54 protein-coding genes and 1 tRNA gene (2 of these 55 only partly in view) are annotated in these 57,671 nt (G+C 36.3%); 35 read left to right on the forward strand and 20 right to left on the reverse strand.

Annotated elements, in window-relative coordinates; genetic code table 11:
* From ACPF63_RS14680 to dnaG, 3 genes are all read right to left on the reverse strand, one after another.
* Positions 1–352 carry the start of an esterase-like activity of phytase family protein gene (locus tag ACPF63_RS14680; RefSeq protein ID WP_426480420.1) on the reverse strand. The gene continues 917 nt to the left of window position 1, outside the view, so only the first 352 of its 1,269 coding nucleotides appear in the window; it begins with the start codon at positions 350–352; its stop codon lies beyond the left edge, outside the window.
* A 466-nt stretch (positions 353–818) separates the two neighbouring features.
* Entirely contained in the window at positions 819–1,505 is a 687-nt protein-coding gene (gene clpP / locus ACPF63_RS14685) for an ATP-dependent Clp endopeptidase proteolytic subunit ClpP (protein ID WP_034726592.1), read from the reverse strand.
* Positions 1,506–1,617: 112 nt separating this feature from the next.
* Complete coding sequence (gene dnaG / locus ACPF63_RS14690) at positions 1,618–3,603, reverse strand: DNA primase (RefSeq protein ID WP_426480421.1); 1,986 nt, start codon at positions 3,601–3,603, stop codon at positions 1,618–1,620.
* A gap of 99 nt (positions 3,604–3,702) precedes the next feature.
* Between dnaG and tsaE the strand changes: the two genes are divergently transcribed.
* The 8 genes from tsaE to ACPF63_RS14730 all read left to right on the forward strand — a co-directional run bounded on the left by tsaE (position 3,703) and on the right by ACPF63_RS14730 (position 10,979).
* On the forward strand, positions 3,703–4,110 hold the full coding sequence (gene tsaE / locus ACPF63_RS14695) for a tRNA (adenosine(37)-N6)-threonylcarbamoyltransferase complex ATPase subunit type 1 TsaE (protein ID WP_047377073.1): 408 nt from the start codon (positions 3,703–3,705) through the stop codon (positions 4,108–4,110).
* A 67-nt stretch (positions 4,111–4,177) separates the two neighbouring features.
* Entirely contained in the window at positions 4,178–5,368 is a 1,191-nt protein-coding gene (locus ACPF63_RS14700; RefSeq protein ID WP_077415434.1) for an alanine dehydrogenase, read from the forward strand.
* Positions 5,368–5,739: a hypothetical protein gene (locus tag ACPF63_RS14705; RefSeq protein WP_426480422.1), complete on the forward strand. Its 372-nt coding sequence runs from the start codon at positions 5,368–5,370 to the stop codon at positions 5,737–5,739. The genes ACPF63_RS14700 and ACPF63_RS14705 overlap by 1 nt, the downstream gene beginning before the upstream one ends.
* A gap of 15 nt (positions 5,740–5,754) precedes the next feature.
* On the forward strand, positions 5,755–6,528 hold the full coding sequence (locus ACPF63_RS14710) for a histidine kinase (protein WP_426480423.1): 774 nt from the start codon (positions 5,755–5,757) through the stop codon (positions 6,526–6,528).
* Positions 6,503–7,213 carry a LytR/AlgR family response regulator transcription factor gene (locus tag ACPF63_RS14715; protein ID WP_426480424.1) on the forward strand — a complete coding sequence of 237 codons (711 nt, stop codon included), beginning with the start codon at positions 6,503–6,505 and terminating at the stop codon, positions 7,211–7,213. Before ACPF63_RS14710 ends, ACPF63_RS14715 begins: the two co-directional genes overlap by 26 nt.
* A 314-nt stretch (positions 7,214–7,527) precedes the next feature.
* Entirely contained in the window at positions 7,528–9,816 is a 2,289-nt protein-coding gene (locus ACPF63_RS14720; RefSeq protein ID WP_426480425.1) for a cation:proton antiporter, read from the forward strand.
* A gap of 104 nt (positions 9,817–9,920) precedes the next feature.
* Positions 9,921–10,412 carry a hypothetical protein gene (locus tag ACPF63_RS14725; protein ID WP_426480426.1) on the forward strand — a complete coding sequence of 164 codons (492 nt, stop codon included), beginning with the start codon at positions 9,921–9,923 and terminating at the stop codon, positions 10,410–10,412.
* Positions 10,413–10,454: 42 nt separating this feature from the next.
* On the forward strand, positions 10,455–10,979 hold the full coding sequence (locus ACPF63_RS14730) for a hypothetical protein (RefSeq protein WP_317043601.1): 525 nt from the start codon (positions 10,455–10,457) through the stop codon (positions 10,977–10,979).
* Positions 10,980–10,986: 7 nt separating this feature from the next.
* Here ACPF63_RS14730 and ACPF63_RS14735 read toward each other — a convergent pair whose 3' ends face one another.
* Positions 10,987–11,616, reverse strand: coding sequence for a hypothetical protein (locus ACPF63_RS14735; protein ID WP_426480427.1), 630 nt, complete (start codon positions 11,614–11,616; stop codon positions 10,987–10,989).
* Positions 11,617–12,073: 457 nt separating this feature from the next.
* Between ACPF63_RS14735 and ACPF63_RS14740 the strand changes: the two genes are divergently transcribed.
* From ACPF63_RS14740 to ACPF63_RS14775, 8 genes are all read left to right on the forward strand, one after another.
* Positions 12,074–13,096, forward strand: a complete 1,023-nt coding sequence (locus ACPF63_RS14740; protein ID WP_426480428.1) for a LysM peptidoglycan-binding domain-containing protein — start codon at positions 12,074–12,076, stop codon at positions 13,094–13,096.
* A gap of 1 nt (position 13,097) precedes the next feature.
* The gene (locus ACPF63_RS14745) at positions 13,098–13,949 is read left to right on the forward strand and encodes a DUF4280 domain-containing protein (RefSeq protein WP_426480429.1); all 852 of its coding nucleotides are present in this window, start codon (positions 13,098–13,100) and stop codon (positions 13,947–13,949) included.
* A 3-nt stretch (positions 13,950–13,952) separates the two neighbouring features.
* Positions 13,953–16,700, forward strand: a complete 2,748-nt coding sequence (locus tag ACPF63_RS14750; protein ID WP_426480430.1) for a hypothetical protein — start codon at positions 13,953–13,955, stop codon at positions 16,698–16,700.
* A gap of 11 nt (positions 16,701–16,711) precedes the next feature.
* Positions 16,712–17,452, forward strand: a complete 741-nt coding sequence (locus ACPF63_RS14755) for a hypothetical protein (protein ID WP_426480431.1) — start codon at positions 16,712–16,714, stop codon at positions 17,450–17,452.
* A 2-nt stretch (positions 17,453–17,454) separates the two neighbouring features.
* Positions 17,455–18,048 carry a hypothetical protein gene (locus tag ACPF63_RS14760; RefSeq protein WP_426480432.1) on the forward strand — a complete coding sequence of 198 codons (594 nt, stop codon included), beginning with the start codon at positions 17,455–17,457 and terminating at the stop codon, positions 18,046–18,048.
* A gap of 95 nt (positions 18,049–18,143) precedes the next feature.
* Positions 18,144–18,614 (forward strand): hypothetical protein, encoded by a 471-nt coding sequence (locus tag ACPF63_RS14765; protein ID WP_426480433.1) that lies wholly within the window; start codon positions 18,144–18,146, stop codon positions 18,612–18,614.
* A 10-nt stretch (positions 18,615–18,624) separates the two neighbouring features.
* The gene (locus tag ACPF63_RS14770; RefSeq protein WP_180565431.1) at positions 18,625–19,095 is read left to right on the forward strand and encodes a hypothetical protein; all 471 of its coding nucleotides are present in this window, start codon (positions 18,625–18,627) and stop codon (positions 19,093–19,095) included.
* Between the two features lie 194 nt (positions 19,096–19,289).
* Complete coding sequence (locus ACPF63_RS14775) at positions 19,290–20,132, forward strand: prephenate dehydrogenase (RefSeq protein WP_426480434.1); 843 nt, start codon at positions 19,290–19,292, stop codon at positions 20,130–20,132.
* Positions 20,133–20,242: 110 nt separating this feature from the next.
* Here ACPF63_RS14775 and ACPF63_RS14780 read toward each other — a convergent pair whose 3' ends face one another.
* A complete protein-coding gene (locus ACPF63_RS14780) occupies positions 20,243–21,661 on the reverse strand; it encodes an L-serine ammonia-lyase (RefSeq protein ID WP_426480435.1) in 1,419 nt (472 codons plus the stop codon).
* A 176-nt stretch (positions 21,662–21,837) separates the two neighbouring features.
* Between ACPF63_RS14780 and ACPF63_RS14785 the strand changes: the two genes are divergently transcribed.
* Both ACPF63_RS14785 and ACPF63_RS14790 read left to right on the forward strand, forming a co-directional pair.
* Positions 21,838–22,416, forward strand: a complete 579-nt coding sequence (locus ACPF63_RS14785) for a Crp/Fnr family transcriptional regulator (RefSeq protein ID WP_426480436.1) — start codon at positions 21,838–21,840, stop codon at positions 22,414–22,416.
* 59 nt (positions 22,417–22,475) lie between these two features.
* Positions 22,476–23,099, forward strand: coding sequence for an FMN-dependent NADH-azoreductase (locus ACPF63_RS14790; RefSeq protein ID WP_426480437.1), 624 nt, complete (start codon positions 22,476–22,478; stop codon positions 23,097–23,099).
* Between the two features lie 69 nt (positions 23,100–23,168).
* Here ACPF63_RS14790 and ACPF63_RS14795 read toward each other — a convergent pair whose 3' ends face one another.
* From ACPF63_RS14795 to ACPF63_RS14820, 6 genes are all read right to left on the reverse strand, one after another.
* Complete coding sequence (locus ACPF63_RS14795; RefSeq protein WP_426480438.1) at positions 23,169–24,512, reverse strand: ammonium transporter; 1,344 nt, start codon at positions 24,510–24,512, stop codon at positions 23,169–23,171.
* Positions 24,513–24,613: 101 nt separating this feature from the next.
* Positions 24,614–25,261 carry an alpha/beta hydrolase gene (locus ACPF63_RS14800; RefSeq protein WP_180565428.1) on the reverse strand — a complete coding sequence of 216 codons (648 nt, stop codon included), beginning with the start codon at positions 25,259–25,261 and terminating at the stop codon, positions 24,614–24,616.
* Positions 25,262–25,386: 125 nt separating this feature from the next.
* Positions 25,387–26,013, reverse strand: a complete 627-nt coding sequence (locus ACPF63_RS14805; RefSeq protein WP_047377095.1) for a YceI family protein — start codon at positions 26,011–26,013, stop codon at positions 25,387–25,389.
* 78 nt (positions 26,014–26,091) lie between these two features.
* Entirely contained in the window at positions 26,092–26,658 is a 567-nt protein-coding gene (locus ACPF63_RS14810; protein ID WP_426480439.1) for a YceI family protein, read from the reverse strand.
* A gap of 143 nt (positions 26,659–26,801) precedes the next feature.
* Positions 26,802–27,851, reverse strand: coding sequence for a glucokinase (locus ACPF63_RS14815; protein ID WP_077415471.1), 1,050 nt, complete (start codon positions 27,849–27,851; stop codon positions 26,802–26,804).
* A gap of 116 nt (positions 27,852–27,967) precedes the next feature.
* A complete protein-coding gene (locus tag ACPF63_RS14820; protein ID WP_426480440.1) occupies positions 27,968–28,531 on the reverse strand; it encodes a hypothetical protein in 564 nt (187 codons plus the stop codon).
* 331 nt (positions 28,532–28,862) lie between these two features.
* On the opposite strand from ACPF63_RS14820, the gene ACPF63_RS14825 reads away from it, so the two are divergent.
* Positions 28,863–30,245, forward strand: coding sequence for a DUF1800 domain-containing protein (locus ACPF63_RS14825; protein ID WP_426480441.1), 1,383 nt, complete (start codon positions 28,863–28,865; stop codon positions 30,243–30,245).
* 195 nt (positions 30,246–30,440) lie between these two features.
* Positions 30,441–31,625: a DUF1501 domain-containing protein gene (locus tag ACPF63_RS14830; RefSeq protein WP_426480442.1), complete on the forward strand. Its 1,185-nt coding sequence runs from the start codon at positions 30,441–30,443 to the stop codon at positions 31,623–31,625.
* Positions 31,626–31,931: 306 nt separating this feature from the next.
* Here the strand turns inward: ACPF63_RS14830 and ACPF63_RS14835 are convergent, their stop codons facing one another.
* The 3 genes from ACPF63_RS14835 to ACPF63_RS14845 all read right to left on the reverse strand — a co-directional run bounded on the left by ACPF63_RS14835 (position 31,932) and on the right by ACPF63_RS14845 (position 33,558).
* Complete coding sequence (locus tag ACPF63_RS14835) at positions 31,932–32,069, reverse strand: hypothetical protein (protein WP_164723343.1); 138 nt, start codon at positions 32,067–32,069, stop codon at positions 31,932–31,934.
* Positions 32,070–32,132: 63 nt separating this feature from the next.
* Entirely contained in the window at positions 32,133–33,152 is a 1,020-nt protein-coding gene (locus ACPF63_RS14840) for a helix-turn-helix transcriptional regulator (RefSeq protein WP_426480443.1), read from the reverse strand.
* Positions 33,153–33,222: 70 nt separating this feature from the next.
* On the reverse strand, positions 33,223–33,558 hold the full coding sequence (locus ACPF63_RS14845) for a HopJ type III effector protein (RefSeq protein ID WP_077415481.1): 336 nt from the start codon (positions 33,556–33,558) through the stop codon (positions 33,223–33,225).
* A gap of 752 nt (positions 33,559–34,310) precedes the next feature.
* On the opposite strand from ACPF63_RS14845, the gene ACPF63_RS14850 reads away from it, so the two are divergent.
* The 3 genes from ACPF63_RS14850 (at position 34,311) to ACPF63_RS14860 (ending at position 37,326) form a co-directional block, all read left to right on the forward strand.
* Complete coding sequence (locus ACPF63_RS14850) at positions 34,311–35,111, forward strand: RtcB family protein (protein WP_426483225.1); 801 nt, start codon at positions 34,311–34,313, stop codon at positions 35,109–35,111.
* Between the two features lie 104 nt (positions 35,112–35,215).
* Positions 35,216–35,328: transfer RNA gene (locus ACPF63_RS14855), tRNA-OTHER, on the forward strand.
* A gap of 243 nt (positions 35,329–35,571) precedes the next feature.
* Positions 35,572–37,326, forward strand: a complete 1,755-nt coding sequence (locus tag ACPF63_RS14860; RefSeq protein ID WP_426480444.1) for a hypothetical protein — start codon at positions 35,572–35,574, stop codon at positions 37,324–37,326.
* A 163-nt stretch (positions 37,327–37,489) separates the two neighbouring features.
* On the opposite strand, the gene ACPF63_RS14865 is transcribed toward ACPF63_RS14860, so the two are convergent.
* Positions 37,490–38,044, reverse strand: a complete 555-nt coding sequence (locus ACPF63_RS14865) for a histidine phosphatase family protein (RefSeq protein ID WP_426480445.1) — start codon at positions 38,042–38,044, stop codon at positions 37,490–37,492.
* Positions 38,029–38,811 (reverse strand): adenosylcobinamide-GDP ribazoletransferase, encoded by a 783-nt coding sequence (locus ACPF63_RS14870; protein ID WP_426480446.1) that lies wholly within the window; start codon positions 38,809–38,811, stop codon positions 38,029–38,031. Before ACPF63_RS14870 ends, ACPF63_RS14865 begins: the two co-directional genes overlap by 16 nt.
* A gap of 178 nt (positions 38,812–38,989) precedes the next feature.
* Between ACPF63_RS14870 and ACPF63_RS14875 the strand changes: the two genes are divergently transcribed.
* Entirely contained in the window at positions 38,990–40,006 is a 1,017-nt protein-coding gene (locus tag ACPF63_RS14875) for a hypothetical protein (protein ID WP_219072361.1), read from the forward strand.
* A 57-nt stretch (positions 40,007–40,063) separates the two neighbouring features.
* Here ACPF63_RS14875 and cobT read toward each other — a convergent pair whose 3' ends face one another.
* Positions 40,064–41,071: a nicotinate-nucleotide--dimethylbenzimidazole phosphoribosyltransferase gene (cobT, locus tag ACPF63_RS14880; RefSeq protein WP_426480447.1), complete on the reverse strand. Its 1,008-nt coding sequence runs from the start codon at positions 41,069–41,071 to the stop codon at positions 40,064–40,066.
* A gap of 250 nt (positions 41,072–41,321) precedes the next feature.
* Between cobT and ACPF63_RS14885 the strand changes: the two genes are divergently transcribed.
* The 3 genes from ACPF63_RS14885 (at position 41,322) to ACPF63_RS14895 (ending at position 43,773) form a co-directional block, all read left to right on the forward strand.
* Positions 41,322–42,071: a nucleotidyltransferase domain-containing protein gene (locus ACPF63_RS14885; protein ID WP_426480448.1), complete on the forward strand. Its 750-nt coding sequence runs from the start codon at positions 41,322–41,324 to the stop codon at positions 42,069–42,071.
* Positions 42,072–42,132: 61 nt separating this feature from the next.
* Positions 42,133–42,657, forward strand: coding sequence for a hypothetical protein (locus ACPF63_RS14890; protein WP_426480449.1), 525 nt, complete (start codon positions 42,133–42,135; stop codon positions 42,655–42,657).
* Between the two features lie 9 nt (positions 42,658–42,666).
* The gene (locus tag ACPF63_RS14895; RefSeq protein WP_426480450.1) at positions 42,667–43,773 is read left to right on the forward strand and encodes a nucleotidyltransferase domain-containing protein; all 1,107 of its coding nucleotides are present in this window, start codon (positions 42,667–42,669) and stop codon (positions 43,771–43,773) included.
* Between the two features lie 76 nt (positions 43,774–43,849).
* Here ACPF63_RS14895 and ACPF63_RS14900 read toward each other — a convergent pair whose 3' ends face one another.
* Positions 43,850–44,191 carry a TfoX/Sxy family protein gene (locus tag ACPF63_RS14900; protein ID WP_426480451.1) on the reverse strand — a complete coding sequence of 114 codons (342 nt, stop codon included), beginning with the start codon at positions 44,189–44,191 and terminating at the stop codon, positions 43,850–43,852.
* A gap of 167 nt (positions 44,192–44,358) precedes the next feature.
* Here ACPF63_RS14900 and ACPF63_RS14905 point away from each other — a divergent pair, with 167 nt between their 5' ends.
* From ACPF63_RS14905 to ACPF63_RS14930, 6 genes are all read left to right on the forward strand, one after another.
* Positions 44,359–44,874: a DUF2975 domain-containing protein gene (locus ACPF63_RS14905; protein ID WP_219072356.1), complete on the forward strand. Its 516-nt coding sequence runs from the start codon at positions 44,359–44,361 to the stop codon at positions 44,872–44,874.
* Position 44,875: 1 nt separating this feature from the next.
* Positions 44,876–45,079, forward strand: a complete 204-nt coding sequence (locus ACPF63_RS14910; RefSeq protein WP_002980904.1) for a helix-turn-helix domain-containing protein — start codon at positions 44,876–44,878, stop codon at positions 45,077–45,079.
* Between the two features lie 198 nt (positions 45,080–45,277).
* On the forward strand, positions 45,278–46,150 hold the full coding sequence (locus tag ACPF63_RS14915) for an ABC transporter ATP-binding protein (protein WP_426480452.1): 873 nt from the start codon (positions 45,278–45,280) through the stop codon (positions 46,148–46,150).
* A 2-nt stretch (positions 46,151–46,152) separates the two neighbouring features.
* On the forward strand, positions 46,153–49,377 hold the full coding sequence (locus ACPF63_RS14920) for a M1 family aminopeptidase (RefSeq protein ID WP_426480453.1): 3,225 nt from the start codon (positions 46,153–46,155) through the stop codon (positions 49,375–49,377).
* A gap of 119 nt (positions 49,378–49,496) precedes the next feature.
* Positions 49,497–49,937 (forward strand): MarR family winged helix-turn-helix transcriptional regulator, encoded by a 441-nt coding sequence (locus ACPF63_RS14925; protein ID WP_426480454.1) that lies wholly within the window; start codon positions 49,497–49,499, stop codon positions 49,935–49,937.
* 6 nt (positions 49,938–49,943) lie between these two features.
* Positions 49,944–52,361, forward strand: a complete 2,418-nt coding sequence (locus tag ACPF63_RS14930) for a TonB-dependent receptor domain-containing protein (RefSeq protein WP_426480455.1) — start codon at positions 49,944–49,946, stop codon at positions 52,359–52,361.
* A gap of 138 nt (positions 52,362–52,499) precedes the next feature.
* Here the strand turns inward: ACPF63_RS14930 and ACPF63_RS14935 are convergent, their stop codons facing one another.
* The gene (locus ACPF63_RS14935; RefSeq protein WP_077415511.1) at positions 52,500–54,758 is read right to left on the reverse strand and encodes a polyribonucleotide nucleotidyltransferase; all 2,259 of its coding nucleotides are present in this window, start codon (positions 54,756–54,758) and stop codon (positions 52,500–52,502) included.
* Positions 54,759–55,188: 430 nt separating this feature from the next.
* Here ACPF63_RS14935 and ACPF63_RS14940 point away from each other — a divergent pair, with 430 nt between their 5' ends.
* Together ACPF63_RS14940 and ACPF63_RS14945 are read left to right on the forward strand one after the other, a co-directional pair.
* Entirely contained in the window at positions 55,189–56,610 is a 1,422-nt protein-coding gene (locus ACPF63_RS14940) for a sugar MFS transporter (protein WP_426480456.1), read from the forward strand.
* A gap of 121 nt (positions 56,611–56,731) precedes the next feature.
* Complete coding sequence (locus ACPF63_RS14945) at positions 56,732–57,091, forward strand: DUF4260 domain-containing protein (RefSeq protein WP_426480457.1); 360 nt, start codon at positions 56,732–56,734, stop codon at positions 57,089–57,091.
* A 358-nt stretch (positions 57,092–57,449) separates the two neighbouring features.
* On the opposite strand, the gene rpsO is transcribed toward ACPF63_RS14945, so the two are convergent.
* A protein-coding gene (gene rpsO, locus ACPF63_RS14950) for a 30S ribosomal protein S15 (RefSeq protein WP_034692246.1) crosses the window boundary here: on the reverse strand, positions 57,450–57,671 show its 3' portion. The gene runs 48 nt beyond the window's last position; only the last 222 of its 270 coding nucleotides appear in the window; the start codon falls outside the window, past its right edge; the stop codon is at positions 57,450–57,452.

Here is a 57,671-nt window from a genome sequence, read left to right on the forward strand (position 1 = left end):
TAAGTTTAATATATTTGATTACCTCTACATTTCCGTCAGCATTGATTTTAAAATGCATAATTGTTGGAGTAAAGTTAGGAGCTAGAAACTTTTTACCATTCTGAAAGTCAGTATTTGGTCCTCTGTCTGTAATGACATAGAATTCGCCTTTTCTTGTAGGATGAGCTGCTGCTCCGGAACCAAATCCGCCATTAATGACATCTACTCCGTTTATCGCAGCCAGTTTTGTAAACGGAAATTCCTGAGGGAGTTTGGAATAATTAATATCCTGATTAATCATTTTGGTATCATCATCACTTTTACATGAAGTCAATACTGCCAGCACTACAACAGACAATAGCAATTTTTTCATATTCACTCTTATAGCTGCGAAAATAGAGATTGATTATAAACTGATCTTGAATATAATGATAATTGTATTTTAACAATAGAACCAAAGTGAAGCACAGCTAACTTTAGGCGTTTTCCGTTGCGAAGAAAAAATCCAGTATTTATCCTAAGGTTGTTAAGAAATAGTTAAAGTGGACATGCAAAACCACCCCGTCAAAAATTCTTTGAATTTTCGCCACCCCTCCAAAGGATGGCAATTTTTACGTCTTCAATTGGAATTTGGTCTGGATTGAGATTCCGTCTGAAGTATTTCTTCTTGAATGATTGCGGCTGGATTCCTACGGAATGACAAACTGTATGTATAAACCATCATTTCAATTGCGTCATTCCGCAGGAATCTAAACAGTCAATACAGTTTAAAATTCATAATTAATCCAACAAAAAAAACCGCACCAAATCGGTGCGGTTTCTTATGATTTTACAATCAATTATTTTTTCTCTGTAGATCTTTGAAGAACCTCATCTACCATTCCGTAGCCTTTAGCTTCCTCAGAAGTCATCCAGTAATCTCTGTCAGAAGATTTTTCTACCCACTCGTAAGTTTGTCCTGAATGGTGACCGATAATTTCATAAAGTTCCTGCTTCAATTTCAGCATCTCTCTCAAGTTGATCTCCATATCAGAAGCCACTCCCTGAGCACCTCCTGAAGGCTGGTGAATCATTACTCTTGAGTGCTTAAGCGCAGAACGTTTTCCTTTTTCTCCGGCAACCAATAATACAGCTCCCATTGAAGCAGCCATCCCGGTACAGATAGTAGCTACATCTGGTTTAATGATCTGCATCGTGTCATAAATACCTAAACCTGCATAAACACTTCCGCCGGGAGAGTTGATATAGATCTGAATATCTTTTGATGGGTCAGCACTTTCTAAGAATAAAAGCTGTGCCGTAACGATGTTTGCCACCTGATCATCAATACCTGTTCCCAGGAAGATAATTCTGTCCATCATCAAACGGGAGAAAACGTCCATCTGAGCAACGTTTAATCTTCTTTCTTCCATGATGTACGGAGTAAGATTCGTTGGGCCATACATTCCCATATACTGATCGGTAACCAAACCGTTGTTTCCTAAATGTTTTACAGAGAAGTCTCTGAAATCCTTTTTAATGTCCATATTTCTATTATGTATTATTTTTATATTATTCTCGATGTTTAAATTACAATATTTATTCCTAAAATTTTATAGGACTTTTTGTCATAGAATATAAAAAAAACTGACTTAAAAACTATCTTTTTCGATCTCCATAGATTCCTTTGATAGGCGAATATTCGATGATATTGCTCAATCGCATCGAAGCCTGTTTCAATAAGGTAATTTTCTTGATAAGCTCATAATATTTCCCCTCATCTGTAGTACTGTACTGATCAAGTTCTTTAGCCGTTTCCGTGATTAAATAATCAATATATCTGTATTTATGCAATAAAACATCTCCCCGGATCTGATCTGCCACTTTATCTCCATAATTGGGAGGATAAATATTTCTGGAAGCCCAGTTTTCAAGATCATCCAGCGGAATCAAAGCATCCACAACCTTTGTGGTAATCTCTTCATCCATAAAAGATACAAAAAAGTTTCCACTTCTAAGTTCATCTTTCTGAATTCCCTCTCTTACCTGGTTGATAATAATCTCATTTTCTTTGACTAAAAATATATACTGTTCTTCTTCAAAATGATGGAGAATTTCTTCAATAACCGTAATCTGATATTCTTCATTCTGCTCATTTTTCCTTTTCAAAATAATATCTCCAAACATCAGCATGTGATCTACCAGCTTATTCTCCATAAACAGTACATCAAACAGGAAAGGATCTTCTTTTTCCTTTTCCAGAGGAACAATCTCCATCTTTGGAGCTGCCTTTTCCTTTTGTTGCTGCTGAACATGATGGGTCTGATTCTGTGTGATCTGCTTCTGAACATCAAGCTCATTGAAAAGACTCTGCTCAGAAAGTCCGAATTTATTGGAAACCTCTTTAAGGTAAACTTCCCTTTTCAATGCATTCTGTACAAAAGAAACAGATTTCACGATATCCCTTATCGCTTCTGCTTTTTTAATAGGGTCATTACCAACATCCCTCAACAGAATTTCCGCTTTGAAGTCGATGAAATCCATCGCTTCGTTTTCAATATACTTTTCTACGTATTCCTGCGGATGTTTTCTGGCAAATGAATCCGGGTCATCTCCATCAGGGAAAAGCAAGACACGGATGTTCATTCCTTCTGTCAACAGCATATCGATACTTCGGAAACTGGCTTTGATACCGGCATTATCACCGTCAAAAAGAATCGTTACGTTTTCTGTAAGCCTTTTGATCAGTTTGATCTGCTCCGTTGTCAAAGACGTTCCGGAACTGGCCACTACATTTTCAATTCCGGACATATGAAGTGAAATCACATCCATATATCCTTCCACCAAAAGACAACCGTTCTTTCTTGAAATCGCCTGTTTACTTTGGTTTAATCCGTAAAGAACATTGGATTTATGATAAATCTCTGTTTCCGGCGAATTGAGATACTTTGCCGTTTTAACGTTATTCTTAAGAATCCTTGCTCCAAAACCCAGAACCCTTCCTGAAAAACTGTGAATAGGGAAAATCACACGTTCCCTGAAACGGTCCACTCCTGCAGGAGTATTTTCCGGGAAAATAGAAAGTCCGGATCTTTCAAGAATTTCCTTGGTATATCCTTTTTCCAGCGCATAAGCAGTAAAGGCATTCTTCTTCTCAGGAGAATACCCCAGCTGAAATTTTCTGATAATATCGTCCTTTAGCTCTCTTTCTTTAAAATAAGCCAATCCGATACTTCTTCCCTCTTCTCCATCCCAAAGAATTTCCTGGAAATATGTATTGGCAACTTCATGAATTTTATATAAAAGATCTTTTTCAGTCTGTGCATGTTTTGCTTCTTCGGAAATTTCACGCAGATCTTCTTCAATTTCAATTCCGTACTTTTTTGCCGCATGGCGAAGGGCTTCAGGATAGGTAAAATTCTCAATTTCCATAAGGAAAGAGATGGCGGTTCCTCCTTTTCCGGTTGAGAAATCTTTCCAGATCTGTTTGCTTGGTGAAACAACAAAACTCGGAGATTTTTCTTCATGAAAAGGACTGAGCCCTTTAAAGTTAGACCCTGCTCTTTTCAACTGCACATACTCGCCCACAATCTCTTCAACCCGGATTGTGGAGAATATCTTATCAATGGTCTGTTTGGAAATCATAGTACAAAAATACACATAAAAAAAAACCTTACAATTATATAATACATGTGCATTATATTTAGTAGGTTTTATCATTATTTTTGCAAAATAAATTAGCATATGCAATTCACTATACATACAATCGAAGACTGGCAGGAAGTTGTTGACAGCATCATTCCGGAATTAAAGCATAATATTCTTTTATTAAAGGGAAATCTGGGAGCAGGAAAAACCACTTTCACTCAATTCCTGCTTAAAAATATGGGCAGCAAGGATGAGGTAAACTCTCCTACCTACTCTATTGTCAATGAATACAATACGGAAAAAGGAAAAGTATATCATTTTGATCTTTACCGTTTAAAAAACATTGAAGAAGTCTATGATATCGGAATTGAAGAATATCTGGACAACTCTTTTTTATGCATTATCGAGTGGCCGGAAGTGTATGAAGAGGAGCTTTACGGTCTCAACTATCACACAATGAGTATTGTGAACACGGGTGAAAACAGAGAAGTTTCATTCGATTAAATATTATGTATCTTTGCTCATAAATTGAGTGTAAATAACAATCTGTAAGACATAATTTAATTTAAGGATGAGTACAAATATTTTTACTCCTTTCACAGAAGAAGAATTGATGCCGAAAGAGGAAAAATTGGAGGTTATTAAAAAGGGAAAACAGTTCAGTATTGGAATTCCTAAAGAGACCTGTCTCAACGAGAGGAGAACCTGCATTACTCCTGATGCCGTACAGGTGTTGGTAGAGCATGGCCATGAGATTATTATAGAATCCGGGTCTGGGGAAGGTTCGTTTTTTACAGATTTACAATATTCCGAATCAGGAGCAAAGATCACGAATGATCCTAAAGAAGCTTTCGGGCAGGATCTTATTCTGAAGGTAAACCCTCCTACCGAAGACGAAATTGAGTACATGAAACCTAATACTTATCTGGTTTCGGCACTTCAGATCAATCTCAGAGACAAGGAATATTTCTTAAAGCTTGCAGAGAAAAAAATAAACGCCATTGCCTTTGAATTCATTGTTGATGAATACAAGCAGCTGTCACTGGTAAGATTAATCGGGGAAATTGCAGGAACTGTTTCCATTTTATATGCTTCAGAATTATTAGCTTTATCCAACGGCTTAATGTTGGGAGGCATTACTGGAGTAAGACCTGCAGAAGTAGTGATTCTTGGAGCCGGAATTGTAGGTGAATTTGCTACAAAAGCAGCAATAGGTTTAGGAGCCAGCGTAAAGGTTTTCGACAACTCTTTATCCAAGCTGAGAAGACTTCATACCATTGTTGACAGCCGTGTGCCAACTTCCATTATTGATCCTAAAGAACTCAGCAAAAGTTTAAGACGTGCTGATGTAGTGATAGGAGCACTGCCAAGATTGAATATGACTCCTATCGTCACTGAAGATATGGTAATGAAAATGAAAAAAGGAAGTGTCATTATTGATATCACTATAGACAACGGTAAAGTTATTGAAACCTCAGAACTAACTAACATGGAAGATCCTTATGTCATAAAACACGGTGTTATCCACTGCGGACTTCCGAACCTTACCTCAAGAATGCCGAGAACTACCACTAAGGCTATCTCGAATTTCTTCCTTTCCTATATTTTAAATTATGACGAAGAGGGCGGCTTTGAAAACATGCTGATCCGCAAAAACGAAATGAAGCAGAGCTTATATATGTACAAAGGAAGACATACCAAGAAGATCATCTGCGACCGTTTCGGACTTACGTACCACGATATCAATCTTTTAATTTTCTAATGAAAAAACTGAAATTTTATGCAATAGGCTTCATTCCGGGGCTTTTACTCGTATTTTTTATTTTAAACAAAAAAGGGGCAAGCTGCAGTGGCTATTTACCGAACAGCCGTGTTATTGCTGAAAGTCTTTCTAAAGAATTCAAATATTCTGACGAGGCCAAAAGTGCAATGGCAGCCTACAAGATTGATGAAAAATTTATAAAAGACAGTATCATTACCAAAGGAAAAGTAGATTTTGACCGCAGTCATGCACAAAAGAAACCTTGTCCGAGCTATCTTTTAACCTATCCTGAAAACAATCCGTCTTACGAAATCACGTATGAAAAATGTGAAGAAACAGTGATGGTAAACGGTCTTAAAAAACTTAAATAGTTTTAATACCACAGTATGGACGGCAATTACTACATGATTCATGATTATCTGATATTCATCGGAGTTTTTGCCATTTTCCTGTTTCTTACGACCAGTATTTACCTTTTCAGCCAGAATCAGAAACTGAAGCAGAGAAATACTAAATTATCGGAAACCAACAAACTTATTGAACAGCGCCTGAATGAGGTTTGTCTGGAACATATCGGTACAAAGCTGAATCCGCATTTGTTTAAAAATATTCTTAATTCAGTTCAGTCTCATGCTTATCAGACGTATATGTCACTGGATAAACTGGCCAATGTACTGGATTATATTTTATATGAAAGCAATAATAAGTATGTAAGCCCGAAAGAAGAGCTCAATTTTGCTTTAAGCCTTATTGAAATTAATAAGATCAAGATTAACCCACTTTTTGACTTCAGGATCAAATCAAGGATTAATAAATCTGATTCTTTGTATGAAGAAAAGGTATTTGCTCCGCTGATTTCTGTGGATCTTATTGAAAATGCCTTTAAACATACGGATTTCCTGGCTCAGGATTCTTTTATTTCCATTTATATGGAGCTTGAAAATGGTATTTTCACAATGAAAGTAAGCAATAAAGCTTCGTTAAAGAATATTCTGGAAAAGGAAAAAAGCGGTTTCGGAAGTCAGTCTTTTGATCAAAGGCTTAAAATGATCTACAGCACGTACTACCACCTGGAAAGAAGTTCAAAAAATGGAGTCTTTACTGCAGAATTAAAAATCAATTTAGGAGAATTCTATGATAAAATGCGTTATTCTGGATGATGAGTTATTGGCCATCAGCTATTTAAAACTTCTATGTGAACAGATCGACAATGTAGAAGTGGTAAAAGCATTCAATGATCCTAAAGTTTTTCTGAATGAAATAGATAACATCGACTGTAATCTGTGTATTCTGGATATTGAAATGCCCGGAATGACCGGACTTCAGGTGGCTGAAATTATTTCAGGGTCAAAAAAAATCATCTTTACAACCGCTTATAAAGAATATGCAGCCGAAGCTTTCGACCTGAATGTGGTAGATTACGTAAGAAAACCTATCAAAAAAGAAAGACTGATCCAGGCCTTTGAAAAAGCTAAAGAACTGGTGGAAAATCCTCCTAAAAAAGACTTTATAGAATGGAATACCAATATCGGCAAAACCGTCATATTCACAGAACAGATCTCGTATATTAAAACCTCTGAAATTGACAGCAGGGATAAAGATATCATCCTCAGCGACGGAACAACGATCGTATTAAAAAACCTGAATTTCAAAAATCTTCTGGAAATGCTTCCTGCCAAAGATTTTGCCCAGGTCAACAAAAAAGAGATCATTGCTCTTTCTTCTATTAAGGTATTTTCAACGAACGAAATTATCACGACTATTCCTACGGAAGACCACACCTTTCTGAAACTTCAGATCGGCGATGCTTACAAAAATTCCCTGATGGAGCTATTCGGGAAATAAGCCCTTTTTCAAATCTTTAGGGTTTCGTTACAGAATTACAGCTCTTTATTACAACTCCCCTTTTTCAACATACAATCCATTTATTTTTGCATAGAATGAATTGATTTTATAATGAAATCTGTTTCTATGCTGCAGAACTTCTCATATCCGGTTTATGTTTTTCTCAGGAAATACCTTCAAAAATGAAGGTATCATTGAATAGGGATTGATTCAAACAGATTTTATTACATTTTTTAGAACATTCATTACATTTAAAAAAAAAGAATATTTAATATAACTATATTCTTATCAAATTTGCATAAAATATTGGAATCATGAATTTGGGGAAATACAAAAATATTATCTTTTACATCAGTACCATTGCTTTCTTTTCTTGCATTATGTACTGGTTTTTTATTCAGGGTAAAACACTGGAAATAGGAGAAAATATCACTCCGGGAAAAGCTACAGGAGCTACGATGTGGGAAAATTTCGCAGATTCTTTTCTGACAAATCTTCATCATCCTTTAGCACTTCTTCTTATCCAGATCGTGACCATTATTCTGGTAGCCAAACTTTTCGGATGGATCTGTATAAAGCTGAAACAGCCTTCCGTAATTGGTGAGATGATTGCAGGTATTGTTTTAGGGCCGTCACTTTTCGGATTGTATTTCCCGGAACTTTCTGCCTTTATCTTTCCGAAAGAATCGCTTCCCAATCTGCAGTTTTTAAGCCAGATCGGCTTGATTCTCTTCATGTATATTGTGGGAATGGAACTTGATCTGAGCGTTCTTAGAAAAAAGGCCCACGATGCGGTCGTGATAAGCCATGCAAGTATTATTTTCCCTTTTGCATTAGGAGTTGGACTTTCTTATTTTATTTATAAAGAATTTGCACCGGAAGGTATTCAGTTCAGCTCATTTGCCTTGTTTATAGCTATTGCGATGAGTATCACAGCGTTTCCGGTTTTGGCAAGAATCGTTCAGGAACGAAACCTTCACAAAACAAAAATAGGAACCGTAGTAATCACCTGTGCGGCAGCTGACGATATTACAGCATGGTGTATTTTAGCAGCGGTAATTGCTGTGGTAAAAGCTGGATCTTTCTCAGGATCAGTATTTGTTATCTTAATGGCTATTCTGTATGTATTCATTATGATAAAAGCAGTAAGACCATTCCTGAACAGAATTGCTGAATCACAAAAAGGAAAAGGGTTCATCAGCAAATCACTGGTTGCTGTATTTTTCCTGATCCTGATTATCTCTTCTTATGCCACTGAAGTGATCGGTATTCACGCTCTTTTCGGAGCATTTATGGCGGGAGCAATCATGCCGGAAAACGTAAAATTCAGGAATCTTTTCATAGAAAAAATAGAAGATGTTGCCCTGGTTTTATTATTACCTCTGTTCTTCGTTTTTACAGGCTTAAGAACTCAGATCGGCTTATTGAATGATCCTCACCTTTGGAAAATCGGCGGATTGATTATTTTAACAGCTGTTACCGGGAAATTCGTAGGAAGCGCCCTTACCGCAAGGTTTTTAAGAATAAGCTGGAAAGACAGTCTCACCATAGGTGCCTTGATGAACACCAGAGGGCTTACAGAACTTATCGTTCTTAATATCGGTTATGATTTAGGAGTGCTGGGACCTGAGCTTTTCGCGATGCTTGTTATCATGGCGTTATTTACAACGTTTATGACAGGGCCATGCCTGGATTTTATCAATTACCTTTTCAAAGGAAAAAAATCAATGATTGAAGAAGATGAACAAGAGGATAATGATACAAAATACAGAGTTCTCCTCTCTTTTGAGACGGCAAAAGCAGGAAGCAAACTGTTGAAACTGGCAGATAACTTTACTCATAAAATGAACGGGAACAAAAGCGTAACTGCGATGAATATTGCTCCTGTAGATGAACTTCACGCCTTCGACATTGAAAATTTTGAAAAAGAACAGTTTAAAAATGTCATTGAAACCTCTCATGAGCTTCAGCTTGAAGTAACTACTCTTTTCAAAGCTTCTACAGATGTTGAAAGTGACCTGACGAATATTACCAATAAAGGAAACTATGATCTTCTTTTGATCATGCTTGGAAAATCCATGTATGAGGGAAGTTTACTGGGTAGATTATTAGGATTTACCACCAAAATCATTAATCCTGAAAAATTATTGAACACTGTAAAAGGAAAAGGAAATATTTTCAACACTTCTCCTTTCGATGATCTGACGCTTCAGGTTTTGGATAAATCGACTATTCCTGTAGGAATCCTTGTTGATAAAGAATTTAAAACAGCGGACAAGATCTTTGTTCCGATCTTTAACCTGAGTGATTTTTACCTTCTTGAATATGCGAAAAGGCTTATCAATAACAACAATTCACAGGTTATCATTCTTGATGCAGCAGGACAGATCCGAAATAATATTGAGGTGAAAGAGCTTATCCGAAGTATTGAACAGGTAGCTCCTAATCATATTACGCTGTATAATGAGAAAAAGATTGAGAAAGAATTTCTGAACTCTCAGGATCTGATGCTGATCAGCAGTAAAAGCTGGAAAAATCTCATTGATACAAAAAGTCTTTGGCTTTCTGATATCCCGTCTACATTAATAATCTCAAACCCATAACCCAAATAACACACCGATATTTCTATTTCTACCAGAAGCTGTAAATATTATTCGTTGACTGTAAAGAAAAAACGGGTATATTTATAGCTTCAATTTTTTGGGACATGCTGATTAACAGTGAAAATGGAGTTATAGAGCTTGAAACCTTCAATATACAGCTTTATCGGGGAATGAGTCTTGAGCAGCTGAAACAGACTGATTTTTATAAAGAACAATATCATAATATGTGGGATGTAAAAACCGGGTATTTTTGGTATTATTTTCAACCTATAGAAATAAAAGGGTATCAGGTATCTTTCAGTCTGTGCTTTTTCGGAAATCAGCTGGACATTATCCATATGAACACATGGGAAAATGGTGATGCCAAAGACTGGAACGAATGGACAGAGGAAAAAGAAATGAAAGTTTTTCACAGAAACAACACCTTTCTCACCAAGATCCTGGAAATCCCTCCAACCCAAAAAAAGAAAAACCCTTACCCAAGCTGTACCTTCAAATTTCCCTGGGGAGATGTATGGTCGGTCTACGATCCGAGAAGTGCCAGCAGCCTGATGGGAATCAATTGTAATGAAGAGGAAAAAACAAATAAAAAATAACTTATAACCAAAGAATAAGACTTTAATATGTGCCGATACTCCATGATGGTTTACAAAGGACATTATGCCTGTTTCAACTGCCAGAAAACTTTCAAACGCCGTCATTTAAAAGATGTGGACCGGGATGCTCAGACTTCAGTGGAAGCCAAATGCCCCGAATGTGGAAATCTGATGGCCAATATGGGACTTGATTTTAAATCCCCTCCAAAAAATGACGACAAACAATGGGCTCATATCCGCGATTTGTATACGGTAGGAATCACTTTTCATTCATGTGGATGCTCTGGTCCCGGATATATTCCTCAGGACCGAAAGGCTATTATTGCCTATCTGGAAAAAATCCGCTCAGAATATATGCATTCTCTGGTATTCTGGAGATACCGGATAGAACCTGAGAATAAAAAGGAACGCGAACTGGATTATCAAAAAAACAGCTCACACCTATGGGCTGTGAACCGGAATGCTTTTAAAGAAACAGTAACCAATCAGGAAGGAATCAACTATTGGCTCAAGAGAATCAATGAAGTTGAAGAAAGACTGAATATCATCAAAGCAGATCACCAATAACAACCACTTAATCAGCTAATTTCAGAAGCCTTTTAAAATCCTCTGTTATGCTCTTCTCCTGTTCAGCCGGATAATCCGCACTGATGTTAGATTCGCGTCCTGTAGTAGTATTGATTAAAATAATATTTCCTTTTTCAAAATAATTACGGGTCATTGTAATTTTTGATTTTTTCAAATCAAATGCTTCCGTATCATTATTTTCTTTCATTGCTTTAGCATCATAGAAAAGCGGACGGTTATATCTGTATTCTTTCTCGAAAACAAAAGACAATTGTCCGTTCAGCAGATAATATTCTATCAAGACCTGCCCCATTTCTCCATAATGCCTGGCGATGACTTTTTCCAGACGTTTATCCGTATAATAAAATGTTGCTTCTCCACCTTCTGCCGATTCTCCTTCAATATTTTTCTTTTGGACAGAAGTCCAATTTGTCATTGAATTAATCCTTTTAAAATTAGCCTGAATAGGTTTCAGCCGGGTTTGTAAGTTCTTACTGTCTGTAGGATCTGTTTCGTTGAATGTTTCGTTGATCCTTACAGTATCCTTTGCTTTGGTGGTAAAAAAAACAGATGACTGAGCATATGAATCCATACTGATCAATGCAATGAAAACTCCGTATAAAAATCTATTCTTCATGGCTGTTGTTTATAGCTTTAAAAGTAATCATAACTTTTGGTTGTGTATATAATGAAACCACAAAAGTCACAAAAGTTTCTTATCTGCTTATTGTAAGTTACAACGAACTGTTTTAAAAGTACATAAGTTTTAAAATATAGCAGCTTAGATTCCTACGGAATGACATAATTGGAATGATAGTCTTACCCATACAGTTTGTCATTCCGCAGGAATCCAACCATATTAAAACAATAAGAAAAGCCTCAACAAAAACTCCAATCCTGACTGGCATCACAACTGAAGACGCAACATTCCCCTCCTCCGGAGGGGTGGCAAAAATTCAAAGAATTTTTGACGGGGTGGTTTTCTGTACAACATCAATCTCGTGTCGTAATTCTACTACAATTTTTGAAATTTAACCCTAAAAATTAATTTCAAATAGAGTTTTTTAATAGCTTTATCCTATAATTCACATTGGATGGAAATTGATTTCTTACAATATCAGGTACGAAACGGAGATACGTTGAGCTCTATTGCTTCCCGGCTGGGTATGACCGGCGAGGAGCTAAAGCTGTTTCACAATTCCCATTGCCAAAGAATGGATAAAGTTTGGTTTGAAAATCTTAATGACATCAAAAATATCTTTGTTCCTACCAATTTTAAAACGGAGACGCAAAAAGAACAGGAAAGAAAAAACAGTTTTCCTTCAAAATTTTCCGATGCTTTTCTTGCTAAATCCTATTCCGTGAATGAAACCTTTGAAAGTCCGTTTGAACCTGCGGTTACTATTGATTACATCATTGAGCTCGATCTTCACAAAGACAGAAGTACAGACCAACATATTCTCAGCTATAGTCAAAAAGATTTTAAATCTAATGGAGTTGCGCCTGATGATAAGGTAAGCAGTTTATCTATTACCTGTATGAAAAGTATTATGCCTCTTGAATTTATCATGAATGACAAGGGCCAAATTACAGGCTTTGCAGACCACAAAAAAATCACAGACACTTTTACCCGTCAGCGCAAAGAACTTGAAGAGTTTTATGTAGGTGAAGTTGCTCAAAATTACATGGATACGTTTGAAAAAGGTATTCAGGATGAATTATTTTTATCGCAGCAATTTAAGAGCACGCTTCTGTTTCAGACATTGTTTCCCAAAATTGATTGGTTCCAAAGGAAAACAAAATGGGCAGAATCTTTTTATCTTTTACAAAATTCATTTCCTGTACAATGTGAAATCAATATTGAACAGGAAAATAAAGATGACCACTCTGTTTTAACCATTTTAAAGGGTAAAATCACCGAATTATGTACCTCACAGGAAATCATGCGTGGCATTAAACTTCAGGAACCTGCTTCTGAACCTGCACAAGGAAATATTATATTAGAATACACCACCCACACAAAAAATAAGAATCTTCTTCAGGCTAAAGCTTCGGTTTTACTCAGCCATGAAGAGGTATTGATACATCAACATCACATTAATATAACACAAGGATAATATGAAAAATTATGTCACACAAAAAGGCGATACATTCAGTTCGCTGACCCGGCAGTTTAAGCTGAAAAATGAGGGCATTTTAAAAACCTATCATAATCTCCACTGCCCGCCGGAAGATGTTATGCAGGAACCTGTTCCCGGAAAAACGATTTATATTCCGGAAGATCCACAGCTTATGACAAACGAAACTCAGAATCAGGATATTTCAGACTCTTCACAGGAAGAAACTACAGATGAGATGAGCTCCGGCGAAGAAAATCCTTCAGAACAGCAAACAAAAAACGAAGAGCCATCATCTGAAAAAACGGATCAGCAATCCGATAAAAAGAAAAAGAAAGATACAAAAGAAGACAGCGGTTCCAGTCCTCATGAAGGAAAATATTTCATTGTGCAGAAAGGAACAGTACAGTGTAATCAGGGGTTTAAATTTCCAAAATTTAAAGTAACCAGCCACCAGAAACATTACTGGAATGATGAAGAAGGAAATGCCGATTATCTGGCAGTAACAGAAGATGATCTTCAGCTTGATCCGGCGGCACAGCCCTTTGGGCAATGTAAGCTTAAGCCAAGTTCAGGAGGATATCTTCCCTGCGCTTATGCTCCCGCAGGAAAATGGCAGAAAACTTATGAGAAAGTAAAAGTCATGGGAAAGAGCTGCCTTACAGAAATCTCAGAACTGATGTGCAGCACAGGAGGGAAAATAACCATTCTCAAACATGGCCAGCAAAGTGAGACCAGCAAAAGCCAGGTTGGAAAAGCCAATACGCAGGAACAGCAGGTCTATAACCCTGTTGTAGATTTTGATGAATTCAAGGAAGATACAAAAGGTACAGACGAACTTTATTACAGCTAAGCCATGACAGGAAATATTATTGGGAATCAGAATCCTATGGTAGGAAAAACCTACACCTACGAAATAAAACCTTCGGGACTGTCATTCGGGCTGAAGGGCGAGTATGAATGGTATCTATACAAGAAACAGAAAAACGGAATCTGGAAAGACATTACCTCCCAACCTAAAAAAGGTGAAAAGGTAACATACAGATTTGGAGAAATAGGCCTGGGAATAGAATTTCAAATGAAAGTCTACGAAACTAAAAAAGGTATTTTCCCGGGACTTCCTGATACCAAAGAATTGGCTGGCACTTTCATACTGATTCCTACCAGTGATAAGGTTTCAAAAATAGATAAAGTAATCCTTTTCAACAGAGGAGGAAAAGATGTTAATAAAGCCAGCTATCGTGATACTCTTATTGCCCAGGCTCACTGCATTGCAATGTTCAATAAGGAAATAGAATTTCACCTTTGGGAAGATGATGCTCCGGGCAAAGGCCATGATGCTAATATCAATAAAAATAACCGTCATACAAGAAGTTACAAGGCTCGGGTCAATGAAAAAGGGATTGCAGAAGTACCAATTCCTCTGATGTCTGATGAAAAAATTCTTCGTCAGGTAGCCAATCAGTTTATGATGAAAGGTGACAAGAATGAAGGAGCTAATCATGAGTATTATGTTACAGCCACTTATTCAGGAAAAATCCAGGGAGCCAGTCAGGTGAATGTAGATGTAGCCAATCCTGATTATAAAGGACAACCCCAAAACCAGCCCAAACCTAAGCCTCAACCCGGTACACAAACCCAAAAATTTCCTCCACAACAAGGAGGTGGTCCCAAACAACCTGCTCCTAAGGGAAATATTATAGAAGCTGTTTTCATTGATGACACAGGAAAAGAGCTTTCCAAAGTAGCTGTAGGAGATAAAGTGAGGATAAGAATTCACTCCAAAAATATGGTGGAAAAACATATCCAGTATGTAGTTTGGGAATATGACACCGCTTCCAATGATGAAGTGTTTAGGAGTGGAAATATTAAAATTACAGCTGACATCCATGACACCTCCGGATTCATCATTACAAAAGCTATTTTTGAAAAAGGAATAGACTCCCCTATCGGCGATCCGGACTCCGATAAACAAAACTATTTTATAGAAATTATCTCTAAAGAACTATCCGCAGAATCTCAGAAATTTGGGGTAAATTCGGAGGGCTTGATGGAAGTGGAGAAGATGAAGAGTGCGGCGGGGGTACAGAAGCAGCCGAAAAATAAAACAACAGGAGAATGTTTCTGTAATAGAGATTTTGAAGAAAAAGATGTGAAACAACTTGTTAAGTTATTAAAAGGAACTGAAACAATTTGGGAAGGACAAGCATTAAAAGGAGGTAAAAGAGCTCCTTGTAATATCAGTGACAAATCTTTTGCTACGCTTACAAAAGCATTAAACTCAGCATTTAAAAAATATAATATTAATACGTGTATTCAAAAAATACATTTCCTTGCTCAAGCTTGTGAAGAAACGGGTACCTTCGCTCTGTCAGAAGAAACCAAAAGTGATTTCTTATCAAGTCAAAGTATTTATAAAGGTCGCGGATTATTGCAGCTAACCGGTATCAGAACTGATGAGAAAGATTTAACAACTTTATTTAATAAGCCAGGACCTTATAAAGATTATGCTGATTATAAAAATGATCAAAATATTGTAAAAAATCCTAGCATTGTTGCCAACAATGTAGATTATTGTATTGATAGTGGAGCTTGGATTTGGAGTATTAATAAAAGAATGACTTCAGATCCTGATTCGGCAGCAATCACAAAATGGGGGAAAGAAACATTAGGTAAATCACTTAATGAATTAGCTATATTTGGTGATAAGTATTTAGAATTGATATCGGTTTTGTTGAATGGTAGAAATACAAAAACTAAAATGCCAAATGGCTGGGGAACCCGGCAAAGCAATTATAAATTATTAAAAACAGGGTTTTTCATGTATGATAGATTTCATGAAAAAAGTAATGCCCCTGTAAATGCTAAAGATATAGTTACTTTTTATATCTATGCAAATGGAAGTATCGAGAAGCATATTCCTAAAAACATTAAGGAAGGATATGAAGAAAAATATAAATATATTTATTGTGACAAAAATAATAAAAATCATGAAATATGTACCGTTAAAGTAGTAATGGCTCAAAAATGGGTTGTAGGTTCTAAAGTAAACGGCGGAAAAGGCTGGGAAAAAAGGACAGTAGGCAAAAAAACGAGATATTATCAGAAAGACAATGGACAGGTTGAACTGATTAAGGTACCTCTACCTATTAATTATAATAAAAGTGGTATTCTGATTAAGATTGGTGATAATACTGACCGAGAATATATTAACCCAAAAGCATTTGCCTCTATGCTGGGTGCTGTAGCGGAATGTGGTTATACTGACTTCATGTTCAATGGATCTACATCTGTTGATGGAACTGGGGCTCCTAGTGTAACTCATGTCAACGGAGTATCATTCGACTTCAGATATTTAAGGAAAGATAAAACAAGCAACAATATTCATATAGATACAGAATCTGAGGCTTTTGATATTGCGAGGGAAGAAAAATTTATTGATGCTCTTGTTAATTTTGGCTATTCAAAATTTTACAGCTATAATATTGTAGTTAATAAAAAGAAATTTATATTAAAAAACTCAACCCATCTAGCGGATCATAATCACCATCTTCATATCCGCAGGGAAGGATATAACCCAAAATATAAAGAAATAAAAGAATAAATATAAAATCAATGAAAATATTTTATACTGCATTAATATATTCTATGGTGCTTGTATCTTGCAAAAAGCAAAATAAAGATACAGTTGCACCCACTTTGGCTAACCATTCAAAAGACTCTACAACAATTATAAAAAAAGAGTTGCTTAATAAGAATAATGAATGTACAATTGATTCTTTGGCAATGCAAACTACAGAATATAATGGAACTACATTTTATACTGAAAATAATCTGAGGGGAAGCGGAGTCATAAATTTATCAATCAATAAAAATACAGAAATCTTCAATATGGATAAAACTCCTTATGGTAAAATACTTGTTAATAATGATGATGAAAACGTATATGACGTTAAGCTTCCTAAAGTTGTAATTGCCCGGGAAATAATTCCTGATAGTGAACATAGAATATTTAGTTTCGATGCTGAAGAACCAGGATCAGATAAGGATTTTCTCATCATTTACATCAATAAACAAAAAAAGTTGATTGAAAAGAAAAACAATGATTATGCTTTTAATTCATGGGAAAATTATATTAAAACAGCTTTTATACAATTAACTCCGGAGATTTCAAACACATCAAAAGAAGAACAATTATACTGGTATAAATCACTAAAAATAAAAGGTGATTCAATGCAAATAAAATCAATCCCCAAAGCTGATTGTGATTATATAGAAGAATATAAGAATGTCACAAAATGGATCCAATGGAAGAAAGGTTCATGTAAATTAATCAAATTTAATTTCTGTTATTAACCATGAGTAAGACTATTTATACTTTCTCGTTTCTTCTAATTTTTATAACTCTTAGTATTTGTTGTAAGGATAATAAAACTTACATAAGAGAAAAAAATATAGATTTTTTTTTAGGAGATAAAAAAATTTCAGAAAAGAAATATTTTGAATTGTTAACTAGTTCTAAAGGATATTCTATTTTAAAAAACCAAAACTCTCTATATGAAAAAAATTATTCGAATATTCATAATACAGAAGTATCAAAAGAAGAATCGCTATCAATAATACTAAATAAAAGTATTTCTAATGAAAAGAATTATAAATTAGTATTATACACTTTAAGAAATAAAAAAAAAATAGACTCTATTCAATTTTATAGAAAAGTTAATGATGTAAGATATAAATCTGATCGCTATACTTGCCTATCATATTTAGACTTAAAAAATAAAAAAATATGGCAAGTTTCATATTTTTCTTCTCCCAATCAATCTCTTGATATAATATCTTATTCAACGAGTAAAATTAATCAAGACGGTACAATAACCAAATTTGACTCTATTACTTATTTAGATGAGTCATTAGAAACAGAATTAAGTAACAATAAAGTCTATTATTAGCAATAATAAATTTTCAGTCTCTATATTATCTCTTTAAAATTTATAACTATGCAGAAAGCATAGTTCTTTTTAAACAATTATATAAACACGCATTGATGAAATCCTTTTTAATTCTATTATCATTTGTATTCTTTTCATGTTCAGGTAAGCAGGAAGAGAAAATAGCAGAAAAAGAAACTGAAATAAGAAATATTGATAGCAATATAGATGACAATCAAAGAATTAAAAATACAGAAGTTACAATCAACAATAACGATTGGATAGGTTCTTATAAAATTTCAACAAAAGCCATTAGTCAATTTGACAATAATGAAACAAATATATTTTATTCAATAACAGTAGAATCAAACCAGAAAGCAATTTTAAGTATTAGTGCAGAAAATGTGGAAGATTATTGGTGTGAAGGAGAATATCGTTTAATTAAGGAGGATAATATTTTACATGCAAAAGGAAAATGTGATCAAGATGATATCGATGATTTTTACTTAAAAAATGAGAATAAAAAATATTTTATAAAAAGTAAGAGATTTATAAACAAAGATTGGCAGGAATTAGAAAAACAATAACTAAAACCAAATGATGAAAAACTTTTTAATCCCTTTAATATTATCCTTCGTCTTTTGGAGTTGTAAAGAAAGGAACAAAAAGGAATGGGAAAATGTTAAAAAAGAACAAAACTCAACTTTGATTGAAGAGCAATTTCAACCCGCAATGACAACAAATGTAAATTTGAATAAAAACTTAATTGATTTCAAAGGCTTTTATAACATTTGCACAGCAAATGAGAGAAAGGATTCTATTAAATCTGAAACATGTTACGAAATAACAATTAAATCAGATTTAGCTTTTATTGATGCTAATACGTCATTGTGTAAAGGAAATTATAAAATTGAGCAGATTCAAAATAATGAAATCAATTTGATAAATGAAAATCATGATAACTGCAATTTTAAAATTAAAAAAGAAAAAAACACTTATTTTATTCAGGGAGTTGGAGGTGAGGCAACATTCAATGAATGGATACAATTAAAAAAGACCACCAATTAATATAATCTATATATAATTTAGAAAAGAAATTTCGCTTCATTTGAAAAATATTTTTACCTTTGCCTTGTGAATTTTAACAACGGAACATATTATTATAGAATTTTTACCTCAGCTCTGGGATAGGGATTCTTATGAATATAATTTAAAACCTCGTCCTAGGGACGAGGTTTTTTTATTTTAAAAAATGTAAAAAGATGAAAATAAGTATTATTGGAGTAGGATTGATTGGAGGTTCAATGGCTTTGAAATTAAGAGAGAAAAACATCGCCAGCTTCATCTACGGAATCGATAACAATACACAGCATATCAGTGACGCATTAGATCTGAAAATAATTGATGCCGGTGTAGATCTGGAGCATGGGATTAAAAATTCGGATCTGATTATTCTTGCCATTCCTGTAGATGCTGCCAGAAAACTGTTGCCTTCTGTTCTTGACCTTGTGTCTGATCAGCAGACGGTAATGGATGCAGGCTCTACCAAAGCAGGAATCGTAAATGCTGTAAAAGACCATCCGAAACGTTCAAGATTTGTAGCATTTCACCCGATGTGGGGAACAGAAAACAATGGTCCGAAATCTGCTATTGCAGAAAGTTTCTCCGGGAAAGCAGGCGTAATATGCAACAAAGAAGAATCTGCAGATGATGCATTGAGTACCGTTGAAAAGGTGGTCAATGCCCTTGACATGCACATGATTTACATGGATGCAAAAGATCACGATGTTCACACCGCTTACATCTCTCATATCTCCCATATTACTTCTTATGCCCTTGCCAATACTGTACTGGAAAAAGAACGTGAGGAGGAAACTATTTTTCAGCTTGCCAGTTCCGGTTTCTCAAGTACGGTACGTCTTGCCAAGTCGCATCCTGAAATGTGGGTTCCCATCTTTAAACAAAACAAAGAAAATGTGCTGGATGTACTGAACGAACATATTTCCCAGCTTAGAAAATTCAAATCTGCCCTTGAAAAAGAGAACTATGAATACCTTGAAGAACTGATTACCAATGCCAACAGGATTAGAGGAATTTTAAGATAAAATCTCTTTATACGATACTAAAAGCCCAATGGTTTTTACTTTTATTTTATTAAGAAACCCTTAGTCAGTAATGTCTAAGGGTTTTATATTTTAAAACAGTGTTATTTTTATTAACATTCCGGAACGTTCACCGCAATGGCTAATCCACCTTCCGAAGTTTCTTTAAAACGGTCACTCATGGACTGAGCGGTTTCCCACATCGTCTGGATCACCTCATCCAATGTTACTTTGGCTTTGGTAGGATCACTTTCCAATGCGATATTCGCTGCTGTAATCGCTTTCATCGCTCCCATTGTATTTCTTTCAATACACGGAATCTGTACCAGTCCTTTGATTGGGTCACAGGTTAATCCAAGGTGATGTTCCATTGCAATTTCTGCTGCCATCAATACCTGTCCGACACTTCCACCCAGAATTTCTGTAAGCCCGGCTGCTGCCATTGCGGAAGAAACCCCAATTTCGGCCTGACATCCTCCCATCGCTGCAGAAATGGTTGCGTTTTTCTTGAATAACGTCCCTATTTCTCCTGCCACGAGCAGGAATCTTACAATATCATCTTCACTGGTAAATGGCGTAAATGCCTGAGCATACATCAATACTGCCGGAATTACTCCACTTGCGCCATTAGTAGGTGCAGTGATAATTCTTCCGAAACTTGCATTCTCTTCATTCACAGCCAGTGCAAAACAGGCGATCCATTTGTTGATATTCGTAAAGTTTTCTTCAGCATCTACAACCTGCTGGAACCATTCATCCTTATTTTTATAAATTTTGTCTCCTAACAGTTTTCTGTTGATTCCAGCAGCTCTTCTGGAAACATTCAGTCCGCCAGGAAGAATTCCTTCTTTATTTACGCCTTTATAAATACATTCTTTAATCTGCTGCCAGATGTAAAGCGCCTCCTGTCTCGTTTCTTCCTGAGTTCTCCAGCTTTCTTCATTCATGAAAATTAAATCTGAAATCTTATTAAGCCCAAGTTTCTCGCAATATTTTGCAATATCAGAAGCTTTATGACAAGGATATAATGTACGTACGCATTGTTTCTGAATAGAGTTTTTTTCCTGGCTGGCAATAAAACCTCCTCCTACAGAATAAAAATCCTGTACAAGCTCGGATCCATCTTCAAAAACAGCTCTGAAGATCATTCCATTCGGGTGAAAATCAAGGCTTTTTTTCATATTTAAAATCAAATGATGTCCATAAACAAATGGAATCACCTTCTCCCCTCCCAGATGAATGGTTTGAGTACTTTTGATGTACTCTATTTTCTCATCAATTTTTGAAGTATTGATCGTCTTAAAATCTTCCCCATTCAAACCAAGCATTCCTGCAATATCAGTTCCGTGCCCAATCCCCGTTTTTGCGAGCGAGCCAAAAAATTCAAGAAAAACCTCTTTAACTTCTTCGATTGATCTTTCTCTTTTAATAATCCTGATAAATGCAGCAGCTGCATTCCAAGGTCCCATCGTATGCGAACTGGACGGGCCTATTCCTACTTTAATAATCTCAAAAACCGATATTGATTCCATAAATGATTCGTCATTTTCCTCAAAAACAAAGATACATGATAAATCCTAATATATGCATAGCAAAATCCCAGATTTATTCGGTTTTCATAAGCCATGAAATGAATTTATGACAAGTATTTTTGTACATTAGCCTATACTGTTGAATCTATTATTTAAGTGTCTTTTAATCATTTTGAATGGAAACATTAATTAAAAATATTTCACAACACATCAAATTAAGCCCGGAAGAAATTTCTATTTTTAAAAGTTTCTGGACGGAAAAAACATTGGAAAAAGGAGAATTCCTTTTAAGAAACGGGGAAATATGCCGCCATGACAGCTATATTATTTCGGGCGTATTGAAAGCTTTCTGCATCAATGCTGACAATGGAAATGAAGAAATCCTTTTTTTAGCGATTGACCATTGGTGGGCAACAGATATTGCCAGTTTTTCAAAACAAAAAGCATCCATCTATAATATACAGGCTGTTGAAAAAACCCGCCTTTTACAGATCAGCCATCCGTCTTTTCAAAAAATGCTGGAAGAAATTCCCTCTTTAGAAAAATACTTCAGGATTATTTTAGAAGGTTATCTTGGAACACTCGAAAAAAGAGTGGTATTTAATCATATGCACAAAGCTGAACAAAAGTATTATGATTTTCTGGAAACTTATCCCAGTATTGCATCCAGAGTTCCTCAATATCTCATTGCTTCTTACCTGGGAGTATCTGCTGAATTTATAAGCAGAATTCGGAAAAAAAATAAATCCTCTTGAACTAGATCAATTTCTTTGGCATAAATAATCAGGAATTTTGCTGTTATAAATTATAGCAAATGAAAATATTGATTATCAATGCAAGTGTACGAAACGAAAGATCTTACAGCAGAAAACTCACCCAGTTATTTGTTGAAAACTGGAAGACCAAATATCCTCAGGATACATTTACCTGGCGGGAAGCCGGAATTGACACTATTCCCAATATTGATGAATCCTGGATTGCAGGGGCATTCAAAAAACCGGCAGACAAAACTGAAGAAAACCAAAAACCTTTGCTGCTCAGCAATGAACTAGTAAAAGAACTCAAAGAACATGATATCTATGTTATCGGAACCCCAATGTACAACTGGTCTATTCCAAGCGGATTGAAAGCTTATATTGACCAGGTAATGCGGATTAATAAAACCTGGAAATTCAAATCCGGAGTGCCGGATGGTGATTACGTGGGGCTTCTTGAAAACAAAAAGCTCTTTATTCTCTCAACCCGTGGTGATACCGGATATGGAGAAAATGAAAAGAACGGACACATCAATTTTCAAACGACCTATCTGAAACATATTTTTGGAATCATGGGTGTAAACGATGTCACCATTCATTCCTTAGATAATGAGGAATTTGGAGGTGAAGTCTTTGAAAATTCTAAAAATAAAATCTTCGAAACTATTCATTCTATTCATTAAGATGATGAAAGATCTTTAAACTTTTACAGGTTTTCAGGGCATTAGGTTATCAATATGCCCTGTTTTTTATCAACTGAAACTTTCCTCATGCTGAGACAGATCAAGCCCTTTGTTTTCAGACTCTTCGGAAACTCTTAAGGTGATCATTGAGTCTGTAAGTTTATATAAAATGAATGAACCCAAAAATGTAAAAACAGAAACCAAAACCAAAGCGGCCATATGATGAAAAAAAACATCAATTCCTCCATGAAGCAGGCTCGCTTTTTCACCATGTGCAAAAATGGCGGTAAGAATCATTCCCATAATTCCCCCTACTCCATGACAGGCAAAAACATCCAGCGTATCATCTATTTTCTTTAACCCTTTCCAGTTGACCATTATATTTGAAACTATAGCTGTAATAAATCCTATAAAAAGACTTTCCTGAATACTCACAAAACCACATCCGGGAGTAATGGCCACCAGCCCTACTACAGCACCTATGCACGCACCCAAAGCAGAAACACTTCTCCCATTGATTCTATCGAAAAAGATCCAGGTCATCATCGCGGAAGCGGAGGCTATTGTAGTTGTTCCAAAAGCAGTAGCTGCAGAAGCAGAAGCACTCAACGCAGATCCTGCATTAAATCCGAACCATCCAAACCACAACATTCCTGTCCCTAGAAGTACATAGGGAATATTGGAAGGCTCATGATGGGGATTTTTTCTGTTTCCTACTACCAAAGCTCCGGCAAGTGCTGCAAAACCGGCACTCATGTGTACAACGGTTCCGCCTGCAAAGTCTTTCACTCCAAAATATTTGTTTAAAAGACCGTCAGGATGCCATACCATATGACAAAGTGGTGTATAAATAAAAATACTGAAAAGGACAATGAATAATAAATAAGAAATAAAACGAACCCTTTCGGCAAATGATCCGGTAATAATTGCAGGGGTAATAACTGCAAATTTCATTTGAAATAAAGCAAAAAGAATAAAAGGTATCGTAGGAGCCATCATTTTATGAGGAAGATTTCCAACTCCGCTAAAAAATGGATAACTGAGCGGATTTCCAATGATCCCGTAATGTTCTCCGGCAATGGTAATCCCTAAAGATTCACCGAAAGACAAAGAAAAACCTACTACTACCCAGACGATAGAGATTACGCCTAAGGCAATAAAACTCTGTAACATGGTAGAAATCACGTTTTTTCTGCCAACCATTCCTCCGTAAAAGAAAGACAGTCCGGGTGTCATCAACAGAACAAGCCCAGCGGCAGCCAGAATCCAGGCAACATCTGCGCCTACAATTTTATCTTCACTTAAAAATTCTCCGGTATCAGGAATATCGGTATCCGGACTCCAGAATAAACCACCAATGGCAACAAGTGTAATCACTGAGAATGAAACGATCCATTTTAATCCTATTTTCATAAAATTTATATTTAACCCTATCAAATTTAAATATAAATTCTATAAAAAATACATTTTTAAAACAAATACCCCTTAAAAAAAATATTCAAGCAATAACATTTCTATTTTTCACAAAATACTTCATTCAATATTTTTGAAACTTCCTTGGATTTCGTAGCAGGAAAAAGATGGGTCCCTCCTTTTATTATATAATCCGGATTGGAATAACGGATTGGAAAAACAATGTCTTTATCCCCTAAGATCTGAATCACATTTGGATTTTCTTTAAACTTCCACTCGGAAACTTTTTCTACAGACCATTTCAGATAATAAGGGTCTCTTACTTTAAAATATTGCAGAAGTTTAGGATTTTTAGGATCAAAAAGCTTTCGGATAACAGCATATACATTGGCAGCTTTATCGTTGAACAAACCTACCGGTAATATCCTGGGGATTTTGGTCATCTCACCTGTCCTGATGAATTTTGATTTTTCTTTATCAGATTTTATGCTTCCCAGGATCACAACTTTCTCCGCAGGCTTCAATTGGTTAATCTCCTGCACAATAATTCCTCCAAAAGAATATCCCAACAGGCAGAACGGCTCAGAATCATCTACTTTATCTGCCATTCTCTTAACATAGGCATCAAAAGGTTCATTTTTTTCAGGGATAAGCCAATCTATAAAAATCAATTCATAGTGTTTGGGAAACTCTATTCTCTCAAGGACTTTAAAGTCTGCTCCCAGACCACTGACGATATAAATTTTCATACTACGAATTTATAAAAAATACAGGGAAAACAGTGAATGATTAGGTCAATCTTTGATGTAACAAGGGCATAAAAAATGAGCAGCTCTGATGAACTGCTCATTTTTATATTGATTGTATATTAATCTTATTTTTTCTTCTTTGGAACTCTATTCTCGTTATCCAGCATTTCTGTAGTAACTTTGAATTGGATATCCATTTCGTTCTTAATGAAATAATCTTTCAGTGAAGACTGATAGAATACTTTAAAGTCTCTTCTGTTCAGAGAGAACTTCGCAGATTCAATAGAGGTTGTAAACTGAGTAACATATACATTCGCAGGGAAAGAAATTGTTTTTCTTACTCCTTTAAGGGTAAGGTCTCCGTATACTGTAGAATTGTATTCACTGTTTGCTAAAGGAATAATTTTAGTCAAATGGAATTTTGCAATAGGGAATTTTTTTACTTCAAAGAAATTTGTGCTTTTCAGATCATTGGTAAGTTTGATTTGATCTTCATCAGAAACATCTCCCGCCATCATACTTCTCATATCTATTACAAATTCTCCATCTACCAGAACCGTGTGGTCAAAGTTGAATTTTCCGCTCTTTAGCTTTACTGTTCCTGAGTGGGAAGATGCTTCGGTTTTCACCACTTTATACCCCCACCATCTGATCTCTGATGAAGTCACTTTTGCAACCTTATCAAATTTCTTTTGGGCAGAAACAAATGATATACTTGCGCACACCATAGCAAACAATAGTAATCTTTTCATTCTTTTTTATTTACAATTCAACAAAAATAAAAAAAAGTGTAGAACTTCTACACTTTTAATAATCTTTTTTTGATTAATTTATTGAGCAGTTACTTTTACAAGCATTTCAATATCATCTTTCACAAAAACATCCTGCATTGTAGACTTATAAGCTACATCAAATTTCTGTCTGTCGAAAGAGAATTTGTTTGATACTAAACTTACTACTCCTTTGCTGTAAGAAATCTTAGCAGGGAAAGTAATTGGGTTTGTTTTTCCTTTTACAGTAAGGTTTCCTGTTACAAGAGAACTGTAGATTTTATCGCTGTTTTTCTTGATTCCAGTGATTTTAAAGCTTGCAGTAGGGAATTTTTCAACTTCAAAGAAATCACCATTCTTAAGGTGTCCGTTTAATTTTTGCTGATATTCTCCTGTAAGGTCAGTTGAGCTGATAGAAGTCATATCCAATACGAAGCTTCCACCTACCAATTGGTTTCCTTTCATGATCATATCTCCAGACTTTACTTTCACTGTACCGTCGTGAGAACTTGCTTCAGATTTTGCTACTTTATATCCCCACCAGTGTACATCAGACGCTACTACTTTTTTTGACTGTCCGAAAGCTAAACCACCAGCTAAAACTGCTAATAAAAATATTTTTTTCATTGAATAGAGTTATTTACTTATTTAATGACACAAAGGTAGGTATCTTATTCAATAGATTTCATTGATGTACATCAATAAAAATTATTATTTTCATGAATAATATCATCTCATAAAAAAACTCCGAATTTCTTCGGAGCTCTGTTTTATACCTGATAGTAAGCTGTATAAAGTGCTATACCATTTAATGCTGTATGATTTTGCTTGACCAGATAGATCGGAATATTTTTAAGCATTCCTTCCATTTTATCACTGATCTTGAATTTTTCATAGAATTTTGCCTTATCTATATATTCTCTGACCATCTGAGGAATATCTCCCGAAATCAGTAATCCTCCGGTAGCTTTTACTTTTAATGTCAGGTTATTTGCTTCTCTTGCCAGAAACTCAAGGAAAGTGTCTAAAGCGATTTTGCAGATCAATACATTCTCCTCGATTGCCGCTTTATAAAGTTCTTCCACAAAATTCCCTTGTGCAAGGCGCTCTCCCAACCATTCCGGTTCAGGATGCCTTTTTACATCCCTTAAAAATCTATAGATATTGAATAACCCTGACTTTGAAAGTACATTTTCCCAGCTTACAATACCATAGATATTGTTTAGGAACTGGTAAAATTCAACCTCTACATTGGTTCTTGGTGAAAATTCTGAATGTCCTCCTTCTGTAGCGAAAGGTCTCAGGTATTTTCCGTCAAAGAAATATCCAGCTTCACCCAATCCGTTTCCGGGAGCAAGAACCGCTACATTTCCTTTTTCAAGATGTCCGCTTGTATAAATAGCTTCAAGGTCGTTATCTTCAAGAAGAGCCATTCCGTAGGCAGAAGCCTCAAGGTCATTCAGCATGTCTACTTTTTCGAACCCGAAATCACGGGCATATTCTTCAACATCTAAATTCCAGCCCAATCTTGCAGGACTGCTTTTTCCGTCAAGTACAGGACCTGGCACTGCCATTCCCAGACGTTTTACATTTTGCAACTGGTTATCCTGAATAAACTTCTTTAAAATATCTGAAAAAGAAGTGTATTCTTTGGTTGCATATTTATTTTGTACTTTTATCTCAAGACCTCCGTTCCCGGAAACAAAATAGCCTAAGATCGTTATATCTTCACGGAGACTTGCCCCAATGATAGAAACATTATCATTATTACTGTTCTCTACTCCTGGTAAATAAAGTGGAAATTTTGGATTCAGAATCATAACCTCAAATTTTACCAAATATAATAATTGTTTTTGTAAATCCTGCACAGAACAAAAAAACCTTTCCACTTTCGTGAAAAGGTTTTGGTTAATAATTGTTTATATATTAAATCTAACTACTTTCCTAATGGAATATTGTAACCGAATCCTACACCGATATTCCCCACATTATAGTCCTGACCTGGCAAATCTCCTTTTGTTCCTACAAAAACCTTTTGGTATTGTACGAAGAAATTCCAGTCTCTGTTGTGGTAACCGATCTCCGGTTTAAGGTAGAAACCTCCGCTTGCTCTTTCAACATTGGTGTTGGATGCCACTGTTTTATCTCCCACCAGGAAACCATACCCTAAATCTGTTCCGAAATAGAAACCTGTTTGTTTTGGATAAATTCTGATTAAAGCGGCTACAGGAACTACTCCTACATCATTATTTTTATATCCGTTGTTCTCTTTTCCAAAGTAGTGAGTATATCCTGATGCAATACCTAATCCAAATCCTGGTGTAATAAGGTTCTGGTAAGCTACATCCACTCCTACTGCAGCGGAAAGATTATCAGCGGGAACTGCTAAACCAACATTTGCACCTACTTTGATCATATTATTCATCTGTGAACTTTGGGCGCTTACTATACCTGCTGTTAAAATACCAGCCAGTACTATTGCTTGTTTAAACATTTTCATAACTCTATTTTTTAAATTTTACTAAACAATAGGATGTAAAAATCATGCCAAGCAAGGTTTTTTTTCTTGTTTTAACACCATTGAAAATCATAAAATAATGAATATCAATATCTTATTTTTAACAAAATTTAAATATTTGTTTAACAAAAATTATCAAAAAAGTACTCTTAAAAAGTGAATTAAAGAAAAAAGGCCGGGAGCTATTATATAGCAGCATATTACTTCCAGCCTCCATCTTCTAGCTTCCAGCTCTAACAACAATATTAACAATCCTTAACCCGTTATTATTTTAACCTTTTTCTTCAAAGCGTATCAAAAAAATAAATTCCTCATGACAGCTGATTCATTATTAAAAAACAAGCATCTTCTTTGGCGGGCAGGTTTTGGTGTAGGCATTCATCAAATTGATGATTTGAAAAACAAAAGCATTAAAACCTTAATGGCTGAATTATTGAAAGAGGACAGTTTCAGTGAGATCACCTATGGCACTCCTGATCCGGATTCAGCAGCAGATTACATGAACAGTACAGCTCCCGCAGAAAAGAAAAAAGAAATGCAGCGACTCAACAGGGAGCAAAACAATGAACTGAATCTCAATTTTCTGAATACAATTGTAAACAGCAGAGAACAGATGAGGGAAAAGATGGCGTTCTTCTGGCATGGGCATTTTGCTTCAAGAGTGGTCAACCCAAGGTTCAACAAACAACTTTTAAATACTCTCCGAAAGAATGCATTGGGAAATTTTAAAGATCTGCTTTTTGAAGTAAGCCAGTCGCCAGCCATGCTTAATTTTCTTAATAATCAACAGAATAAAAAGGATCATCCTAATGAGAATTTCGCCCGTGAGGTGATGGAACTGTTTACTATGGGAAGGGGCAATTATACTGAAAAAGACGTAAGAGAAGGCGCCAGAGCTTTTACGGGATGGAGTTATGATAAGGAAGGAAATTTCAGAGAAAGGAAAAACCTCCATGATGAAGGCTCAAAGACTTTTTTAGGTAAAACGGGCAACTTTGATGGAAGCGATGTACTCAATATTATTTTGGAACAGAAGGAAACAGCACAGTTTATAACAACGAAAATCTATAAATTCTTCGTTAATGAAAAACCCGATCAGGATATTGTCAACAAACTGAGTACAAATTTCTATAATTCAGGATATGACATCAAAAAGCTGATGACTGAAATATTTTCAAGCACCTGGTTTTATGAGCAAAAGAATATCGGCAACCGTATAAAATCACCCATAGAACTGATGGCCGGTATGATGAGAATACTTCCTATGCATATTCAGAATCCTGAAAACCTCATCGTGTACCAGAAATTATTGGGACAGATGCTGCTTTATCCGCCTAATGTAGCAGGATGGCCGAACGGAAAAGCATGGATAGACAGTTCTACCCTGATGGTAAGACTTCAGATTCCACAGATATGGTCAGGGCTTCGCCCATTGGAATACAGTCCGCGACAGGATGATGATATCGATATGGGAATGAAATCCCGGGAAACAGCTTTAAACAAAAGCTTTAAAAATCCAAATATCACCATAGACTGGGAGCGTATTGAAAAGCTCTTCGCCAATAAAAACTGTGAAGATTATCTTCTGCAGAATACTCAAAGTCTCGATATGAACTCTGTAAAGAATTTTTCTGACAAGAGTATAAAAATGAATGTCATCAACCTGATGTCTACCCCGGAATACCAGTTAATGTAGGTTGCAGGTTTTAGGTTGCAGGCAGCAGGTAATAGTGAACTGTTGTTTGACTTTAGAACCTTTTATTTACTATATAATTTTTCATAAAAGTTTTATAAAAACAAATAGTAGTAAAAATATAGCACAGTCCTCCAACCTAAAAACTGCCACCTGTCATCTGCTACCTATTATCTCCTTTACCCTAAAAACAAAATTATGTTAATCAAAAGAAGAGAATTCCTCAAAATAAGTTCACTGGCTACCGCTTCTATGCTAATGCCTAATTTCTTAAAAGCCATGACGCTGGATGAGGCTCTGAATCCCAATCAGAACATTCTGGTAGTCCTTCAGTTTACAGGAGGAAATGACGGCCTGAATACGATTATTCCAGCTAAAAATGATATTTATTTCAGAGAAAGAAAAACACTGGCTATTCAGGATTCAATACCGCTGACTGATGAAGCAGGAATCAATCCGTCTCTATCCTATTTTAAAGAACTTTTTGACAATGGAGAACTTTCTGTAATGAATAATGTAGGGTATCCCAACCCTGACAAATCCCATTTCCGAAGTATGGATATCTGGCAGTCGGCAAGCAGAAGTGATCAGTTTCTGGAAACAGGCTGGCTGGGACGTTTTCTTGATGAAGAATGCTACCGCTGCGACCATCCTACCCAGGCGCTGGAAGTGGATGATATGTTGAGTCTTGCTTTAAAAGGAGAAAATAATAAGGCTTTTGCGTTTAAAGATCCTAAAAGACTCTACCAAACCAGTCAGGAAAAGTATTTTAAATCGCTCTACGACCATCATCACGATGATGAAACCGTGTCTTATCTTTATCAGACTTTAGGCTCAACCATCAATAATGCCGATTATATCTTTGAAAAAAGTAAAGCAAAAAAAACAGAACAGGTTTATCCAAATTCTCAGTTGGGAAAAGATTTTAAGACCGTTGCTTCTTTAATAAAATCTGATATCAATACACAGGTTTATTATCTTTCGATCGGAAGTTTTGATACCCATGTCAATCAGAATGACCGACAGAAAAAGTTATTCAACGATATCAATGAAGCTGTAAAATCATTTGTTGCCGATATGAAAAGTAACGGACTTTTCAATAATATCCTGCTGATGACATTCTCAGAATTTGGGCGCCGTGTGGCTCAGAATGCCAGTAATGGAACAGATCACGGGACAGCTAATCAAATGTTTTTTATCAGCGGAAGCCTTAAAAAGAAAGGCATTCTGAATGCTCTTCCTGATTTACAGAATCTGAATGACGGCGACCTGATCTACAAAGAAGATTTCAGAAAAGTATATGCTACCATCCTGAAAAACTGGCTTAAAGCAGATTCTTCTAAAGTATTGGGATGGAAGGATGGGATTTATGATTTTGTGTAGAAAAACCGAGATTCCTACGGAATGACACAATTGTAATGATAGTTTATCCGTACAGTTTGTCATTCCGTAGGAATCCAGCCGATATTATCTGTCAGAAAACAGCATTGGAGAAAGCTATTCCATAAGAAATATTTGAGTTGAAGACTTAGGAATTCCCCTCCTTCAGAAGGGTGTCGAAAATTCAAAGAATTTTTGACGGGGTGGTTCTCAACATTCATCAAAAATATCCATTACAACAAAAAAAGAGACTGTACATAACTCTGACAGTCTCTTTTCAATAATTTTAAATTTTAACTACTTGTACGTTTAAGCCGTAATCTGCTTTGGTTCTTTTTCTTTCTGATCTTCCTTTTTATCAAGTTTCTCAGATATTTTTTTAACAATATATTCTATCGCTATGGGTGCCAGGATCGCAATTAATGCTTTAAATATTCTTGATTTCATAAACTTAATTTTGTGTGTTTAAATAATACAATTTCCAAGCCAAGATAAAAATGATCAGAAAATTTAATTCTCATCAGGAATAATCAGACTTTGATAGTTTTTACGACCAGCACTGAATTTTTCTTCCATTTTCACTCTTAATTTCCGGGGTTTATGAACAATCAAACTGTCCCCAAACCCAAGCAGCAATCTTTCTAATTCAAAATTGATCTGAACACAAATTTTAAAGAGTGTTCCTTCATGATCTTCTCTGATGATTTCCTGACTTTTATGCAGTGGTTTGGTCTTCACGTAAGGAGCATTTCCTGCATCTACCCAGAAAATCACATTTCTCGGATCCATTGACTCTGAAACGGTAACTCCTACAATATCTTTGAAGTATTCATCGCCATCCAGATCTTTATCAATATAGGGAAGACTCTCATCTGTTTCAATACTTTCCATTCTGTCCAGAGCCAGATTATACATTTTCTGTTTATAAAGACAGATCAGAAACCAGCGGTTGTTGAATTCCTTCAACAGCTGCGGATGTACCGTAAATATATTGGATTCTCTTGCCGTAAAGCTTTTGTAAAGAATCTTCAGTACTTTTTTATTGGCAATACTTTCATATAGGATATCAATATGCTCCAGTCCTTTCAGCTGCTCATTTTTATCCAGGTGAATAATTGATTTCTGATTGGTGGCATGAATTGAGTCTTCCAGTTTCTGAATAACCCCATTCATCTCTTTGAACATGGAAAAGTCCTTGAACTGTTTTAAAATCTGGACCGCATTGTTCATGGCCTTCAGATCACTTTCATTCACAGAGATATTATGAATACTATATTCCGGATCACTGTAGCGGTAGTATTTTCTTTCGTAGACTTCAATAGGAGCTTCATACCCGAATTTCTCACTCCGCATATTCTGAAGATCGAGCTGAACCGTCCGTTTACTTACATAAGATTCTTTTCCTTCAAATTCAAATAATGCTTCTGAACATTCGTCAATGAGATCTTCCAGCGTATATTTCCTGTATTTGTTTTTAAGACATTTATCTAATGTTTTATACCGGATCAGAGCGTTTTTATTGGATGACATACCTTAGTGTTTAATGATTGGTGTTTTTAAATAAGCTATTAGCTTATTCAGTTTTGCTCTTTTCTAAAAGTTATTTTTCCTTTAAGGCATTTTCGTCAAAAGTAACTCCTTCCCAGCCAAACTTCATAAAGTTCCGGATATTCTGGTGATCACTACCCTCAGGATTTTTCAATACATCTTCCCTGTAGAATTCACCAAAAAGCCAAAGTGTCTCTTCTTTGGTCAGGTCCTGAATGCTTGCAAAGCTGAAAAGCTTACACGAACCATTGTTCTGTCCTGCCTGATTTGTTGTATCCCCGTTTTGAAAAGCAGTAGGAGTAAACTCATAATTTTCATCAATGTAAGCGATAACATCACCAAACTGAATCGTTTCCGGAAAATGTTTTAATTGTTCTAATAGTACCATAACTGCAGATTTTAATTTTGTTTTATATTATTTCAGGCTTATGTACCAATTCACGGATCAGCTTTTCTGGCCTTTTTTATAACTTTTTGTAAAAATAATTAAAATTTCTTTATCTACGCAAAACTATTGCGCAATAATGATATTACTTTGCATCATCAAAATGAAACAACATGGAATTTAATGGAAATCATTTAATCGAATTAGGATACAGACCAGCAAAATGGTTTAAAGATGCCATTAGCTATATCAACGAGAATAATCTGGATGAACATCAGATCACAGCGTATCTGGTACAATTCAAACAGCCGGATATTATTCCGCTTCACGAAACAGCTAAAGATTTTATGATCAACATACGAGCTGAAGACGAAAGTGAAAACGATAATGTGGAAAAAGTAATCAAAACGATGAAAGTCCTGATGAAAACGCCCACACTAATTGGTGGAGCTATCATGCCTGATGCCTGTCCTACAGGTCCTGAAGGCCAGATTCCGGTAGGAGGTGTGGTAATTGCCAAGAATGCGATTCATCCGGGATTCCATAGCGCTGATATCTGTTGTTCAGTGATGCTGACGGATTTTGGAAAAACAAATCCTAAAGAGGTACTGAATGCTGCACATTCTGTAACACACTTCGGATATGGAGGAAGACCAAGAGGTGAGCAGATGCCGATGTCTCAGGAACTGATGGATGCTTTCAGAGAAAATAAATTCTTAAATGATGAAAAACTGATCAGCATTGCCCGTTCTCATATGGGGACTCAGGGAGACGGAAACCACTTCCTTTTTGTAGGAATTTCTAAAAATACCGGAAATACCATGATGGTAACTCATCACGGTTCAAGAGCACCGGGAGCGGCTTTATATGATAAAGGAATGAAGACAGCCAACCGTTTCAGACAGGAACTTTCTCCTGAAACATTGAGAGAAAACGCCTGGATTCCTTATGATACTGAAGAAGGTAAATCCTATTGGGAAGCCCTTCAGCTGATCAGACAATGGACAAAAGAAAACCATACTTCCCTTCATGATGCAGTTTTGAATAAGCTGGAAATGGAGAAGGAAAACAGATATTGGAATGAGCATAACTTCGTTTTCAAAGATGGAGATCTGTTCTATCATGCAAAAGGGGCAACTCCACTGGATGATAAATTCATGCCTGATATCACGGGACCAAGACTGATTCCGTTGAATATGGCAGAACCGGTACTGATTGTTCAGGGAAAAACGAATGAAAGAAACTTAGGTTTTGCCCCTCATGGAGCCGGAAGAAATTTCAGCAGAAGCCAGCATAAAAGATCTTTGGTTCATAAAACAACTGAAGAAATTTTCAATGAGGAAACAGAAGGATTAGATATCCGTTTCTATTCCAATGAAGTTGATATTTCTGAGCTTCCGAGCGCTTATAAAAGTGCTAAGAACGTAAGAGCACAGATTGAAGAATACGGACTTTGCGAAGTTTTGGATGAAGTAATGCCTTACGGGTGTATTATGGCCGGAGATGTTGAGAAGAATGCACCATGGAAGAGAAAGAAGAAATATAGAAAAGCATAATTCTTAATTTAAATACAAACCATAAAGGTTGAAAAAAAAACTAATGACCAACCTTACAGGTATAAAAGCCTGTAAGGTTAATGAAAACTTTTTTCATAACGGCAGGGGCAGTAGCTCAGATGGTTAGAGCAACAAAAATTACTTTTCGCTGCAGGCAACTAAAGTTCCTATAAATTGCCAAGATTGTGGGTCACAGGTTCGAGTCCTGTCTGCTCCTCAAAACAATGAAAATGCTTATTCACTTATCAGTCATTTTCATATGTTAAAAAAATTAAAGGCAAAGAAAGTTCCTATATTTCCAGATTTACTTTCCGCTTTTTTACACATTATAAGGCAAAGGGAGTTCCTATATTTTTTGGATAAATTACTCCCCGCTTTTTATAAACTATAGGTAAAAGGAGTTCCTATGCCCTTCACTTTTAATGAATATACTCCTCACTTATTTTTTTAACTTAAAACAATGAAAACACTACAATTATTCAATGCGGTATTGGCCAGAGAATCAAATGCAGAGCCATTTATTTCTAATGACGGTTTTATTATTGAACCAAATGCAGTTTGGGCAAAGAATGAAATCATCTCTTATTATGCCAAGGAAAAACTGAATGGGAATGATTTGAATAAAACGTTTCATAAATCCTGGGAGAAAATAAAAAACACTTCCAGAATAGAATTGTTTTTTGAACAAATCAGACATTATATTTCAACCTATGGAAGTAATTTTCAGAGTGAAATTTATATTCCTGAAGAACTATTGAATGTTCCTGATGCAAAGTTGATTTTTAAAGTAATCAAGGCTTATACAGTAGAAGAAATGCAGGAAAAATGCCTTTCTCTCCTAAAGTCCGGAATCGCTTTGAAAGAAGAAACCATTGATGATTTGCTGTATATTCTGCACACGGAACTGGAATATGATTTCACAGGAAAAGAAAATATCAGAAATAAAGAAGCCATTATAAAAATAGCTGATCTGTACGACATTTATCCTGAAAATCCTGTTGAGTTTTTCCGTTATGTCATTTATAAAACGACGAATACAACGCTTTTAATCAAAAACGATGAATTGATTACTTTAATTCAGCAAAGTAATTTTAATCCAACCTATCTGTTTGAAAGTTTTGGGCAGGAAAAACTGGCAGAAATTTTCAACAGATTTAAGCCTTTATTCCTTGCTTATAAAAACAGAGCTCCGAAAGCCATTAATAAAATTTCAAAGCTCTCTAAAGTAAATCATAAGCCATTGGTCTCAAACCCGTTGAATGATGCTACCAATACATTACTGGAAAACAGTGATTGGCATTGGCTTGAAAATGCGACACCATTTGCATTATTTAAAGCACTGTCAGCGTGTTACTCAAGAATGTATGGTCAGGATACTTTTGTCTACAGAGTCAGAAACGGAAAATCATGGGTGAAAAAAGGTAAGGAAACTTATGTGAATCAATTCAACTATGAATTTATTTTAGATTTCCTGAAACTGAAGTATGAAAATATTTCCGGAAAGAAATTCTATTTTCCTGATAATGTGGAATTTGCATTACCAACTTCTGAAAAAATGTTTGTTGGAAATATTCCTACCGGAACCCGTTTTTATAGTGAAAGACTGGCAGTAGGTATTTATTGGGAAGATCGATGGGGAGCCAGTGACCTTGACCTTTCGGGATTGAATATCGAAGGAAAAATAGGTTGGAACGCTGCTTATAATCATGGTGACGGACAATTGATGTATTCAGGAGATATGACTTCTGCTCCCAATGGTGCCGTTGAATATCTTTACGCCAATAAAGGACACTGTGCACCAACACTTGTTATGAACAACGTTTTCAGCGGAGAGGCAAATTGTGGATATAAAATCGTTGTCGGAAAGGGAGATAATATTTCCTACGACTATATGATGAACCCTAACCATCTTTTTGCTGAAGCCAGATGTAACTCGGTTCAGAAGCAAATGATTCTGGGAATGCTGGTCACAAAAAACGAAAAGCAATGTTTCGTGCTATTGAATTTCGGAGCCGGACATTCTCATGTTTCAGGAAATAGCGAGGTTTCCACTATGGCAACAAGTGCATTATACCAGCAATGGTTTGAAGCGATGTCTTTCAATGATCTTATTAAAGAACTGGGAGCAGAGATTACAACAGAAAAAGCAGAAGCTGACTTTGATTTTTCTCTGGAAAGCCTGGAAAAAGATAGTTTTATCAGAATTTTTAAATAAATTCTTTCACGTCATCTGATGGTATCAGGTGGCGTTTTTTGTGGATAAAAGTGGCTGGATTCCTTCGGAATGACAAACTATATGGGTAAGACCATCATTACAATTGTGTCATTCCGAAGGAATCCAAGCATCATATTCTAGTTAGTAAAGAACTTTACAGTGTCTATACATTTATCTTTTTAACAGAAAAGATGCCTGCATCTACATTAATGATCACTTTCTTTCCATAATCAATCTGAATATTGAACATATTTTCCAGCGGAAACTGAAGCACAGTCTGAACAATCAGACGAATGACGCCGGCATGCGTGGCGATGAGAACTTTATGTATATCTTTTTTCTGAATCAGTTCATTCCAAAAATTGAGAACACGGGTCTGCATTTCAAGGAGATTTTCTCCGCCAGAAGCTTTGATATTGACAAAATCTTTGTACCAGGGATTGATTTCTTCTTCCGGAATATCAGTCCATTTTTTCAGTTCCCAGTTCCCGAAATTCATTTCCCGAAGTCTTTCATCTGTCTGATAATCGAATTTAAAATAATCAGCTAAAAAACGACAGCGCCCAGAAGGACTGGAAATTATAATATCATAATTCTCATCTATCTCCAATGTTTTAAAATCTTCAGGATACTCTTTTCTTAAAGGCATTTCAGCAAAACCATAACATAGATTTTCCGGATTTTCTACGGCAGTATGACGAATTAAATGAATTTCCATACGATCATTGTTCCTAAGTAAAATAAAACTTCACAAACCTGCTGTACAGATCCCAGACAATCTCCTGTATAGCCGCCGATATGCTTTTTAAAATACCAACCCATATATATTTTGCCTGAATATGCCAGCGCAAAAGCGAAAATCAACCGCCAGTCCGGAATCAGGGCAAAAGCAATTAAAACACTGATAAACCCCACCAGTAAAGCCATTTTATCCAATGGTTTATTGGCTAAAGGTTTCGATTTGCTGGCATCAATATCAGTAACATATTGGTGGGTATAAATCATAGTCCCTGAAATAAACCGGCTTGCCGTATGCGCTAAAATAATAATGCAGAGGACTCTTACTGGTGCTATCATTTCCAAAGCCTGAATACTGTAAAATTTTAACGCAAACAGCAGAATAATTCCAATGGTTCCATACGCTCCTACCCTGCTGTCTTTCATAATAGTCAGGATTTTTTCCTTTCCATAGCCACCTCCGAAACTGTCACACATATCTGTAAAACCATCTTCATGAAAAGCTCCGGTAAGCAAAACACTGGAGATCATCATTAAAACAATTCCTATTTCCAAATTAAAAAGCATTGTGGCAACATAAAGGATTACCGCATTGATGAGCCCTATTACCAGCCCAACCCAGGCAAAATATTTTTGAGATCTGTTCATAATCTCACTGGAATAAGGAATGGTAAACGGAACCGGGATTCTTGTGAAAAACATCAGCGCTGTTGCAAAGTAGATCAGTTCATTCTTGAGGACTTTCATTGTTTTTTAGATATAAAAACCGGGATTAATCAATTTCAGTAAAATTAGGAAAGCTTTCAGATATGATCAAAAGATAAATGGGAAAAATGAAAAACATGAATGTTATCACCTTACTATTTTCACTTTAAATACAGTGTTTTTTTACTTTTGCACCATTAATAACCATGAAAAAAAACAAATGAAAAAAGCGTATTTCGTTGGATTATGTCTTATATCCATAGTAAGCTGTTCAGCTCCCGGTGATGAACTGGAAAATGTAAATGAATCACAAGCCTTAAATTCATCCGGAAAAAACATGCTGGCAAAAGGAGGCTTCAGAGATAACCCTGATACACCCACTCCTCCTCCTGCAGGAATCTGGTCTAAATCTTTTTATTTAACTAATCCTATTTACGGTTTCTACAGTGATCTTACTAAAAAATATCTGTACAATACCTCCCCTTTACCATCCGAACTTCCTAAATCCTATCCCGGATTAAGCTATTATTTTCAGGAGAGATTATTAGGTTCTGCAGATGGCCCCGGCCCGGTAATTACAAGATGGTTTCATACAGGAACTAATGATCTGGTATTAACGACTAACCCTAATGAGCTTACAGGTCAAAGTTACTGGGAAAAAAGAGATCTCGGTACCAGTTATAACGGTGATGAGCCAGGAAGCTTTCCTATTTACAGGTATTTTAATGGTGATAAAAAGACCCACTTCTATACGAGAGATAAGAATGAATTGGGGGATGGAAAAGATGGATTTGTTTATGAAGGTATTTCCTTCTACCTGAAAGAATCAGAGCCTAAAGCTTTCAGAATTCGTGACGGAGAATTTTTCCAGGATACCAGCACAGGAGCAGTTTATCTTGTCTTTGAAAGTACTTTAAGACGTATTGATTCCTGGTCTGTTGTGAATGGATTGTTTGATTTTAAACCAGATCCAAGAACCGGAAAATCTAAAGAGTGGAAACTTTTAAAAGTTAACAATATCAACGACTATACCGGAGAGAGAGGACCTGATATTACCTCAGCCAATCAACTGGTACAAAACACCAATGACGGCAAAATATATTTAGTGGATGACGGTTTATACAGATACATTCCTACTGAACTGATTTTTAAAATCTATAATTTTAATGAGGATGCGATCCAAAAGAAACCTATAAGAATGATGTTTACTGGTAAAGATGTTGCCAAGACTTACTAACCAGATTGCATTGATACATAAAAGGGGCTTCATTGCCCCTTTATTATTTTATAAAGCTTAAGATGATTTATTGGAAATGTGAGCATCTTCAAAACTTGACATTTCATTCAGGAAATTAACCGCACTTTGAATAATTGGATAGGCCAATGCACAGCCTGTTCCTTCACCAAGTCGCAGATTCAGATTTAAAATAGCTTTCTCCCTCATCAGTCCCAACAATTGAGGGTGGGCATTTTCATTGCTTACATGACAGAAAATGCAATTGTTCAGGATTTCAGGATTCTTTTTCCATACCGTTGCCACTGCTACCGTTGCAATAAATCCATCTACCATAATCAGCATATTATTACGATAAGCCTCTTCGACCGCCCCAATCATTTGTACAATTTCTAATCCGCCAAAGGTTTGGGCAATTTCATCCTCAGTCATTTCAGACGGATATTTCTCTATCGCTTCTGTTAAGATACTGATCTTATTTTGTAACTGGTGGTCATTCAAACCCGTTCCGCGTCCTATACAATTGGTAATCGGAATGTCAAACAGTTTACTCATCATCAACGAGGAAGCTGAAGTATTCCCGATTCCCATTTCACCGAAACCAATGATATTACAGTCCTTTCCAGCAATTTCAGCAACCACAGCCTTTCCGTTTTCAAGTGCCAGCTGGTATTCTTCAAAAGTCATGGCTGGTTCTTCCAGGATATTACGGCTGGATTTTCTGACTTTTTTATAAATCAGATTCAGCCCTTCAGGAAAATCAAAATTCACTCCGGCATCTACAATTTTAATCTTAATACCATGCTGTCTGCAAAAAACATTGATGGCTGCACCACCACCCAGAAAATTCATGACCATCTGATAGGTTACTTCCTGTGGGTAAGCACTTACGCCTGCAGCAGCAATTCCGTGATCGGCAGCAAAAACCACCATATGAGGATTCAATAACTGTGGTGAAGTGGTCTTCTGAACCATTCCGATTTTGTGAGCAAGGTGCTCCAGATGTCCTAATGCACCTAACGGTTTTGTCTTAAAATCAATTTTATGCTGTAATTCTGATGATAACATGGATGTTTATAGTTATGTTAAATGGAAAAGTGCAATATTAGTGAAATGAGGAGGATTTTGTATGGTGTACAATGTAAAAAGTAAAATGTATTAATGATATAAGGGCTGGAAGTTGGAAGCTTGAGGCTAGAAGTTAGACTCTCATCCTCAAACTCTCTCACTTTCTTACCCTCTGACTCTCCAACATAAAAAATTCTACGTAAGAACATTGCGCACCTCATCTTTTACTTTGCCTTATAAATCAATAACAATGACACCAAAAATACTTGAAAAAATAAAAGAAGTTGAGGCAAGCCGGGGCGTAGAAGTCCTTCTTGCAGTAGAATCAGGAAGCAGAGCCTGGGGTTTTACCTCTCCTGACAGTGATTATGATATACGTTTCATATACCGTCATGAAAAAGACTGGTATCTTTCTCCATGGGATAAAGATGAAACGATAGAATTTATGACGGAAGACGACCTGGACGGCTCCGGGTGGGATTTGCGAAAAACCTTTCATCTTTTGCTGAAATCGAATGCGGCTTTACTAAGCTGGTTTTATTCTCCAATAGTATATAAAGCAGATGAAAAGTTTGTAGAACTGTTCAGCCCGTTGGCAGACGCTTGTTTTTCTCCGGTTGCGGTTTCTTATCATTATTTAAGCATGAGCAAGAAATATCTGGAAGCCTGCAGAAGTGATGAAGTAAAATTAAAAAGTTACTTTTATTGCTTACGAACCACATTAACGGGAAAATGGATCATAGAAAAAGGGACGGTTCCTCCTGTACTGTTCAGTGATCTGCTTATTTTAACCGATGTAGAAACCAGACGAAAAATAGAAGATCTTGTAGCCTTAAAAGCCACCAAAGGAGAATCTTATTACCACCCAAACGATTGGGAACTGTTTGATTTTCTGGAGAAAACAATCGCTGAGAATGAAGAAAAATCGAAAAGTCTGTCAGGAGGAAAAGCGGATAAGGGTGAGATGGAGAGGGTTTTTAGGGAAATATTAGCGCTATAATTTAAACCATTTGAAGTGCTTTGGAAGTAATTGTGAACAGCTGTAGTAAAAATTAATATCCATGGAAAAAGAAAACTCTTTTATTAAACATTGTAATATCATACAGTCAAAGTATAGAATTGTAATACCAGAAAATATACAGACTTATTTTGCCAAATTTTCAGAAGATTCCGACAATTTTTATTATCAGGTACTTAAAAAAGCCGATGATTATAAAATATTTTACACTAAAGAATTTGTTGAGTTTATTATCGGGAAATATGTAGATTCTGCTATAGATTTTGAATTTCTTCAAAATATGATTGATGAGGGGAATTATGAATATTCATTGCTTGAAAAAAAATTTGTCTCTGAAAATATTGATTTTTCTTTTTTGAATACATGTCTTCAGGAATATGATTCAATTCCTTTTTATATTGGAATTTACACATTTGAAACCTGTGGAGGTGAAGAATTCCTAATCATTAATGATGATAAAACCGGGTATATTGCAGGGCGTTCTCACTATGATTTTGAAAAAATTGAAATTAATGCGAGTTCCATTAAATATCAAAAAATTGACTTCATCAAAAAGCTACAAATTTAAATAATTAAAATGACCATCCAAGACCTAAAAAATAACAACCTTCTCCTCTTCGAAGCCATCTCCGGAAGCCGGGCTTTTGGGCTGGCAATGGAGAATTCTGATACGGATATCCGTGGGGTGTATTATCTGCCAAAGGAAGATTTCTTTGGACTGAACTATATTCCGCAGATTTCCAACGAGACGAATGACCTTACGTATTATGAAATCGGGAGATTTGTTGAACTGCTGCAGAAAAACAATCCCAATATTCTTGAAATTCTGGCCAGTCCGGAGGATTGTATTCAATATAAACATCCGTTGATGGATCTGCTGAAAACCGAAGATTTCCTGTCAAAACTATGCAAAGATACTTTTGCGGGCTATGCTATTTCCCAGATTAAAAAAGCAAAAGGTCTCAACAAAAAGATTTTAAATCCTATTGATAAAGAGAGAAAGTCCGTTCTGGATTTCTGTTTTATCCTTGAAGGACAAGGTTCTGTACCCTTGAAAAAATGGCTGCATGAATTCCCATCCTCTGGAGGGGTGTCCGCAGGACGGGGTGGTTTATCACAAGAGAAATGCGGATTAATAAGCATTGACCATACAAAAGGAACGTATGCTTTATTTTATGATGACACTGGAACGTTGGGATATAAAGGTGTTATTCAAAATGAAGAGGCAAACCAGGTTTCTGTCTCATCCATTCCTAAAGATGAAAAACTGATAGCTTATATGTTCTGCAACCTCGATGCCTACTCTGTGTACTGCAAAGACTACAGGGAATACTGGAAATGGGTGGCTGAGCGCAATGAAGACCGTTATAATGTCAATCAGAATCACGGACAGAATTACGACAGCAAGAACATGATGCACACGATCCGGCTGCTGCAGTCCTGTGAGCAAATTTTTAAAACCAGTTCACTGACGATCCGCGTAGAAAACCGTGACGAACTCTTAGACATCAAAGCGGGAAATCAATCGTATGAAAGTGTAATGCAAAAGGCAGAAAATCTTATAGAATCAATAGAAAATCATTATTCTTCCTCCAGTCTTCCTGACGGGCCGGATCTGGAAAAAACAACAAAAATATTAATTCAGATCAGAGAAAAACTGTACGGAGATAATGATGAATTATAAATGATGAGTTATCAATGTGGGACTGTTAACCTCCAACACTCCCACTCTCAAACTCTCAAACCCTACAACCTAAAACTCACTTCTTCGAAACCTTTGTCAATGGATTATAATCCAGACAGATTTTGATCCAATATTCAAAATCATCTGCTTTTTTAAAACCAATGGGTTCTACATAGCAATACCCATTGAGCTGCTTCCCTTTCATAATCATCGGCAGAAAACCTTTTTTCTCCGAAACCTCATCTTCCATTTCAGGATCATAACGGCACATCAGGTTGTCATGACTGATATTGATGCACATTTTCCCATTCACCAGAAAAGACAGTCCGCTGAACATTTTCTTCTCTTCAACCTCAATGTTTTCTACCATTGAAAGCCGTTCACGTACCCGGTCGGCAAGTTCAGTACTGTAAGCCATGATTTCTATCTTTTTGTTATTTAAAATTAATTAAAAACTTTGATTATCACATTATTCTATCGGTTTTCTTGACAGGTCTCAAATTTAAAAAATAAAATTTTATTTAAATTAATTATTGTTTTACGATAATTAATTATACATTTGCAATAGTAATTAATGTTCGTACCATGAACCAGACCAAAATTATTTCAAGGATTTTATTTTATATCTGCTCTGTATTGTCAGCTGGATATTTAATCACTTTTGTGTACTCTATATTCTGTCTTATCACCGGATTTGCGGTTACACCTTATAAAGAGGGAAAGTTTCTCCACATCAATTATCCGTTTACAGAACAGCCATTTCTGAATATCGAAAACAATTACTCCTATATGATTTTTTCATTTCTGGCTGTACTCATCACGTATGGAATCTTTTTCTGGTTATCTGCCAGGGTTTTCAAAGTATTTTTCCAGCAGAAACTGTTTACGCAGGAAAATATCAATCAGCTTAAGAAATTTTACCTGTATAATATTTTCATTCCCCTTCCGCTGGTGATTATCGCGAGTTTCTTTGTGGAAGTAGAAAGTATGATATGGGGACTGGTGTTTATTCACTTTATGCTTGGAATTTTCTGTCTGTTTCTTGCGAATATCTTTAAGCAAGGACTACATTTGCAAAACGAACAAGACCTATTTATTTAAAATGCCAATTATAGTCAACTTAGATGTGATGCTTGCCAAACGAAAAATGCAGAGTAAAGAATTGGCAGAAAAACTGGGTATCACCCCCGTTAACCTCTCTATCCTTAAAACCGGAAAAGCCAAGGGCGTGCGCTTTGATACGCTGGAAGCCATCTGTAAAATCCTGGAATGCCAGCCCGGCGATATTCTTGAATTTAAAGAGTAAACGGGATTCGAGGTACGAGTTGCGGGGTTTGAGCTTGAGCGTCGGAGGGTTGGAGAGTTTGAGGGTGAGAGTGTTTGAGCATGGTATCTGAAACTTCTAACTTCTAGCTTCTAGCTTCTAGCTTCCAGCCACTAATTTCTAACTTCTAAAATCGCTGCCGAAAGGCCGCCTGTTTTTCTATTCCCCAAACACAACATTATGAATACATTATCCATCAACAACTTAAGTCTTACCTATAAAAATGGTTTTCAAGCCATTAAGAACATTTCTCTCGACATCAAAAACGGAATGTTCGGACTGCTGGGACCCAACGGAGCCGGAAAATCATCTCTGATGAAAACCATTGTGGGGCTTCAGAAACCAACATCGGGAACGATTCTTTTCAATGAAGTAGATATTATCAAGAATCCCGATTATATCAAACAGAATCTTGGATTTCTTCCTCAGGATTTTGGAGTTTATCCGAAAGTATCTGCCTACGACCTATTAGAACATATTGCTGTATTGAAAGGTATTACCGATAAAAATCAACGCAAAAATCAAATTCTGGGTCTGCTTGAAAAGGTCAACCTTTCTGATTTTGCTAAAAAAGAAGTACACACCTTCTCAGGAGGGATGAAACAGCGTTTTGGCGTAGCTCAGGCACTGTTGGGCGACCCGAAAATTATCATTGTGGATGAGCCTACTGCCGGATTGGATCCTGAAGAACGCAACCGATTCAATACATTGCTCAATGATATCAGCCAGGAGGTTATCGTTATTTTGTCCACTCATCTCGTTGAAGATGTCAGAAATCTTTGCTCAGAAATGGCAGTGATGAACCACGGACATATTCTCAGAAAAGGGAATCCCGGAAAATTAATTGCAGCGCTGGACAACAAAATCTGGTCAAAACCTATTGACAAAACCGAACTGGATACTTATAGTTCCAACTATGAGATTATCAGCAGACAGCTTCTAGAAAGAGAACTTCATATTACCGTATTTTCTGAAGAATCTCCCAAAAATTTCAGTTCCGTAACTCCTTTATTGGAACACGTTTATTTCCATACACTCACTCAAAAACCTTAATCATGAACACTATATTTTTATTTGAAGCCGGACGCACTAGCAAGCACTGGCTCACCTATCTTGTGGCCTTACTTTTAGCAGCTCTCGGTATTTTTTGCGGGAGCCAGTTTAATCTTTCAGTAGGAGAAGGAATTTATTTAAACTCACCTTATACCATCGGTTTTATGACCGGAATGCTGAGTCTTACCGTTATTTTTTTTGCCAGCGTGTATGCCTTACAGCTGTTGTTTAAAGATCAGGATTCAAAATTTGACCATATTCTGTTTTCATTTCCTTTTTCAAAGTCGACTTACCTGAAAGGGAAATTCACCACTTATTTCCTCCAGACCTTTGTAAGTTTTTCATTTCTGATGACAGGATTTCTCATAGGACAAATCATGCGTACCGGCAGTGAAATGCAGGAAGGTTTTAATATCATTCATTACATCTATCCACTATTGATCTTCGGCCTTATCAACAGCTTTTTTGTCTGCAGTTTCCTGTTTCTTATTTCATTTATTGTTAAGAAAAAACTACTGGTTGTAGTGGGCGGGCTGCTTCTGTATGTGTTATATATGATTGTTTTATTGTTTTCCAACTCTCCTTTTATGGCGGGAAGTTTGCCACAGTCTTTAGAGACACAACAGCTTTCGGCTTTGATTGACCCTTTTGGACTGTCTGCTTATTTCATGCAGGCCCGTGATCTGAGTTCACATCAGAAAAATATTCAGATGGTTCCTTTTACAGGTTATCTGCTGTTCAACAGACTCTTATTTATCCTGATATCAGTTGGATTTCTTCTTCTTTCATTCAGGTTATTTTCATTCTCCAATGTATCCGGAAAGAAAGTAAAAACATTGGGACCTATTCAGTTATTATCTGAAACGGATAGATCAGAATATTCAACTGTTTCAGCAAACTTTGGCGGATCGGCTTCTTCTCGGGCTGTATTTTCTTTTGTAAAAATCGACCTTACGTATCTGTTCAAAAGCATTGCTGTTCCTGCTGTTTCTATCCTCCTGTTATTTTGTGTCGGCATGGAAATGTATGCCGAGATTGAAAAAGGAATTCGCCTTCCGCAGAAATATGCCGGTTCTGGACTTATGGCGACAACTATTTCAGAGAATTTCCATCTGCTTGGCCTTCTTATTTCAGTGTATTTTCTGAACGATATCTTCTGGAGAAGCCGGTCTTCCGGATTTTTCCTCATTGAAAACAGTACTTATTTCTCCAAAAACAGAGTAACCGGGCATTTTATTTCAATCAGCCTCCTGCTGTTTTTCTTTACAGGAATTTTAATTGCTCAGGGAATTGTTTTCCAGGCTGCCTATCAGTATTTTTATATCGACTGGAGGGCTTATCTGGGTGTTTTCCTTTTCAACACTTTCCCCTTGATCCTTTTTTCCGGATTGATCCTTCTGATTAATGACAGAATTCCTAATAAGTTCATTGCACTCGCAGTTTCCATTCTCGCAGTTTTTGTATTGTCCGGTCCTGTTTCCGGGAAAATCATCTCCTACCCTCTTTTCAGAATATTTTCAGATTTTAAAGGCACTTACAGTGATTTTAACGGCTATGGGATCTATGAAAAGGCTTTTGCACAAAGACTTCTGTTCGGAACGGGTATCATCTGTACTTTATGGATGTTTAATCATTTTATAAGGATTAAAAAAATCTCTGTCATTCCTTCTGGTCTCAGTATTCTTCTGCTGATTTCAGGAATTTTTGCCGGAGTATTTTTTATGAAAGGGTATGTTCCTAAAAATGAAGACCTGGCTATCTTAAGCTCAGTAGAATATGAAAAAAACTTCCGGAAGTATGAAAATCTGCCACAGCCTGATATTACTGATATTACCACAGAAATCAACCTTTATCCTTTAGAAAACGCCTATCAGATTATAGGGAAATATACTCTTACCAATCAAACCGGTCAGCCCATCAATAAAATACTCATCAACTTTAATGAGGATCTGAAACTTGAATCTGCCGTATTGATATCGGGTCGGGAAACCATGAAAATTGACAAAAACACTAAAGAAGTTGTATTAAAAAAGGCTATTCAACCGGGCGAGACAGCTTCCCTGAATTTCAACCTGTTTTACCAATGGTTTGCGGTCAATGGCCATCAATCCTTTAATTCCGTTATTGAAAACGGTTCTTTTATGAGGATCAGCAGATATTATCCCACCATCGGTTATCAAAAGGATTATGAAATTCAGGATGAAAAACAACGCAGTCAATTCAGATTGGGAAAACTTACCGAACTTAAGAAGCCGGAAGCTCCTGAAGTAGTAAAAAAGGATTTCATTAATCTCAATATGACTGTTTCTACTGAAGAGAATCAGACAGCCATAGGCACAGGAGACCTGATAAGGAAATGGACAAAATCCGGCCGTCATTATTTCCGGTATAAAGCAGATCAGATTCCTTTCCGGTTTGCCGTTTCTTCAGCTAACTATGAAATAAAAAGTGAGCGCTATAAAGGAATCACCATCAATATCTTTTATCATCAAAAACATTTTGAAAACGTAGATCATCTTCTGGAAAATGCAAAGCTTACTTTGGATTACTGCCAGCAGAATTTCGGGAAATATCCTTTTGCAACCATTAATTTTGCAGAGATTTCTTCTTTCACCAGAGGCTTTGCTGCAACAGCTTATCCTTCTGCAGTCTTTATGCCTGAAGATATGGTTTTCCATGCCAATATACAGGCGGATAAAAAACAGGATGTCATCAATGAATTGGCCGGTCATGAGCTTTCCCATCTCTGGTGGGGAAACAGCCAGATCAATCCTGACAATAGAGACGGTTCTGTAATGCTAACTGAAACACTGGCTATGTATACGGAAATGATGCTTTACAAAAAAATGCACGGAAAAGAAAAAATGATGGAAAGAATCCAGGTGCATGAGCAGATCTATGACAATGAAAAAGGATTGTCTGAAAATGTTCCCATCTATAAAGCTACGGGAGATGTTCCTCATATTTCTTATTCCAAAGGTGCTGCAGCCATGGTAGAATTGAGCAATTTAATTGGTGAAGAGAACGTGAACACGGCTTTAAAAAGCTTTCTGAACAATAATCAATATCCCAAGAAACCCTCTTCACTGGATCTGATTAATGAATTTTACAAAGCTGTTCCGAATGCCTCAGTCAGAAAACAGATCGACAGATTATTCAAAACCACAGAAAATATAACGTTTACTTCAGAGTCGAAAAATGCCTCTATAAAGACAAAACAGAAATAATTTATAATCCGTTTTTAATTTTTTTTAAAATATTTTTCAGGAATTGTAACAAAATAAAAAGGGATTCTACCAATTAGTTGATATATCAATAATTGATAAGTCATTTTAAATTCTGAAATATGGAAAAGTTAAATTCAATTATATTCTATAACATAGACAAAGCAATCAGAGCCTACAGAAACTATGCTCAGCGGCAGCTGAAAGCGCATGGTTATACGATCACGATTGATCAGTGGCTTATCATCAAAGCGATTCTGGAAAACCCGGGAATTACCCAGAATGAGATTGGTGATCTTGTTTTCAAAGACAACGCTTCTGTCACGAGGATTATTGATTTAATGGTAAAATCCGAATACATTACAAGACATGTTCATCCTGAAGACCGCCGGAAAACCAATCTGGAAGTAACAGATTCCGGAGTAAAAGTGATCAGAGAGGTTCAGAATATCGTGGAGAAGAACCGTAAAACGGCTTTGAAGGGTATCAAAAATGAGGAACTGGAAATCATGTATTCAGCTTTACTGAAAATTTCAGAAAACTGTCTTAACCCTAAAAAGTAAAACGCTATGACCAGAATACTCTCATTTATATTTATCTGTATGCTGCTCTTCTTCAGCAGCAGATATTCTGCACAGCAGGCTGCGCAGAGTTTTTCTTTGTCCGGAAATATACAATCCGGCAAAGCCGAGCAGATGGAGATCAATCTCTTTAATGCAGATCATCAGTTAATCAAAACAGAAATTGCTGATGGTAATGGTAAGTTTAATTTTAATGATTTAAAACAAGGAACTTATCAGGTAAAGATCAATAGAAACGGTACTGAAGTCTATCATTCAGAAAATATTTCATTGGCTGAAAATACGACCCTCCCTTCCATAGACCTGAATATAAAATCTATTGAAGGTGTAACGATCACCAAAACCAAACCTCTTATTGAAAGACAGGACGGAAAGATGATTATGAATGTTGAAAACAGCATTGCCAGCACCGGAAATTCCGCTTTTGAAGTATTGGAAAAAGCTCCGGGAGTGAGTATTGACAATAATGATAATATAAGCCTTCGCGGAAAAGGAAACCTTCTGATTCAGATTGACGGCAAAAATACACCGATGACGGGAAGTGACCTTGCCAATTACCTTAAGGGAATTCCATCTTCTACGATTGAAAAGATAGAATTTATTACCAATCCTTCTTCCAAATATGATGCTGCAGGATCTGCAATCATTAATATTAGACTTAAAAAGGAACAGAGAAAAGGAACCAACGGAAGTGTTTCCACGTCATTGGGAACGGGTAAATATGTGAAGAATAATAACAGTTTCAGTATTAACCACCGAAATAAGAAAATCAATATTTTCGGAAATTACAGCTTTGCCTACAGGGAAGCTTACAACGGTCTGGTCCTGGACAGGAATTTCTATGAAGCCAACAATTTCAAAAAAGCATATGTACAGGACAATTATCTGAAGTTCAAATTCAACAGTCATGTCGCCAAGGCTGGAATGGATTATTATCTGAATGATAAAAATGTGCTTGGCTTTTCTATAGGGCTGGTTTCAAATAAATTCAATGTAAACGGAGATAATTCTAACGTGACACTGGGAAGCAGCCATCTTCCTGAAAGCTCATTCACCACCGTCAACAGATCGAATGACCGCTGGACCAATCTTTCATTCAATCTTAACCATAAATACACGATTGATTCTTTAGGCTCTGAAATCTCTACTGATTTCGATTACATTAATTATGCAAATTCTTCGCTGCAAAGCTTTGATACACAAACACATGAAATAGACAGCGGAACAGATAATCTGGATATTATAAAAGGTGATATGGATGGAAAACTGAACATATATTCTTTAAAGTCTGATCTTACCAAGAATTTTAACCATGAATGGAAGCTGGAAACGGGAATTAAAACCAGCTTTGTAAAAACAGACAATGATCTGAAGTTTTTCAATGCGAGTTTCGGAATTCTGATCCCTGATCTTTCCAAAACCAATCATTTTATTTACGAAGAAAATATTAATGCGGTCTATGGAAATGTCTCTAAAAAATGGGAAAAGTTCAAAGCGACTGCCGGACTAAGAATGGAAAACACCAATGTAAAAGGAACCCAACTTACCACGAATCAAATTAACAAAAGAAATTACACACAATTGTTTCCAAGTGCCGTGCTTTCTTATGATCTGACAGATAAAAGCAACCTTGAAGTTAATTTCAGCAGAAGAATCACAAGACCGAGCTACAACCAGCTGAATCCGTTTAAGTTTTATCTTGATCCCACCACGCTTAAGGCAGGAAATCCTGATCTGAATGCACAGACCACGATGAATTATGAACTGACTTACAGCCTGAGCAACAAATATTTTGCAACATTAAGCTATAGTAAGACCTCTAATAATATCACAGATATCCTTAAACCTGTGGTAGAAAACGGACAGGTGGTAACGGTACAGACCATTGAAAACCTGAGTTCTGTATCTTATTTCGGATTAAATCTTATTGCTCCTGTAAAGGTGACCAAATGGTGGGATATGAACAACAGTGCTAATTTTTACTATGGATCATATACCGGGAATGTTTCAGGAACACAGATCAATAACAAAGGAAATTTCACGTTTAGCATCAACAGTATTAATTCCTTCAAATTAGGCAATGGTTTCACTGCCGAACTTACCGGAAATTACAAAGCAAGAGAAATTTACGCTTATTTGAATGTGAGTCCTAACTGGTATCTGAATATCGGAGCGCAAAAGAAATTCAAAAACAATAGTACCCTGAAGCTGGCCTTCACCGATATGTTCTTTACAAGCAATATAAAAGGGCAAACCGTTTATAATGATTATCTCGAAAACTTCGCAGTAAAAAGAGATACCCGTGTGGTGACACTTTCTTACGCCTACAATTTCGGATCTTCTAAAAACGGGCAGCCCAGAAAAACAGGAGGTGCTGAGGATCTGAAACAAAGAATTGGAAGTTAATAACTACAGTCATTGCAAGCTAAACAATCTCTGAATTTTCAAAAGCGAGATTGCTTCAATGCTTTGCATTTCGCAATGACATAAAAAGCAAAAATCCCTCAAAATTGAGGGATTTTTTATATGTAAGAATGATTCTTATTAAGCTTCGTTAGAAGGAGTTTCGTTTTCCACTGGTCTTTCACCTTGTGGCTTTTGTCCTTCTGGTCTTCTTTGTCCCTCAGGTCTTCCTTGTCCTTCCGGTCTTCTTTGCCCCTCTGGTCTCCCCTGTCCTTCAGGTCTTGGAGGTCTTGGTAAAAGAACTTTTCTTGAAAGTTTCATTTTCTTACGGTCATCGTAGCCCATGAACTTCACTTCTACTTCATCACCTTCAGCATAAGGAACTTTATCAAGACGAGCCCATTCAATTTCAGAAATGTGAAGAAGTCCTTCTGTTCCTTTAGCAATCGCCACAAATGCACCGAAGTCCATTACTTTCACTACTTTACCATTGTAAACTTCTCCTACAACCGGTACGAAAGTAATTTCATTGATCTTAGCAACAGCAGCATTGATTTTCTCTCTGTCTGTTCCTGCAATTTCGATACGTCCAATCTCCCCTACTTCTTCAATAGCAATAACGGTATCCGTATCTTTCTGCATCTGCTGAATGATCTTTCCTCCAGGCCCGATTACAGCACCAATGAAGTCTTTAGAGATTTCCATTACTACCATTTTCGGAGCGTGAGGCTTCACGTCTGCTCTTGGTTCAGAGATTGTTTCAGTGATTTTATTTAAGATGTGTAATCTTCCGTCTCTTGCCTGCATCAAAGCTTTTTCCATGATATCCATAGAAAGTCCCTGAATTTTGATATCCATCTGACAAGCAGTGATACCGTCTGCAGTACCTGTTACTTTGAAGTCCATATCTCCAAGGTGATCTTCATCTCCTAAGATATCAGAAAGTACAGTGAATTTACCTGATTTTGCATCCGTGATCAATCCCATTGCAATACCTGAAACAGGTTTTGTAATCTTTACCCCGGCATCCATTAGTGCCAGTGTTCCTGCACAAACTGTTGCCATTGAAGATGAACCGTTTGATTCTAAGATATCAGAAACAATTCTGATGGTATATGGATTTTCTTCAGGAATAACTGCCTGTAATGCTCTTTGAGCAAGGTTTCCGTGTCCTACTTCTCTTCTTGAAGTTCCTCTTAAAGGTCTTGCTTCACCTGTAGAGAACGGAGGGAAGTTATAATGTAAGAAGAATTTTTCGTCGTGCTGAGAAATCACACTATCTACCATGTTTGCATCTTTCACAGAACCTAAAGTTACGGCTGTTAAAGACTGAGTTTCACCTCTTGTAAACACTGCAGAACCGTGAGCTCCCGGAAGGTAGTCAATTTCTGACCAGATAGGACGGATCGTTTGAGGATCACGACCATCAAGACGGATATTGTCTTCAAGGATCATCTGACGCATTGCTTCTTTCTCTACATCATGATAATATACTTTTACGAAAGGTGTTACTCTTTCCAATTCTTCTGCATTTTCAGCATATTGAGCTAAAAATTCTTCACGAACTGCTTTGAATTTCTCTCCTCTCTCCTCTTTTCCAGATGGAGTTCTTGCTACTTCATATACTTTATCATAAGTTTCTTTCCATACTTTTTCACGAATTTCTTCGTCGTGATTTTCGTGAGAATATTCTCTCTTAGGGAAAGCTTTTCCTACTTTTTCTGCTAATCTCTCCTGAGCTTCGATTTGTTTTTTAATTTCAGCATGACCAAAATTAATAGCTTCCAACATTTCCTGCTCAGAAATTTCTTTCATTTCACCTTCTACCATTACGATGGAATCTTTAGTAGCTCCCACCATGATATCAAGCTCAGAATTTTTCAGTTCTTCATAACTTGGGTTAACAGAAAGCACTCCGTCAAATCTTACAACTCTTACTTCAGACATTGGTCCGTTGAAAGGAATATCTGTAATAGCAATCGCTGCAGAAGCTGCCAAACCTGCTAAATCATCAGGAATTGTTTTTCCGTCATAAGAAATTAATGAAATCATCACCTGAACTTCAGCGTGGAAATCTTCAGGGAAAAGCGGACGTAAAACTCTGTCCACCAAACGCATCGTTAAAATTTCCTGATCAGAAGGTCTTGCTTCTCTACGGAAGAAGTTTCCAGGAATTCTTCCACCTGCATAGAATTTTTCTCTATAATCAACTGTTAATGGTAAAAAATCTACACCAGGATTTGCTTCTTTATTGGCTACAACAGTTGCTAAAAGCATTGTTCCACCCATTTTTACTACCACAGATCCATCAGCCTGCTTGGCCAACTTCCCTGTTTCGATAGTGATTTCTCTGCCATCTGCAAGAGTAATCATTTCTGTAAACGCTTGAGGTATACTCATAAATTTGTCTTCTTAATACTCCGTATTGAGTATGAATTAATATTTAAACTCTTTAAATTTCGTGTGCAAAGGTACTATATAATAATGAAATATTAAATTTTTCAATTGCATAAATAGGCTGTCAAAATACAAAAAATTGGCTATCAGTTGATGAAAGATTCAAAATTATAGCTGTAATCTCAACTTATTCATTATTTCAATGCATTTTTCTGAAGATAATGCATTGAAAAATGCTGTTGTTTTTGTATTATTGTCTCAAAAAATGGAAATAATATTCTGAATTGAAAAGAAGTATACATTTCATTATAAAAACCATTAAAATTATTGCAGAAACATAGGTTGATCCCTATATTTGCCTTACTTCACAAAATGCAATGCTGTAGGCAAAAAAAAGTTAAGGACTTATCCTTATACAGATAAATAAATGTTTATGATTAATAAAGAAGTACAATCGCAAAGCAGGAATTATACGGTTCCGTTGATTACCATCACCCTGCTGTTTTTTATGTGGGGATTCATCACCTGTATGAATGACATCCTGATCCCTTATCTGAAGCAACTTTTCAATCTTACCTTTTTCGAGTCCATGCTGGTACAGTTCTGCTTTTTCGGGGCTTACTTTATCGGATCGCTGATTTATTTCCTGATCTCGATCACAAAAGGAGATCCTATCAATAAATTAGGGTACAAAAAAGGAATTCTGTTCGGAATTTTTCTGGCAGCTTTTGGCTGTGTCCTGTTTTATCCGGCAGCTACTTTCTCGTATTATCCGTTGTTTTTGGGAGCTTTGTTTATTTTGGGACTAGGCTTTACGGTACTGCAGATTACTGCCAATGCCTATGTTTCGTTACTGGGGAGTGAAGAATCTGCTTCCAGCCGGCTGAATATGACACAGGCATTCAATGCATTCGGAACAACGATTGCTCCCGTGCTTGGAGGCCATCTTATTTTTGAATTTTTCTCTTCTCCGGATGGGTCATTCAGTGCGGTAGCAACGAGAATCCCTTACCTTATTTTCGCAGGAATCCTTTTATTGGTAGCTCTGTTGATTTCAAGAGTTAAACTTCCTTCATTCCAGATGGGTGAAGAAGAAGTGGTAAAAGGTTGGGGAGCTCTTGAGTTCAGCCATCTGAAATTCGGAGTATTTGCAATGTTCTGTTATGTAGGCGGAGAAGTTGCTGTAGGGAGTTTTATTATCAGTTTCCTTGAGCAGCCACAGATTATGGGATTTAATGAAATTATCAGCAAAAACTATCTTTCCCTGTATTGGGGTGGAGCCATGATCGGCCGTTTTCTTGGAGCCATTTCTTTGAACCAATCTTTAAGCCAGAGTAAAAAGGCTGTTTATATGCTTGGGGCAGCTGGAGCTGTTTTCCTTGTTATCTTTAGTATTGTGAACCTTACTTTCTCTCAGATCAGCTTTTTCCTTGTATTTATCGTTCTTAATTTCATTGCCTTTTTCGTGGGTAAAGCAGCTCCGGCAAGAACATTATCCATCTTTGCAGCGATCAATGTTTTATTATTGATTTCTGCTATGGTCAATCATGGAGAACTGGCAATGTACAGTATTCTAGGAATCGGAATTTTCAACTCTATTATGTTTTCTAACATTTATACCCTGGCCATTTCAGGACTGGGGAAATATACCAGTCAGGGATCATCTTTAGTGGTAATGGCTATTTTGGGAGGAGCTATTGTTCCTATTTTCCAGGGCTACCTTGCAGATCAGTTTGGCGTACAGCATTCATTCATCATTCCTGTATTCTGTTATCTGGTTATTCTTATCTTCGGGGCTTACTGTACCAAGTATCTTGGTCATGTAGAGAATACCGAAGCTAAATCTGGTCATTAAAATCAATCATATCAAAATGTATAAGCGGAATATCTCAAAGGTGTTCCGCTTTCTTTTTTTGATCTTAAAATGTAACTTTTTGTAATAAACAGGAACTTATCTAATAGATTAACAATATGATATGAAAATACAATTAAAGCTTGAATACGCAGCATTTCTGTTATTAGGAATCTATGCTTTTGCCCAAACGGGATATTCATGGTGGTGGTTTGCAGGGCTATTTCTTACTCCGGACATTTCAATGCTGGGGTATACGGTGAATACCAAAGTTGGAGCATTTTTCTATAATCTCTTCCATCATTTTGGAGTAGCGATCCTTGTTTATTTTGCCGGAACAGCTCTATCTCTACCCTATCTGCAAATGGCCGGAGCCATTTTATTTTCTCATTCAGCTTTTGACAGAATTCTGGGCTATGGATTGAAGTATCCGGACAGTTTTCAGAATACGCATTTGGGGAAGATTGGAAAAGATAGCAATTAACCACCCCGTCAAAAATTCTTTGAATTTTCGCCACCCCTCCGGAGGATGGGAATTAGTGCACCTTCAGTTGTGCTATTGGCTTAAGTTGTAATCTTTTTATGAATAATAAAAGCTGGATTCCTACGGAATGACAAATTGCATGAATACAACTCCATTTGAATTGTACCATTCCGTAGGAATCTAAATACTCTTTATATCACATGAAAATCAAAGACTTTAAAAAAACTTAAGTGCTCTTCTCAAACATTTAATAGTTTCTAAAAAGCTTTGTCCCTTTTGTGGTTAAAGAGTCACAGTAATATAAAATAAAAAAGCAACCTCTTTCGAAGTTGCTTTTTATTTTGAAAATCTTTATAGATTATTTTCTTAAACCTAGTTCAGCAATAATTGCTCTATATCTTGCGATATCTTTGTTTTTAAGGTAATCTAGTAAACTTTTTCTCTTACCTACCAATTTCACTAGAGATCTCTCTGTGTTGAAATCATGACGGTTAGCCTTTAAGTGCTGAGATAAGTGATTGATTCTGAAAGTGAAAAGAGCGATTTGTCCTTCAGCACTTCCTGTGTCTTGTGCAGATTT

Source organism: Chryseobacterium sp. R2ACT005, from assembly GCF_049949215.1.
Taxonomy (GTDB): domain Bacteria; phylum Bacteroidota; class Bacteroidia; order Flavobacteriales; family Weeksellaceae; genus Chryseobacterium.

What these genes read in the sequence shown, in the direction of transcription:
- clpP (WP_034726592.1), bottom strand. Translation starts at nt 1,505, where the DNA reads ATGGACATTAAAAAGGATTTCAGAGACTTCTCTGTAAAACATTTAGGA.
- dnaG (WP_426480421.1), bottom strand. Translation starts at nt 3,603, where the DNA reads ATGATTTCCAAACAGACCATTGATAAGATATTCTCCACAATCCGGGTT.
- tsaE (WP_047377073.1), top strand. Translation starts at nt 3,703, where the DNA reads ATGCAATTCACTATACATACAATCGAAGACTGGCAGGAAGTTGTTGAC.
- ACPF63_RS14700 (WP_077415434.1), top strand. Translation starts at nt 4,178, where the DNA reads ATGAGTACAAATATTTTTACTCCTTTCACAGAAGAAGAATTGATGCCG.
- ACPF63_RS14705 (WP_426480422.1), top strand. Translation starts at nt 5,368, where the DNA reads ATGAAAAAACTGAAATTTTATGCAATAGGCTTCATTCCGGGGCTTTTA.
- ACPF63_RS14710 (WP_426480423.1), top strand. Translation starts at nt 5,755, where the DNA reads ATGGACGGCAATTACTACATGATTCATGATTATCTGATATTCATCGGA.
- ACPF63_RS14715 (WP_426480424.1), top strand. Translation starts at nt 6,503, where the DNA reads ATGATAAAATGCGTTATTCTGGATGATGAGTTATTGGCCATCAGCTAT.
- ACPF63_RS14720 (WP_426480425.1), top strand. Translation starts at nt 7,528, where the DNA reads ATGAATTTGGGGAAATACAAAAATATTATCTTTTACATCAGTACCATT.
- ACPF63_RS14725 (WP_426480426.1), top strand. Translation starts at nt 9,921, where the DNA reads ATGCTGATTAACAGTGAAAATGGAGTTATAGAGCTTGAAACCTTCAAT.
- ACPF63_RS14730 (WP_317043601.1), top strand. Translation starts at nt 10,455, where the DNA reads ATGATGGTTTACAAAGGACATTATGCCTGTTTCAACTGCCAGAAAACT.
- ACPF63_RS14735 (WP_426480427.1), bottom strand. Translation starts at nt 11,616, where the DNA reads ATGAAGAATAGATTTTTATACGGAGTTTTCATTGCATTGATCAGTATG.
- ACPF63_RS14740 (WP_426480428.1), top strand. Translation starts at nt 12,074, where the DNA reads ATGGAAATTGATTTCTTACAATATCAGGTACGAAACGGAGATACGTTG.
- ACPF63_RS14745 (WP_426480429.1), top strand. Translation starts at nt 13,098, where the DNA reads ATGAAAAATTATGTCACACAAAAAGGCGATACATTCAGTTCGCTGACC.
- ACPF63_RS14750 (WP_426480430.1), top strand. Translation starts at nt 13,953, where the DNA reads ATGACAGGAAATATTATTGGGAATCAGAATCCTATGGTAGGAAAAACC.
- ACPF63_RS14755 (WP_426480431.1), top strand. Translation starts at nt 16,712, where the DNA reads ATGAAAATATTTTATACTGCATTAATATATTCTATGGTGCTTGTATCT.
- ACPF63_RS14760 (WP_426480432.1), top strand. Translation starts at nt 17,455, where the DNA reads ATGAGTAAGACTATTTATACTTTCTCGTTTCTTCTAATTTTTATAACT.
- ACPF63_RS14765 (WP_426480433.1), top strand. Translation starts at nt 18,144, where the DNA reads ATGAAATCCTTTTTAATTCTATTATCATTTGTATTCTTTTCATGTTCA.
- ACPF63_RS14770 (WP_180565431.1), top strand. Translation starts at nt 18,625, where the DNA reads ATGATGAAAAACTTTTTAATCCCTTTAATATTATCCTTCGTCTTTTGG.
- ACPF63_RS14775 (WP_426480434.1), top strand. Translation starts at nt 19,290, where the DNA reads ATGAAAATAAGTATTATTGGAGTAGGATTGATTGGAGGTTCAATGGCT.
- ACPF63_RS14780 (WP_426480435.1), bottom strand. Translation starts at nt 21,661, where the DNA reads ATGGAATCAATATCGGTTTTTGAGATTATTAAAGTAGGAATAGGCCCG.
- ACPF63_RS14785 (WP_426480436.1), top strand. Translation starts at nt 21,838, where the DNA reads ATGGAAACATTAATTAAAAATATTTCACAACACATCAAATTAAGCCCG.
- ACPF63_RS14790 (WP_426480437.1), top strand. Translation starts at nt 22,476, where the DNA reads ATGAAAATATTGATTATCAATGCAAGTGTACGAAACGAAAGATCTTAC.
- ACPF63_RS14795 (WP_426480438.1), bottom strand. Translation starts at nt 24,512, where the DNA reads ATGAAAATAGGATTAAAATGGATCGTTTCATTCTCAGTGATTACACTT.
- ACPF63_RS14800 (WP_180565428.1), bottom strand. Translation starts at nt 25,261, where the DNA reads ATGAAAATTTATATCGTCAGTGGTCTGGGAGCAGACTTTAAAGTCCTT.
- ACPF63_RS14805 (WP_047377095.1), bottom strand. Translation starts at nt 26,013, where the DNA reads ATGAAAAGATTACTATTGTTTGCTATGGTGTGCGCAAGTATATCATTT.
- ACPF63_RS14810 (WP_426480439.1), bottom strand. Translation starts at nt 26,658, where the DNA reads ATGAAAAAAATATTTTTATTAGCAGTTTTAGCTGGTGGTTTAGCTTTC.
- ACPF63_RS14815 (WP_077415471.1), bottom strand. Translation starts at nt 27,851, where the DNA reads ATGATTCTGAATCCAAAATTTCCACTTTATTTACCAGGAGTAGAGAAC.
- ACPF63_RS14820 (WP_426480440.1), bottom strand. Translation starts at nt 28,531, where the DNA reads ATGAAAATGTTTAAACAAGCAATAGTACTGGCTGGTATTTTAACAGCA.
- ACPF63_RS14825 (WP_426480441.1), top strand. Translation starts at nt 28,863, where the DNA reads ATGACAGCTGATTCATTATTAAAAAACAAGCATCTTCTTTGGCGGGCA.
- ACPF63_RS14830 (WP_426480442.1), top strand. Translation starts at nt 30,441, where the DNA reads ATGTTAATCAAAAGAAGAGAATTCCTCAAAATAAGTTCACTGGCTACC.
- ACPF63_RS14835 (WP_164723343.1), bottom strand. Translation starts at nt 32,069, where the DNA reads ATGAAATCAAGAATATTTAAAGCATTAATTGCGATCCTGGCACCCATA.
- ACPF63_RS14840 (WP_426480443.1), bottom strand. Translation starts at nt 33,152, where the DNA reads ATGTCATCCAATAAAAACGCTCTGATCCGGTATAAAACATTAGATAAA.
- ACPF63_RS14845 (WP_077415481.1), bottom strand. Translation starts at nt 33,558, where the DNA reads ATGGTACTATTAGAACAATTAAAACATTTTCCGGAAACGATTCAGTTT.
- ACPF63_RS14850 (WP_426483225.1), top strand. Translation starts at nt 34,311, where the DNA reads ATGGGGACTCAGGGAGACGGAAACCACTTCCTTTTTGTAGGAATTTCT.
- ACPF63_RS14860 (WP_426480444.1), top strand. Translation starts at nt 35,572, where the DNA reads ATGAAAACACTACAATTATTCAATGCGGTATTGGCCAGAGAATCAAAT.
- ACPF63_RS14865 (WP_426480445.1), bottom strand. Translation starts at nt 38,044, where the DNA reads ATGGAAATTCATTTAATTCGTCATACTGCCGTAGAAAATCCGGAAAAT.
- ACPF63_RS14870 (WP_426480446.1), bottom strand. Translation starts at nt 38,811, where the DNA reads ATGAAAGTCCTCAAGAATGAACTGATCTACTTTGCAACAGCGCTGATG.
- ACPF63_RS14875 (WP_219072361.1), top strand. Translation starts at nt 38,990, where the DNA reads ATGAAAAAAGCGTATTTCGTTGGATTATGTCTTATATCCATAGTAAGC.
- cobT (WP_426480447.1), bottom strand. Translation starts at nt 41,071, where the DNA reads ATGTTATCATCAGAATTACAGCATAAAATTGATTTTAAGACAAAACCG.
- ACPF63_RS14885 (WP_426480448.1), top strand. Translation starts at nt 41,322, where the DNA reads ATGACACCAAAAATACTTGAAAAAATAAAAGAAGTTGAGGCAAGCCGG.
- ACPF63_RS14890 (WP_426480449.1), top strand. Translation starts at nt 42,133, where the DNA reads ATGGAAAAAGAAAACTCTTTTATTAAACATTGTAATATCATACAGTCA.
- ACPF63_RS14895 (WP_426480450.1), top strand. Translation starts at nt 42,667, where the DNA reads ATGACCATCCAAGACCTAAAAAATAACAACCTTCTCCTCTTCGAAGCC.
- ACPF63_RS14900 (WP_426480451.1), bottom strand. Translation starts at nt 44,191, where the DNA reads ATGGCTTACAGTACTGAACTTGCCGACCGGGTACGTGAACGGCTTTCA.
- ACPF63_RS14905 (WP_219072356.1), top strand. Translation starts at nt 44,359, where the DNA reads ATGAACCAGACCAAAATTATTTCAAGGATTTTATTTTATATCTGCTCT.
- ACPF63_RS14910 (WP_002980904.1), top strand. Translation starts at nt 44,876, where the DNA reads ATGCCAATTATAGTCAACTTAGATGTGATGCTTGCCAAACGAAAAATG.
- ACPF63_RS14915 (WP_426480452.1), top strand. Translation starts at nt 45,278, where the DNA reads ATGAATACATTATCCATCAACAACTTAAGTCTTACCTATAAAAATGGT.
- ACPF63_RS14920 (WP_426480453.1), top strand. Translation starts at nt 46,153, where the DNA reads ATGAACACTATATTTTTATTTGAAGCCGGACGCACTAGCAAGCACTGG.
- ACPF63_RS14925 (WP_426480454.1), top strand. Translation starts at nt 49,497, where the DNA reads ATGGAAAAGTTAAATTCAATTATATTCTATAACATAGACAAAGCAATC.
- ACPF63_RS14930 (WP_426480455.1), top strand. Translation starts at nt 49,944, where the DNA reads ATGACCAGAATACTCTCATTTATATTTATCTGTATGCTGCTCTTCTTC.
- ACPF63_RS14935 (WP_077415511.1), bottom strand. Translation starts at nt 54,758, where the DNA reads ATGAGTATACCTCAAGCGTTTACAGAAATGATTACTCTTGCAGATGGC.
- ACPF63_RS14940 (WP_426480456.1), top strand. Translation starts at nt 55,189, where the DNA reads ATGATTAATAAAGAAGTACAATCGCAAAGCAGGAATTATACGGTTCCG.
- ACPF63_RS14945 (WP_426480457.1), top strand. Translation starts at nt 56,732, where the DNA reads ATGAAAATACAATTAAAGCTTGAATACGCAGCATTTCTGTTATTAGGA.